This window comes from Pseudoalteromonas ulvae UL12, assembly GCF_014925405.1.
GTDB classification, from domain to species: Bacteria; Pseudomonadota; Gammaproteobacteria; order Enterobacterales; family Alteromonadaceae; genus Pseudoalteromonas; species Pseudoalteromonas ulvae.
Genome location: NZ_AQHJ01000022.1, coordinates 173,014 through 230,684, shown reverse-complemented (window position 1 = coordinate 230,684; position 57,671 = coordinate 173,014). Strand labels below are relative to the sequence as shown.

The following is a 57,671-nucleotide window of genomic DNA, read 5'->3' as shown; positions in this document are numbered from 1 at the left end:
GATGTTATACGTTGGTGGCGCAACAACTAGCGGAGCTTTAAACTCGATTGAGCCATTTTTCTTTTCAAGGTTACGTAGCATGTGAGCGATGATCTTCATATCGCCTTTATGAACCATACACGAACCAACAAACCCTAAGTCAACTGGCTTGTCGTTATAGAAAGATACAGGGCGAATGACATCGTGGGTATAACGCTTGGATACATCGTCATTGTTCACGTCTGGATCGGCAATCATTGGCTCAACGATTTCGTTTAGATCAACGACCACTTCTGCGAAATACTTCGCGTTGTCATCTGGTGCTAATGCAGGTTCTTCACCTGATTTTATTCCAGCAATACGCTTGTCAGCTAAGTCGATAAGACCTTGAAGTGTTTGCGCTTTGTTATCCATTCCTTTGTTGATCATGATCTGAATACGGCTTTTAGCCAGTTCAATTGATTTGATCAGTGTTTCGTCGTTTGAAATACAGATTGAAGCTTTTGCTTTCATTTCTGCAGTCCAGTCAGTGAAGGTAAACGCTTGGTCAGCCATTAACGTACCAATGTGCACTTCAATGATGCGACCTTGGAAAACGTTCTCACCACCAAATTGCTTCAGCATTTGTGCTTGCGTGGCGTGTACAACATCACGGAAGTCCATGTGCTTAGCCATTGCGCCTTTAAACGTGACTTTTACTGAGTCAGGAATTGGCATGGCTGATTCGCCTGTAGCCAGTGCAATTGCAACCGTGCCAGAGTCGGCACCAAATGCAACACCTTTAGACATACGAGTATGCGAGTCACCACCAATAATGATTGAACGGTCATCAACAGTGATGTCGTTGAGTACTTTGTGAATAACGTCAGTCATTGAATGGTAAATACCTTCAGGATCACGTGCAGTGATCAAACCGAATTTATTCATGAACGCCATTAGCTTAGGAATGTTTGCTTGTGCTTTGCTATCCCAAACCGACGCAGTATGACAACCAGACTGGTAGGCACCATCAACAAGAGGTGAAATCGTTGAAGCAGCCATAGCTTCAAGTTCTTGAGAGGTCATAGGGCCCGTTGTATCTTGCGAACCAACGATATTCACTTTAACACGCACATTTGAGCCCGCGTGAAGTGGAGAGTCAGACAATACACCTACTGCATTACGGTTGAAGATTTTTTCAACCGCTGTTAGGCCTTGGCCTGCGTGTGAAATTTCTTTAGATGGTGCATAAACAAGTGGTGTAGCAATGCCTAAAGTTTCAGCAGCAAACGTTTGTAGTTTTTTACCGAAAACAACAGCGTAAGAACCACCTGCTTTCATGAACTCAACTTTTTGCGGTGTGAATGCTGATGATACATCAACTAATTCTTTGTCACCGTTATAAAGTTTTTTCTCTTTAGTATTAATGGTTAACACAGTACCCGTTGCAACAGAGTAAGCTTCTTCAAGCACAGCATCGCCATTTGCATCGGTGACTGTATTGCCATTTTCATCGGTTTTCTTCACCCAGTTTTTAAGGTCAAGACCAATACCACCGGTTACATCAACCGTGGTTAAGAAGATTGGCGCGATACCGTTAGTACCAGCAACAACAGGAGCAATGTTAATGAATGGCACGTAAGGACTTGCTTGTTTACCGGCCCAAAGTGCAACGTTGTTCACACCCGACATACGTGATGAACCTACGCCCATGGTGCCTTTTTCAGCAATCAGCATTACTTTTGCATTTGGGTGCTTTTTCTGAAGTTCAACGATTTCTTGTTGCGCTTCTTCTGTGATCATACATTTACCGTGTAATTCACGGTCAGCACGTGAGTGTGCTTGGTTACCAGGAGACAATAAATCTGTAGAGATATCGCCTTCACCAGCAATGTAAGTGACTACGTCAATTTTTTCTGCGATTTCAGGTAGTTTGGTGAAAAACTCAGCTTGTGCGAAGCTTTCAAGTAATTCTTTAGCAACAGCGTTACCTGCTTCATATGCTGATTTTATACGCGCCATGTCAGCATCGTATAAGAATACTTGAGTTTTAAGTACGTCAGCGGCTTGAGTTGCAACGGCTGCATCATTACCTAATGCGAGTTCAAGTAGCACTTCGATTGAAGGGCCGCCTTTCATGTGTGAAAGCAATTCAAAAGCAAACTCAGCAGTGATTTCTGCGACTGATTCTTGACCTAAGATTATTTCTTTAAGAAATTGTGCTTTCACGCCAGCAGCGCTAGTCGTACCTGGCAATGTATTGTAGATAAAGAAGTTTAATGAATCTTTACGGTGCTCATTCTTTGTATCTTTAATTTGAGCGATGATTTCAGATAGTAGATCTGCACTATCGATTGGTTTTGGGCTTAATCCAAGTTCCGCTTTACGGGTTTGGATTTCTTCCATGTATTCTGTATACAAACTCATAGAAAACTCTCGGTATTTTAACTAGATATGAAGTTAAGCATTTTAACTGATTTTACAGTGTCTCGTAATGCCCTATTGAAAAAGCTTTTTTTACCAGCACACTAAAAGCTGGTTTTACTTGCGATATTTTGACGATACCTTTTACACGGCTGCAAATTGTATCGTACTTGCATAATAATTTGTATATATGAAATAAATGTTCACTATCAATATCGTGAATACTTATCTGTTTCACTCGTTAACGAGTGCAAAGCACACTCTCTATCAATTTTCGACCCTAGATAAGCGAGTGTCATAGCGCAACCATTGCCAAATCATGTATCGCTAGACCTTAAATTTAGCAGTTTTATGGCGAGATATAAAAATTATTGTCAATTGAACAACAAAATCGATTCTCCATACTCATATGGGTCGTAATCGGTGTTAAATTTGAGCATGCTTGTGTCGATTTTTGGTGTATTAAATAATGGGCATTGCTATTGCTGGTGGGAGTTAGCTTAAAAAATTGGCATTTAATCTTAAACAGGATTTCTGTATCTAAATAGTCACTTGCTTGCACTAAAATAAGGTGATTTGTTTGGCTAGTAATTTGCCTAGGTCTATGTGTCGTTTCAAGCGATGTGCTGATCGTAGGGTTAACATCAATCTTTCATTGAGTGTTGCAGATAGAATAACCGATAAAACGATGTTCTTAATTTTCGGTTATTCTATCTGCGTTGATATTATCAGGCTAAATATACTTCGCCTTTTAAATAAAGGTTTGCTCTGCCACTAATTAACACCCGATCACCTTTGAGTTCACAGATTAAATCACCGCTGCGCTTTGAAACTTGTGTGGCAGTGAGTCGAGTTTTATCAAGTTTATTTGCCCAGTAGGGCGCAAGGACTGTATGGGCAGAGCCCGTCACCGGATCTTCTTCTACTCCGACATTTGGGCCAAACCAGCGAGACACAAAATCAACCGTGTCGCCTCGGGCGGTTGCAATCACACCGCGTAAAGGTAACTGAGACAACAAGGCAAAATCAGGTTTGAGTTCGCGAATGGTTTGCTCATCTTTAAATAACAGCAAATAATCATCAGCCGATAAAATTTCAAGGGGCGTTTCCCCAAAGGCAGTCAAAAGAGGGGCTTTGACCGAGCATTCTTTGGCATGGTTAGCTGGGAAATCCAGTTCAAAGATACCATTGTCGTGTTTGACGGTTAAGAGCCCTGAGCAGGTTTTAAAACGCATTGTCTGCTCTGGGTAATGGTACTCGTTCACCAATACCCATGCGGTGGCTAACGTTGCATGACCACACAGGTCGACCTCGGTTGTCGGAGTGAACCAACGTAAGTGAATATGGTCGCTGTCCACAATGTAAAAAGCAGTTTCAGATAAATTGTTTTCGGCGGCAATCTGTTGTAACTGCTCGTCACTGAGCCAAGCATTGAGTGGCATGACTGCAGCAGGGTTGCCTTTAAACTGGTGCTCTGAAAAAGCATCAACTTGAAATATTGGGATCCTCATACTCACTTTCTCCTTGTTATTATTAATTGTTGGTTCAGTGGCAAGTGTATTAGCTTAGCTCAATACACCGCATGTGCGACTGAGTCATCGTAATTACTCATTGCGATAGTCGTGTCTAAATTGCTCGACCCATAAACGTGTTGCGCCACACACTGCAACAGGCATCACAATCAGGTTTATTATTGGTATCATAGTAAATAGCATGACTGCAAGACCAAACCCATAAGATAACCCTTGATTTTGCTTGAGTTTATGGCGTGTCTCGGTAAATTTTATTTTGTGGTTATCAAACGGGTAATCATTGTACTGCACAGCAAACATCCAGCATGTAAAGCCTATCCAGAGAATTTGCCCTGCGACAGGTAAAATCCACAATAAGATAAAAAAGCCGATCGCTTTTGGTAGATAGTAGAGCAATTTACTGAGTTCGCGGCCCAGCATACGCGGCACATCTTTGAGTAAATCGGCAAAACCATCATCATTGACGCGTTGACCTGTGAGGTGAAGCTCAACTTTTTCTGACAATAAGCCATTAAACGGGGCAGCGATAAAATTGGTGATCACTGAAAACACAGTCGAATAGGTGAATAAAATCACTAAAATTGCGATAGGCCAGATTAACCACTCAAGCCAGCTTAACCAACTAGGTAAAAAGTCATTGAAGTAAGCGATGCCTTGGGTTAGCCAGTCGACAATAAAAAAGAGCGAACCACCGAAAATCAGTAAATTGATTAACAGCGGAATAAACACAAAGCGTTTAAGCCCTTTATTTGAAATTAAATTAAATCCACTTAAAAAATATTGAAAACCTTGAGAAAGTTGCATTGTCTACCACCGAGGAATTTTTTTTCATTATAAGGGGCGATATTTTTAATGGGAATAGTGTGAGAAGTTGATTTGTAACACCATGTTGCATAACGGGGCATACAAATGATGGCAAAAGTATTAAAATTGCAAGGCCGATCTGCTACAGTCAACGCTGTCGAACTTAATAAATAATAAGATGCGCTTAAGCACTATAAAATTAGCTGGTTTCAAATCCTTTGTAGAACCAACCAAAATCCCTTTTCCAGATAAAATGACCTGTGTTGTCGGGCCTAATGGCTGTGGCAAATCGAATGTCATTGATGCTGTGCGTTGGGTACTTGGCGAAAGCTCAGCGAAAAATCTGCGTGGTGATGCCATGACAGATGTCATTTTTAATGGTTCGACAAACCGTAAACCTGTGTCACAGGCCTCAGTTGAATTATTGTTTGATAATACTCAAGGGTATTTAGCCGGCTCGTTAGTTGACCGAAATCAAGTCGCAATCAAGCGCCTCGTCACTCGCGATGGCCAGTCCTTTTATTACCTCAATGGAACTAAATGTCGTAAACGAGATATCACCGATATCTTTTTAGGCACAGGTTTAGGCCCGCGCAGTTACGCGATTATCGAACAAGGGATGATTTCGCGTTTAATCGAAAGTAAGCCACAAGAGTTACGGGTGTTTATCGAAGAAGCAGCGGGCGTATCTAAATATAAAGAGCGACGACGAGAAACCGAAACGCGCCTTCGCAGCACCAAAGAAAACCTCGAACGTTTACTCGATTTGCGTCAAGAGTTACAAACCCAGCTCGACAAACTCACCGTTCAAGCAGAGCAAGCAGCGCAGTATCGCGACTTAAAACAACAAGAGCGCCAATATAAAAGCGAACTTGCGGTGTTGCGTTGGCAGCAACTTAACGACAAATCACAGCAAACAGAATCTACCTTAACGGAACTTGAGCAAAAAATTACATTTTTTAAACAGGCGCACTCAGGTCATGATGATGTGTTGTTGGCTTTAAAAACAGCACTCGGTGAGATAGAAGCTCAATTTCAAACTGCCCAGCAGCAGGTCTTTTTACTGGCCAACCAACATACCAAATTTGAACAACAAAAAATCAGTTTGCAGCTGCAACATGCTGACATTACCGCGCAGTTATCAACCTCACAATCTCAGCAAAGCAAAAATACTGTCACTCAGCAGTCTTTAGCGCAGCAATATCAAGCTGCGCAAACTCAACTCGACGACGCAGAAAAGGCCATCGACATACAACGTGAGCAAGTTGAATTACTTGATGCGGCTCTTGATGAGTTGAGTGAACATGAAGATGGTTTATTTACACGCTGGCAAGATGCGCAGCGGCAAAATCATCAAGTTGAAAAGCAATTACAAACCAGCCAACATCAAGTTCAAGCTGCTCAGTTGAAATTACAGCAGCTACAACAGCAGCAACAAGATAAACAGCAACAATTATCAGCCTTACAGCAGCAAGACTTACGGGCAGAGCTTGATGTGCTCAAAGCGCACGTTCAGCAGTGTAAAACGCAGCTTGCAAACGATAAAGCAATACAAGAACAGGTCGAAAACGGCTTGCACGAAGCCCAGCGTATGCTGGATGTTGCATTGCAACAGGTTCGCACTCAACAAAAAGAGCTCACCACCTTAAATGCGCATTTAGAGGCGTTAGGTGATGTGGTTCAGGTAGAGCAACAGAGTCATTCACACACAAATGTGTTGCATCAGCTTGAGGTTCAGCCAGGATTTGAGTGTGTGATAGAACAAGCGCTGACTCAGTTTAGTCATGCTCTGGTTAGAGAAAACCAATCAGGTGAGGGCTCTGCTATTTGGCCAAGTGATTACACAGCGCCTGACAACGCGCTCAGTCAATTCATTATTTCTGGGGTGTACCCGCAGTGGCTTGATCGTATTTTATATCTCGACAATTCTGATCAATCGATTGATTGGGAGCAGCAACAATGGATAGGTGCGATGGCTTCATCGGGTCTTTTCATTGGCCCTAATTGGCATATTGAACCAAATGAGCAGGCGCATACTGACTCTATCTTATTAAAGTTAAGAAAGATCTCCGAGTTTAAAATACAACAACACGCGGTTGAACAACGACTCAATGATAGCGAGCGAAAATTAACCGAGCAGCAACGGCAAGTGACAGAGTTTAATCAGCAATTAGCCGATATTAAACAGACCATTCATACAGCCGCACAACAAGATGCCGCCTTACAAAGTAAAATTGAAGTTAAAACTGCCTCGCAACAGCACTGGCAGCATCAATATGACCAATTAGTCACATCGATTGCTGAATTTAGTGACACTGAGCAGACCCTAAATCTTGATTTAGAGGCTGCGCTTGATGCTCAAACCGAATTAGAGATGAATGTTGATGATATTGTTTTGCGTGCGCAATCCGCAGAGCAAGCGTATCAAAGCCATAAACTGAATATTAATCACCAGCAGAGTACGTTAAATCAAGCCAAAGCGCAGCTGCATAAACAGTCTCTCAATATTGAAAGCCTCAAAAGTGCTTACCAACTGATAGTGCAACAACAAGCAACCGCACAGCAAAGTGAGCAGCAGCTAGCTGCGCAATGTGCACAGTTGATAATGCGATTAGATGAGATGGCGCTTCCTCTGGAAGATGTTGCCCAGTCAATGCAAGAAACACTTGAGCAAGAAGTGATTGCGCAAACGCATCAAGTCGAGATGGAGCAAAAACTTGCGCAAAAGAAAGAAGAGCTGCAGCAAAAAGAGCAAGGTTTACAAGCGTCGCAGCAGCAACTGCTTGCCTTAGAAGCCCAGCGCCAAGATTTAGCATTGGCCCTACAGGCAAGTCAATTAAAAGCCAGCGCAGCGCTTGAACCCTTGAGTGAATTGAATGTGCAACTCAAAGACGTCGTTGAGCAACTCAGTGCTGATGCCAACCCAACACGTTGGCAGGCTCGATTGAATCAAGTGAGTGACAAAATACGCTTGCTTGGGGCGATTAACCTTGCGGCGATTGATGAATTTGAACAAGCCAAAGCGCGTAAAACATATTTAGATGAGCAATATCAAGATTTGGTCGATGCACTGGACACCTTAGAAGGTGCAATTGGAAAAATCGATCGTGAAACGAAAAGCTTATTTCGCCAAACGTTTGATCAAATCAATCATGACTTAGCTGATTTATTTCCCAAAGTGTTTGGTGGCGGGCAAGCGTACTTAGAATTAACCTCAGATGACATGCTTGAAAGTGGTGTCACTATCATGGCGCGCCCACCCGGTAAGAAAAACTCTACAATTCACTTGTTAAGTGGTGGAGAAAAAGCGCTGACCGCATTATCATTAGTGTTTTCTATATTTAGGCTTAATCCAGCGCCATTTTGTATGCTGGATGAGGTTGATGCTCCCCTTGATGACGCAAATGTCGGGCGTTTTTGTCGTTTAGTTGAAGAAATGTCACAAACGGTGCAGTTTATCTATATTAGCCATAACAAAGTGGCGATGGAGATGGCCGGGCGATTGACGGGTGTCACGATGGCAGAGCCTGGGGTGTCAAGAATGGTTTCTGTTGATATAGAACAGGCCGTTGAGATGGCAAAAGCTATTTAAAATCAATGAATAGTTTGCTATTTATATAGGGTCTACAATTTTTAAGCTTGATTGTGTTGTTAACTGTCGAAAGTGGGCTGACAACATAGCATAAACATAGATATACTCTTGGAATCAATAATATAAAGGTATTCGGATGGCCGACGAATTAAGATGGGTGTTAGTGATTATCAGTGCGCTGGTAATTGGTGGTTTATTGTTACATGGACTGTGGTCAGTGCGTAAAAAGGATCAAACCGAAGCGCCCGCTGTATCAAATCCAACGCCAGCTCATGAGCCGGTCGAGCAATCAGTGCAACCACGTTTTAGTGCAGATCGCGATGAACCTGAATTAGGCAATATTTCTATCAATGTCGCCAATGAAGCACCCAATGCAGAACTCGATAAAATTGATTTAAATAATCTCGATGACTTAGATGATGATTATGCTGTCGCTGACAATGAAGCCCAGCCGCAAAGTGCCGAGCCAACTAACAGTGATGTACCTGCGGACTTTATTATTTTACATATTCAAATGCCTGAAGGCTTAAGTATGCAAGGGGCCTCTTTATTGCCATTGTTACTGTCTCTTGGCTTTAAGTTTTCGCCAGAAGGGTTTTTCAACCGTCATCAAGATCCTTCAGGCAACGGTGCTGTGCTATTTCGTTTAGTGAATATGTTTAATCCGGGCACGTTTGATATCGATAATATGGAACAACTGAGTACAGCGGGGGTGAGTTTATTTATGACGTTGCCTTGTGAAGGCGATAGTTTACCCGCATTTAATATGTTGCATAGTGCGGCGAAGAAACTGGCCGATGAATTTGGAGCCCAAGTGTACGATCATAACCGAGAACTTTTAACTGTGGCGATGGTTCGTCAATATGTTGAAAAAATTCGTGAATTTGATCAATAAACACCGTTAAGTTATTAAAGCAATTGGCCACCAATATTTGGTGGCTTTTTCATTTTAAGCCAATGATTGGCCATTAAAAGAGTATGGATGTGGCAGTCCACGAGGTAAGTATGACACACGCAGTCACCGAAGCGATTACAGCACTTAAAACCCAATTAGAAGAACACAATTATCAATATTATGTGTTGGATAACCCAAGCATTCCTGATGCTGAGTACGACCGTTTAATGCGAGAGCTGATCGCACTTGAAACGACTCATCCAGACTTACTAACCGCCGACTCACCGAGTCAGAAAGTGGGTGGGGAAGCGCTGAGTCATTTCAGTCAAGTCACGCATTTAGTGCCAATGTTGTCCTTAGATAACGCGTTTGATGAAGTAGAATTTCGTAGCTTTAATAAGCGCTTGCAAGATAGATTAAAAGATACCTCAACACTGACCTTTTGCTGCGAACCCAAACTCGATGGCTTAGCTGTCTCGATTTTGTACGAAAATGGAGTGTTAGTCAGAGCGGCTACCCGCGGCGATGGTCAAACCGGTGAAAACATTACTGAAAATGTGAAAACCATTCGTAATGTACCACTAAAACTGCGTGGAGATACCGTGCCGGCACGCTTAGAGGTGCGCGGTGAAGTCTTTATGGATAGCGCTGGTTTTAATAAAATGAATGAAAACGCGCTTAAAAACGACAGCAAAGTGTTTGCAAACCCACGTAATGCAGCCGCAGGCAGCTTGCGTCAACTTGACTCGAAAGTGACCGCCAACCGCCCATTGATGTTTTATGCCTATGGGATGGGCATTATTGAAGGGGGCGTAGTGCCGGATGATCATTACGCGCAGTTGCAAGCTCTCGGCGATTGGGGATTACCCATGAGCCCAGAAACGAAGCTGGTGACGGGCGTAGATGAGGCATTGGCGTATTATCAAGATATTATGACTCGGCGCAGTACCCTTAAATATGAAATTGATGGGGTGGTGATCAAAGTTAATGAAAAAGCACTGCAACAAACCTTAGGCTTTGTTGCACGTGCTCCGCGCTGGGCGATTGCGTATAAGTTTCCTGCACAAGAAGAGATCACCCAATTATTGGATGTTGAGTTTCAAGTTGGGCGCACAGGCGCAATTACCCCTGTCGCCCGTTTGGAGCCGGTGTTTGTCGGTGGTGTCACTGTCTCGAATGCGACATTACATAATCAAGACGAAATTGAACGCTTAGGTGTCAAAATTGGTGATACGGTGATAATTCGCCGTGCCGGTGATGTAAATGCGACCCCTGCATATATTCACAATTATTTATCAAATAGAGAACTAATAAATAGTTCTTTAGTAGCTCATTAAGGAGAGATTGAAATGTTAGAAATCAATTTTACAAATGAGCAAATAGATACTTTAAAAAATCTAGATAAAGAAATTAATTCAAAAGATTTAACTAATCTTTTTAGTAAATCAAACTTAAATTCAGAAGAATTAGTTCAAGTCTTAAAAGCATCAAATGCTCTTTATCGAGAAGGTATTCAAGTCATAACCGATGAACAATATGATTTATATATTTCTATGTTAAGGGATATAAATCATCTTCACCCATATCTTAATCAAGTTGAGCCTGAAGTTCTGGCAGAAGCCAAAACAGTAGAGCTACCACAAAGAATGCTTTCAACAGAGAAGGCTTATTCAAAAGAAGATATAGAAAAGTGGTTAAAAAGGATTTTAAAGGCAGCTCAAGAAATTAATGTTTCAGAAGAAGAAATTAAACTAAGAGTAACCCCTAAACTTGATGGGTATGCTGCATTCGATGATGGAACAACTCTGTATACTAGAGGAGATGGATACAGAGGTCAGGATATTACAAGAGCCTTTGAAAGAGGATTAAAGGTTGCCGAGAATGGCGATAGAGGTTTAGGGCCTGGCGAAATTGTGATTAAGAAGAGTTATTTCGATACTGTACTTAGCGATATTTTTGAAAACTCTCGAAACATTCAAGCTGCAATAATTGCAGAGAAGAAAGTCGATGAAAATGTGCAGAAGGCTATAGATGATGGCGCATGTGTATTTTATCCATTTGCATTAATAGAAAATACCACGGCACACTTTTCTGAAATCATTTCAAACTTCGAGACTATCGTAGAAGAAATGTGGAAGGCTGTAGATTTCGATATCGATGGAGTCATTCTTGAAACAACTCATACAGCTTTGAAAGAGTATATGGGAGCTACAAGGAAAAATCACAGATGGCAGATTGCTTTTAAAGTAAATGAAGATTCTGCTGAAGTCGAAGTTTTAAATATTGTACCTCAAACTTCCAGAACAGGGCGTATTTCACCGGTTGCAGAATTAGTTCCTACTAAGCTGAGTGGTGCAACTATTAGCCGAGTCACAGTACACCATTATAATATGGTTAAAACAAACGGAGTTGGTCCTGGAGCCGTTGTACAACTTGTTAGAAGTGGTCTAGTTATTCCAAAGATTGAGAAAGTAATTAAGAAGGTTGATCCTCAATTACCAGAATCATGTCCGAGTTGTAATTCTCACTTGCTATGGGAATCTGATCACCTTATCTGCCCTAATAAAAGTGATTGTCCCGCACAAACAGAAAATACCTTAATCCACTTTTTCAAAACGTTAGGAAATAATGATGGTTTTGGCCCTAAGGTTATTGAAAAGTTGAGTAATTTTGGCGTTAAACATATTCATGAAATCTACTCTATAAAAGTGCATCAATTTGCTGGCTATGGGTTTGGAGATAAAACATCTCAAAACTTATTTGACCAACTCAAAGCGAGTCGAGAAATTGAAATAGAGGATTGGCGTTTCTTATCAGCTTTTGGGGTCAGTAGATTAGGTGGAGGCAATTGTGAAAAGCTACTTCAACACCATACAATCACTCAGTTATTTGAATTGACAGCAGATGAAATGGTTAAAATAGATGGCTTTGCTCAACTCAGTGCTGAAGCTATTGTCGAAGGCCTCGCAAATATTAAAGAAGAGTTCTTCAAAGTTTATGAACTTGGATTTAACTTAGCTGAAACGCCTAAAGAATCAGAAAGAGATAATTCATCTTCTCCAATTGCAGGTTCAGTTGTTGTATTCACTGGTTCTATGCAACAAGGATCAAGAGGAGATATGGAAAAACACGCTAAATCTCTAGGAGCTAAAGTTGCTAAATCTGTAACAGGTAAAACAACTTACTTAGTTACAGGTGAGAAAGTTGGTGAAACAAAAATCAATGCAGCTAAAGATAAAGGTGTAAAAGTTCTTACTGAGCAAGAGTATATTGATTTAATAGGATAAACTTATACATATGGCTGTATGAAGCATATATAAACGCGACATACAGCCTGAATTACATTTAAGCGTAATAAATTTCTTCAATACTAATCTGAGTAATATCATTCTTCTTTAGGTGATATTCGACCGCAGCTTTAATCTTTACCCTTCCAGAAAAGCCTAAAATAGCTATATCTTTGTCGCTATCTAGCTCGATATTATACAATCCGTACAGTTCTTCAATAAAATCAGCACTTCTTCGGTAATCATTAATATCAATGATTATATTGAATGTTAGGCCCCTCATTTCAAATAATGTGTCAACATACACCTCATCATCTGATAATTGATGGACAGAATGAATCTCAGGGTCTTCAAGACCTTCAAAAATTTCAGCTTGAATTTCTTTAATGTATGGAAGTTTAGTATGAAAATTAGGAGTATCTAAAAACCCAGATAAGCTAGCACCAGACAACTGTTCTACAAACTCTATAGTTTTTTCCATTAAGTAAGAATCGTTGTCATCCAAAAACTCTTGCTTGTTGATTGAGTTTGCTATCTTATCTACCGAACTTTCTAGAAAGTTATGCAGATTATTGAAAGGGAATACTTTATTCTCAATACCGTGATTTTTAATGTCTTCTTCTAGACTAGGATGAAATTCCACTTTACCTTTTTTCTTAAAGAAATCAGTACTATTGGATGTGATGAATGCAATGTCGCCTTCAATTTCATTGTCTTTAATATACTTTAAGAAAGAGAGCCAAATTAAAGTATCTCTATAGCCTTTTTCACCAATGGTGAATGGTTTTGTTGATTTTAGAGCTCTATTAACAACCGTTGTTTGATCTATAAATTCATATGGGATATCTAAAATATCATAAATATTAGAGCCCAAGAGATCTCTAATGTCATATGGTTTAAGTTCTTGAATATTTTTTGGTAATTCATCTTCTATTGGGTTTAAAAAGTTCAGTTGTTTTAAGCTTTTTTTTAGCTCATTCACAGCTGATAATGCTTCTTGCTCTCTTTTATTGTTCACTTCTTTTACAACAAGATCTGAAAGTAACAAACTATATTCTTCGTTATTTAAGTAATGGGATAATAATTTGAAGCGTACATCGGTTAAAAACCAGTTATTGTAAAAAATGTTTGTATCTAGGAAAACGTGCATTTATTAGCCTTTAGTTATGGGAAGAGGTTTTGAGGTTAATATACTTCATAAATTAATTGGTCTGAAATTAGTTATAGTATTTTGTGTATTGCATTTATAGCTATTCACGGTAAAACGCTTTTCTCATATTAATCAATATACCCGTTGCAGCATCGGCACTTTTGGAAGGCTCTTCAAAAGTTGACTGGGGCAAAAGAGATCTTGAGTTAGCTCCTAAAGTTAAAGCAATTATGTGTAAGACTAAAGGTACTATAACTCGAACCAAACTAGATAAAGCACTAGGTGGCATGGTTGGTTAATAAGAATGCAGCATAAACTTCCGGTAACAATGGCTACATTTCACCAATTAAATATGAAATTGAATTAGTTAAACCGCTCATATCAAGTAAACAGTTTTGTTTACTCACGGTAAAGCATTCCTCTGTATGTAATTACATTTACCTCAAGTAAACAATATCGTTTACCGTAATCTTTGCAGAGCGGCCATAGTTAGAAAAGGTTTTATTTTTGGCTATTTGTGTCACTAAATGCTTAGGCTAGCTCGCACCGCTCTAGTAATAACAAAACAAGCTCTCGCTGAAAATACTGATAAACATCAGGAATATTTAAATTGATGATTTTAGGTAAAAACACATCCCCAGTATGCTTTTGAATACGTTCAATATGTTGCTCCTCAAATACATATATTCGATCAGACCATTCCAGCATTTTTTCAGTGCAAAGTGTCGAGTTAGCTTTCTGTACGTATTTGGAACTTAAACCAGCTGATTTGTATTGGTGATTCTTATTGACAGCACGAAACAATTCTTCAGCAGTTTTACTGCGCTGAATATTGGCGGTGCATAAAAAGAGAATATTCACTAGTGCTTGCCCCTCATGAGAAGTCACCCGTTCTCATGCGAACTAGCATAACCATCACTTCATCAGCATTAATTGTTAGCTGCTCAAACGGTGACTTACCTTGCAAGGGGCGCTTGGGCTGAGTCAGCCATTCTTGGCACACCCTATCATCAAATTTAAACTGCTTCATTAGCTCCTGATAAATATCAAAATGCTCGGCTTTTAAATGCTCTAGCTCAGATAAATTAGTAGGTTTTTTTACAGAAGATTTAGCGTTTTGATTAGACATAAATTTAAGTTTTTAAATAGTGATGATCTGTATCAACACTAAAGCATAAAATCTATTTGCTGTCTAACTCATAATGATACATACTATTTCAATCCAATTAGAAAATGTCAATAGAATCAGATTTATCGAATGGACGAATTTAGTTTTGCACAGAAGCAGCGCTTAGCTTATATCGACTTTAAGCTCTATTTTACTGGGATGGTAACTCGCAGTGAAATAGTCAGCCATTTCGAATTAGGCCTTGCAGCAGCAACCAGAGATTTGAAGTTCTACAAAGACAATGCGCCTGAGAATATGGCGTATGACAACGTAGAAAAAAAATACTTCATCACCACGCAATTCAAGCCCATATTTAAACATGATGCTCGCCGCACGCTTATTAAGTTAGCGAATAACATTAGCGATGGTTTTGATTCTATTGGTGATACGTCATTCCCTATTGAATCACCAAGCCCCTTAAACGTGCCTGATATTGATATTATCGCTAAGTTATCTCAAGCGATTATCAACCATAAGCCTATTAGCGTTATATACACCTCTTTAAGCAGTGGTTCTGGGGCAAGAGAGCTAGTGCCTCATTCAATCGTAGATAATGGCTTACGTTGGCATTTAAGAGCTTATGACCGCAAATCAAAGTCATTCAGAGACTTCGTTTTAACTCGCATTACTAAAGTTACAATTCAAGCACAGACACCATCCCCTGAAGAAGATAAGTTAGAAGATCATCAGTGGATGCGTATGGTGCCGTTACAAATTATTCCGCACCCAAATAACGTTAAGCATCCAACCGCCATTAAGCTCGATTTTGGTATGGAAAAAGGCATGTTAGAAGTTAACGTGCGTGCCGCAATGGCAGGATATTTATTAAGGCGTTGGAATGTGGACTGTTCTGAAAGTGGTTCACTTTCAGGCCCTGAATATCAACTTTATTTGCAAAATAATCAAACATTATACGGTGCAGAAAATCTCGCAATTGCACCTGGCTATCAGCATAGCTAAACACTCATTAAAGAATTTAAAAAGGAAGTTAACCAACATGGTTGAACAACACAAAAAAGCATTAGAAAAACAACTCTGGAACATTGCCAATACCTTACGTGGCAACATGAGTGCAGATGAATTTCGTGATTATATTTTAGGGTTTATCTTCTACAAATACTTGTCTGAGCGTATGGACTTATATGCTGATGATCTATTAAAAGAAGACGGCATTAAGTTTGACGCTATTGATGAAAGCACAGACGAAGGCAAAGAATACTTAGAAGCCATTAAAGAAGAGACAATCGACCATTTGGGTTACTTCTTAAAACCTAACGAGCTATTTCATGTATTGGCTCAAAAAGGTGAAAGTGGCGAGTTTATTTTAGAAGACTTATCTGAAGTGCTTAACCATATTGAACAAAGCACGATGGGTACTGCCGCAGAAGATGATTTTAACGGTTTGTTTGATGATTTAGACCTAACCTCAAACAAACTAGGCAAAACCGAAAACGCTAAAAACGAGCTTATTTCAAAAGTACTAACTCACCTTGATGATATTGATTTTCTTCATCATGAAACTGACATTGATGTACTGGGTGATGCCTACGAATACCTCATTGGTCAGTTTGCCTCTGGAGCAGGTAAAAAAGCCGGTGAATTCTATACACCACCTATGGTTTCAACGTTACTTGCTAAGTTAGTAACACAAGGTAAAGACAAGCTTAAAAGTGTTTACGACCCTACTTGTGGCTCAGGCTCACTACTTTTAAAAGTATCAAAAGAGATCAAACGTAAAGGCGGTGAAGTTGGTGGCTATTTTGGTCAAGAATCTAACCCAAGCACGTACAACCTAGCTCGTATGAATATGATTTTACACGGCGTGCATTACCGTAATTTTGATATTCAACAAGACGACACACTAGAACAACCGCATCATGTTGAAAAACGCTTTGAAGCCGTAGTAGCAAACCCACCATTTTCAGCAGACTGGAGCGCATCATCAGGCTTTTTAACCGATGAACGCTTTCAAGATTACGGTAAATTAGCACCTAAGAGTAAGGCTGATTTTGCTTTTGTTCAGCACATGGTTCACCAGTTAGATGAAAGTGGCACTATGGCGGTGGTATTACCGCACGGTGTTTTATTTCGTGCTGGAACCGAGGGGCATATCCGCAAACACTTAATTAAAGATAAAAATTACCTTGATGCAGTAATTGGCTTACCGGCTAACATTTTCTATGGCACATCTATTCCAACTTGTATTTTGGTGCTGAAAAAGAACCGTGAACATAGCGATAACATTTTGTTTGTTGATGCTAGTCAAAATTGTGGCAAAGCAACTAGTCAAAATTATCTACGGAATGAAGATTTAGAAGTCATATTAGAAGCGGTAAACAAGCGTGAATTACTTGAGCCTGAAAAAGCCATAAAGTTTGCCTTTGTAGCATCAATTAAAGAAATTGAAGAAGAAAATGAATTCAATTTAAATATACCTCGGTATGTCGATACTTTCGAAGAAGATGACGATATTGATTTAAAAGATATTTTTTCTAAAATCACTTTGATTAAAAGCAATGTTAAAGAAATTGATATTGAGCTGAGTGAATACTGTGCTGACTTAAATATACCTAACTTAGGAGATATTTAAATGAAAGTACCTGAATTGAGGTTTACAAAATATGATGAAGATTGGTTAACCACAACTATAGGCGATGTCAGTCGAGTTACATCAGGAGGCACACCTAGCAGAACAAATAGTGCTTATTGGGGTGGGCATATACCGTGGGTTACAACTTCTTTGATCGATTTTGGCACCATACTTCATGCGGAAGAATTTATTACGGACGAAGGATTAAAGAATTCATCGGCAAAACTCTTTCCAAAGGGTACTTTATTGATCGCACTTTACGGGCAAGGTGTTACTAGAGGGAAGGTTTCTTTATTAGGTATTGATGCAACAACAAACCAAGCTTGTGCCGCTATGATATTTGATGAAGAAAAAGTTTTGCCTAGTTTTGCACTTTTTCAATTGATGTCAAAATATGAAGCAATACGAAATTTAGCAAATGATGGTGGTCAAAAGAATCTATCTGGCGGCTTAGTTAAGTCATTAGGCATAGCATTACCTAAAATAGAAGAACAACAAAAAATTGCTGATTTCCTTTCTTCAGTAGATAAAAAGATCAGTCTACTTAAAGAAAAGCACGCCTTGCTAGCTCAATACAAAAAAGGCGTGATGCAAAAGCTGTTTAAGCAAGAAATTCGCTTTAAAGATGAAAACAGTAAAGCCTTTCCTGATTGGCAAGAAACCAGCTTTGATAAAGTGTTTGAGCGTGTTACTCGTAAAAACAAAGAAGATAATCAAAATGTATTAACCATTTCAGCGCAACGAGGTTTGATCAACCAAGAGAAGTACTTTAATAAGTCGGTTTCTGCAAAAAACGTGACTGGTTATTACTTGCTTGAAAAAGGTGAGTTTGCATATAACAAAAGTTACTCGAAAGGCTACCCAATGGGCGCAATTAAGCGCTTAAATAATTATGATAAAGGTGTGGTTTCAACCTTATATATTTGTTTCAAAACTCATGGTGAACAATATGACGAGTTTTGGGAACAACATTTTGAAGCGGGTAATTTAAATCGTGAAATTAATAAAATTGCCCAAGAAGGAGCAAGGAACCACGGTTTACTCAATGTAAGTGTTACTGAGTTCTTTCAAGATATTAAAGTTCAAATGCCAAGCAAAAAAGAGCAAGAAAGAATTGCGGAGTTTTTAGGTGCATTAGATGCAAAAATTAATGCGGTAAATGAACAAATAGAACTAACACAAACCTTCAAAAAAGGTTTGTTGCAACAGATGTTTGTGTAGGAATAAATTGATTATGCCTAAAAGAAAAGGAAGTTAATGTGGCCTATCAGTCAGAACAACAATTAGAAGATAACTTAGTTGCTCAGCTTGCTAAAAAAGTTGCCGGTAAGCAGCAGTTTGAAAAGGTCAATATCACTGATATTGACTCGCTAAGAGCTAACTTAAAGAAGCAACTTTCAAAGCTTAATGGCTTTGAAATAAGTGATAATGAGCTTAAACAAATTCGCAACGCCTTAGGGAAAGGTAATGTATTTGATAAAGCAAAAATACTGCGTGATAGGCTACAAATTAATAAAGACGATGGCACCGCAGGTTACATTCGTTTTATTGATGCCGATGTTAGCAAAAACCATTTTCAAGTAACGCAGCAAGTTACCGTAGAAGGTCGCTATAAAAATCGTTATGACGTAACAATATTGGTTAACGGCTTGCCACTAGTGCAAATTGAATTAAAGCGCCGTGGTTTAGAGCTTAAAGAAGCGTTTAATCAAATTAATCGTTATCAGAGCCATTCTTACTGGGCTGAAGATGGCTTATTCCAATATGTACAAGTGTTTGTTATCTCTAATGGCGTAAACACTAAATACTACGCCAATAACCGCAAGCAAAGCTTTAAACAAACCTTCTTTTGGGCAAAAGACAATAACGACCGTTATACCGAGTTAGACCAATTCGCCAAGGTGTTTTTAACGCCTGATCACCTAACAGACATGATCACTAAATACGTGGTACTGAATGAAACAGACCGTATATTAATGGTAATGCGCCCTTATCAAATATATGCCACCGAAGCGATTATTGACCGAGTAGCTGAGCGTGAAAAATTAAAAGCCAGTAACCAATCAATAGAAAAGCAAAATGGCTATATTTGGCATACTACCGGCTCTGGTAAAACACTTACCTCATTTAAAACCGCTCAGTTACTTACCGGTGATAGCGCCATTCATAAAGTGGTGTTTGTGGTTGACCGTAAAGACTTGGATTATCAAACTGCCAAAGAATTTAATAGCTTCATTAAAGGTTGTGTAGACGGTACTGATAAAACCAAAGTGTTAGTTGACCAGTTTACCGGTAAAGATGTGTATTACCTTGAGAAAGACGGTGAGCAGCAGTCATCAACTAAAGCGAAAGGCGGTAAAGTTAATACTCGCCGTAATGAAAAGCTGATTGTTACTACCATTCAAAAGCTCAATAACGCTATAAGCAATAAACGTTATTCAAGCCGTATGGAGCCTGTAAAAGATAAGAACGTGGTGTTTATTTTTGATGAATGTCACCGCAGCCAATTTGGTGATACTCATCAGCGCATTAGTCAGTTTTTCACTAATCACCAAATGTTTGGTTTTACGGGAACGCCTATTTTTGCTGAAAATGCGGTGTCTAAGTTTTCTCGTAAATATACCACCAGTGACTTGTTCCATAAGCCGTTACACAAATACACCATTGTTGATGCAATTAAAGACGAAAACGTACTTAAGTTTAATGTTGAGTATGTAGGCCGTTATAAGAAAAAAGACAGCGCCAATGAAGTGGATATTGACGTTGAAGGTATCGACACCAAAGAGCTAATGGAGTCTGACGTTCGGTTAGAAAAAATAACCGATTACATTATTGCTCAGCATAATCGTAAAACCCATAGCAAAGCCTTTACCGGCATGTTTTGTGTTTCTAGCGTGCCTGCATTAATAAAGTATTACGAGCTATTTGCACAGAAAAAAGCCGAAGGTAAACATAACCTTAAAATTGCCACTATTTTCTCTTATGCCGCTAACGAAGAAGACCCAGATGCTGATGGCTTAGACGAAGTTGTATTAGATAAAGTTGCTGAGCCTCAAGCCCAGTACGAAGGTATAGCCAGCCATAGCCGAGACAGGCTTGAAGAGTTTATTGGCGACTATAACAAAATGTTTGGCAGTAGCTATACCACTAAAGATAGTGAGTCTTACTACAACTACTACAACGATATCTCGAAAAAGGTTCGTGAGCGCAAAGTTGATATTTTGCTTGTGGTAAATATGTTTTTAACTGGGTTTGATAGTAAAACCTTAAATACCCTGTATGTAGATAAGAACCTTAAATATCACGGATTAATACAAGCGTATTCACGCACCAATCGCATTTTAAACGAGCAAAAGTCGCAAGGTAATATCATTAGTTTCCGTAACCTGAAAAAGCGCACTGATGATGCTCTAGCGCTGTTTTCAAATAAGGATGCAAAAGATACGGTGATCATGCCGCCGTATGAAGAATTCATTAAGATGTTTAACCAAGCGTTAGATCAAATGCGAACCATTGCACCTGATACAGCAAGTGTTGATAGTCTTGAAGATGAAAACGCTGAACTTGAATTTATTAAAGCATTTAGGGAGTTAATGCGTTTACGTAATGTGCTTTCTACCTTCGCTGACTTTAAGTTTGATGATGTCTGTATTCAAGAACAAGAATATGAAGACTATAAAAGTAAGTACTTAGATTTATACGACAAAGTTAAAACCAATACCGCCCCTGAAAAAGAGTCGATATTAGAAGAGATTGACTTTGAACTTGAGCTGTTAGCAATGGATGAAGTAAATGTTGCTTACATCTTAAAGCTCCTTAGCAAGCTTAAGCAATCTGACTCTGACGAAGAATACCAACAGCAGTATAAATCGTTAATGCAAACCATTGGTGGTGATCCTGAATTACGCAGCAAGCAAGAGCTAATAGATAAATTCATTCAAGAAAACCTGCCAGATGTGCAATCAGCCGAAGAAGTTGACGATGCCTTTGCCGTCTATTGGGAAGTAGAAAAAGAAAAAGCCACCCAAGCAATGGCTGAAGAAGAGCACTTAATACCTGAAAACGTAAAAGAGCTTGTTGAACGCATGATCTTCAGCAACCAAGAGCCACTGCGTGAAGACATAGTAGCAACAATGGAAAAACCACCTAGCGTATTACAACGCAAGAAAGTAATCCCAAGGTTGGCAGAAAAGCTAAAAGGCTTTGTTAATACGTTTTATGGTGGGATGTAATCTTGAATTTATTATCTTTTACAGAGACAGATATGTCTGATTATGATCAGGCAGCAACAGGAAAAATATATTCATTAGCACTTGAAATTTCTGATTTAGAAAAGCGTGTAGAAGATATGTTGGAAATAGCATTGGATACAAGTTGGCTGGATCCTTTAGGAGTTATAGATAAACCCGGGTATAAAGCTCGGTCTAAGAGGACTATAGATAAAATAACAAACGACATACTACAAAATGTCGGCTCCGAAATGTCGGAAGAATTTGGTGAGTATATGGTTTCCGATGCGGCGCAAACGGCCCTTAAAGAACATTTAAGTCATCTGCGCCTTCCTTTAGCTGAATTTATAAAAGAAAAAATTTCTGGGAATCCAGGTTTTGATTTTCATACAGAATGCCCTTCAGCAACAATTGCTTTTGGAGAAGCGAAGTATAGCGGCGTTAGCAGTGCTCATGGTCGTGCGCTTAAGCAAATTAATGAATTTATTGTCGATGAAAAAGACACTCAGGAATTACCCGACCTTCAGAAATTTGTGACAAAAGCTGCTGCTATAAATGCCGTCAACGGTACTAAATCTTACAGCGCAGCCTTTTCTATAACTTCGAATAACATTAATAGAATCATGGATAATGCTTTAAAGTCTCCTCGTATGAAATCACTTTTGAAGTATGAGGCGGTGTATTTGATAGGAGTTAAAGTTAGTGCTTAGCAAGATTATTCAAGGAGTGGGCATTCGAGAAATTTTAGACCGGTCAATTAAAGAGTTCCATGAACATGGTCCAACTGATTTAGGCATTCTAGAAAAATTGAGTTTGATTAAAATTTATCATCCAGTTATTTTTGCGGAATATGAATCAAAAATTCTAAGTGTAATGGGCTTGTTTTATAAATTGGAAAAGCCGAAATCATTACTAGAGTCTATATATCAAAATTTAGGTGACACGATAGAGGATAAATTTGGTAAGCCTTTTACCCCTATGCAGGCAAGTGCATTCCAGTCTATATCTTCAAAGAGTTTTTACTCGTTTTCAGCTCCTACTAGTACAGGAAAGTCACATTTATTCAGGGATTTAATTAATGAAGTAGAGCGAGACATCGTGATTGTTGTGCCGTCTCGTGCTTTGATTGCTGAGTTTTATTCTTCTGTAATTGGTCTGGTTAGTAAAGAAGTCTTAGTCTTGCAGTTTGTTGAAAATATTAACCAGCATCATACAGCGAGAAGAATCTTTATAATTACTCCAGAAAGGGGCGTGGAACTATTTAAATATGTTGACGTATTTGATGTTGGCCTGTTCTTGTTTGATGAAGCTCAAATTTCTGAAGAGCCAATAAGAGGCATTTCTTTTGATGCCTTTGTAAGAAGAACTGAAACAGCTTTTCCTGACGCTAAAAAGGTCTTTGCGCATCCATTTATTGCTAACCCTGAAGCTCAGCTTTCAAAACATAACTTTGTCGAGAGTTCTGATTCCAGAAACTTTAAACAAAGCAATGTTGGTAAAGTTTATTTATCTAGAAATGAAGACGGTACTCTAGCCTATTTCTCTCCAAACTTTGAATCAAATATGGCCAATTGCGAATTTGACGTGCTTAGTCAAACTCTAATCGACGGTGGTTCTGCATTAATTTACATATCAAAGAGTAAAATTTTTAGAGGTGGTCACATTGAGGGGTTTGGTAAATATATAGAACTATGCCCATTTGTTGAAGATAAGAATGCACTCACAATAATCGAACTATTAAAGAAGTATATTGGGGCATCAGAAGGTCAATTTGGAAAACAGTCTTCTTTCTTAACCCTAATGGAGCGGGGTGTAGTAGTGCATCATGGTTCAATGCCACTCAAAGCAAGACTTTTGATTGAACAGTTTGTACGTGACGGACACGCAAAAATTTGTTTCGCAACAGCGACCTTAGTCCAAGGAATAAATATGCCTTTTGATTGTGTGTGGATTGATAATTTTCATAACATGCGTGACCTAACCCTCAAGAACTTAATTGGTCGAGCTGGTAGAACAACTTCACGAAAAGGCTACTTTGATTATGGCTATACAATCATTAACAGGGAAAATGTTGACACTTTTTCAGCAAGAGTAAGTTCGCCAACGGAACTAAGGCCTGAGTCAAAGCTTGATGAAGACTTAAAAAATATACCTGAAGACTTTTCTGACTTAGTTACCGCTATAAAAACCGATACTTTTAACGACGATCTGCATCTTACTGATACTCAGGTGCAGCGGTTGAAAGAGTCAAATTTAAAGTCAGACATACGATTTATTCTCGATAAATTAATAGACGGTGATGAGGCTATTGGTGGCAATCAGTATTATGAAATTAAGCCATCTGACCGCACAAAGATTAAAGATAAGCTAAAAAAAGTGTACATTACTCACCTTAAAAGAACCTCTTTAACTAGGGCAGAGCAAACGATTTTAAGTACATCCATTCCATTGTTATTATGGAGGGTTCAAGGAAAATCTTTTAGCGAAACTTTATCATTAAGGCATTCATATTTAACTCATCGAGATCAAAGGCGAGTTTTACAGAGGAATTTAAGAAAAAAATCTATCACCCAAGAAGAGTTTAATATTGAATTTGATAATTTAAAGATTAAAGGTACTTATCGAGCTGAAAGTATACCCAACATTGATGTGAGAGCTGTTCTTCTATTTAGTCGTAGCACTTCAGTAAAAGATTTCGATTATGACTTGTTAGTTTATGATACTTACGACTATTTGGATAAAGTTATTAGTTTATCGTTAGCTGACCCTCTATGTGCAGCATTGACCGTTTACTACGAGCAAACGGAAGATGAAAGAGCTAAGGTTTTCAAAAACTTTATTCGCTATGGAACTAACGATGAGGTTGAGATATGGCTGCTTAAATACGGCTTTGATCCTGAAGATACTGAGTGGATCAGCGACCATGTTAAGCACATTGATGAGAATGGGATTATTTTTGTTGATGATTTAGAAGCTCTAGATAAAGAGCAACTGAATACAATCGAAAGATATATGTATTAATTAATCAATATCTTTTTGTATTAGAAATTTATTTAAACCTTTAAGTTTTTCAAGCCCTTCAACGGCAGAAATGTTTAAAGCTTCACAATACTGGACGTATTCAAATACGTTCAGTTTTCTTTCACAGGTTTCTATCCTTACCACAAACTGGTGAGGCTCACCCAATAATTTACCAAGATCACGCACAGTTAATCCCTGCTCGTTACGAGCAGATTTTAGCCAGTCTATCAAGGCTTTATAACGAGAATCGTTTATATGCTTAATCATGGCACGAACTCTATTGTATAACCCTCTTGGCAACAAAACTGTACCAAGTTATGATGGTGCTTTGGTGCAGTTTTGTTGCCAATATTATTTAATTATTGATAGATAATGTCATTAGATATTAGACGATGGAGATGATTCATGAATCAAGAAACTGAAGAGGAATTTAAGGAATTCAAGCATATGCTTGGGTCCGGGGCTCTTCGTATGTTACTCAATATTAAAATTGGAGAGCCTATACTAGATGGTTTAGCTGAACAGCTTAGTAGGGACAACGCACAATTTCATGATAATAATATTAATGTTGCAAAGTGCTATAAATTTTTGAAATATCAATTAAGCGAATTTGGAATAAAGGGAATTGAGCTGTTAGAAAAAGATCAAGTTAATCTTCAAAAACTATTTAATAAAAAGGTATTTAGTTACGACTCTACAAATAGTGAAATTAATTACTTTATTCCTGATGCTTGGGCAGTTTTATCTGTGCCTTGTATAGAAGATCGCCGAAAGAATGAGTACCGAATATTTTCAAATTGTTTCTACACCGACTCAATTAAATTATCTTCTGTATTTACAAGTTTTAATCAGGTTAATGAAACTTCAGCTGGCTTTGAGTGGAATGAACAATCAGGTGTAAAGTATTTACTATATAAGGAACGATTTTCTAAGTTTACCCCTTATGCATTGGAGTATTTAACTAAGTATTATATTACGCCTTATTCAAATCCGAATAATATGAAATTTAAGGGGCCGGAAATAATGCCCCTTGAACGAATTACACTTAGAGTAAGCTAAAACTTGGCTGCTCTATTTAAATTGTAAAGAACTAATCAAAAACTAAGCCTTTCAGTGCAGATTCAATATCTAAAACAGTTTCTTCTGCATTTTTACTACCGTGATTAAATCTTGCTATTGAATCTTTTATTTGAGTGAAAATTAGCCTGTCAGGAGCGTTCTTAGTGTTACTTGAATTTTTTTCATCGGATATATACTCCATAGCTAAGTGAACATATTCACTTAGTGTGTCATCACTAGCATGCATGGTTAGTTTTCTAACCGCTTTCATTGCTATCGCTAATATATTTGTATAGTTACCAACATCTTTGTACATATTGAGGTTTTTGACTATGTTTAGCGTGACAAACCTATGCCTAAAAGAGTGATTAGTAATCCCAGCTAATTCATCTTTATAGATAGATTGCTTAATAACTTTTTCTGAATATTTTTTAAAATATGAAGCAGCAAGTTGATTACCATTTTCAACGTTTACAAATAACTGGTCATGGTCCATACCTGGCCATTTTGATTCAATGAATTCTATATAGCTCATTATATATTGAAGGGTTCCATTAGCGATCTTTACCTTTCTAGTATGTCCTTTGTATTTTCCTTTCGTGATGGGAATATTTTTTAAATAAACCATTTCATTTGCATCACCCAAAGGTTTATATGCATCTTTAACCTGTGATCTTGTATAGAGGTATAGTTCTGATATTCTTGAGCCAGCACCCTCCAATAAAAATGACATTGATTCCCACCTTAGAATTACTAATTCAGAAGGCTCTGGGTGAAAACTAGTATTATAAATAGCATCAGTCCATAAATAGAATTGTGTATCGCTAGTCATGCTGACTTCATCAGACAATGAAACTAAATTTGTTATGGCTGAATGGTCAATATATTCTATTGAAAATCTAGAATGAGTTAATATTGTAATGTGCACATTAAATACTTTCTTTGGCTTTTCGTCACTTGTTATTAAATTTTTATCTTTATGAATATCTTGTATGTATAGAAGGTAATCAAGTGCAACACGGACATGGGTTTTAGTTGTTTGATTGTCATTTATGTTTCTATTTTTAGGTAAGTAGTTGGTATAGTTAATAATATGGTTATCTGTTATATCAAAAATAGATAAGTTTTCATTTTCCATATAATTAAGAAATATTGCTAAGCTCCTAGCCCTCGCTGAGATTGTTGAAGGTACTGGTTTGACTCCATAAGTGTTAACTCCACCTCCGAATTTCAATACATAGCCATTAGCATAAACATGAAATTTGTTGTTTTTATCAAGCATTAAAGGGTAGTCAAAGTTGTCATTTGGGCAACTTAGTAGCATTGATAAATCAGGGGTTTTCGCGGTTAAAATACTACTCATGAATTAAATTTAACCTGTCTTTAGAAAGAATTTGAGATTGTTTCAATAGAGCTTCTCTATGTGTGGTTAAGTTAATTTCTTCTAACTCAATAATATGAATTAGTTGAGCATAAGAGCGGTAAAGTTCGACAGCTAACCTTTTTATTTCATTATTTTCTTCCTGACATTCTTTTAATTCAGCTTCGAAGTCAGCTCTGGTTTTATACTTTTTTTTAGATGGAGTATTAGTTGTCTCTTTAACAAAGATCCCTGACTTTATTGCACTGTTAAAGCTTAATAAGGCTTTTTTTAATTCATCTCTGAATTTTTGGTTTTTAGATGTGTCAGCTGTATTGGATGAAAACTTAAAAACACCTAATGCTTTATCGGTCCATTCATAGGCGCGACCAAGTGTTAATTTGTTCTTTTCAACAGGTAATGAATCAGGGATTTCTTTGTTTTCAATAGCTAGCTTAAGCAGCCTAGTTTTTTCTTTGATACAAAGCGTAATCTCGATACTTTTCTTTTCTATTTCAGTTGAAGTTTTGCCTTTTTTGAATCGACTCATTTTGATTCCTTACTAAAATAGAAATAAATTTTATTATTTTCATTTTTTTTGAAATGTAAGCTTTCACCTGTTTCTTTGATACGTTCGTTTATTGCTTGATAGATTTGAGTTTCAAGCTGGAGGTTTACATCGATTTCTACTTCGCTATGACTTTTTATAGCATCTTTTACATCATCACTTAACACGATATTGGAATGAAAATGTTTAGCTCGTTCAGCTATGCATCTGATGGCTTCCTCAAACCAAACATCGTCATCTACTTCAGCATAGCCAAAAGTCGTTTCTAAAGCGTCATGACCTAGCATCCAAGATAATTCATCAATGCCTGTTTCATCGGTTAAATTAAAATATAAAATGGCAAATAGTCGTCTTAGCTGATGTGTTGTTATGTACCAACGCTTACCTTCTATTAGAGGGACTTGGCACCAGTCTGAAAACATATCGAGCATAGTTTGAATAAAATCACTTTCAATTCCTTCTGGTATTGATTTATTTAAGAATGAATTTTTTCCATAAAAAGATTTTTTAATAAGGGCTACTGTAAATAAATAGGCTGAATCAAAAGGGAAGGTTAGCCCAATTCTATGTTCTAAATATTCAGATAGGTCTATAATATTACAACCAAATTCATAAATTTTTTCTGGGATCGGTCTGCTAATAAATTGAGAGGTATTACTATTTTTTGTTTTTTGATATTCATAAATAATGTCGTATTTTCCATCAAGAGCATTAATTTGTAAGCAGTTCCGTTTCAATAACTTGATAGATGTATTTCTAGTTGCCAAAAAAGCTTCTGCTAAAATAGCAAAACTAATAAAACAAAGCTGAATTGCAGTTGCTATAGACATTCCATGTCTAAAAAAACCGTGTTTGTTCGTTGTATCTTCTTTTGTATCGCCGTATGAGTTTATATTTAAAGCTTTAAGTTCTTTTGGTTGAGGTGAATTATTAAATGCTTCTTCAAGTATGACTTTATCTGAAATTATTTTATTTTCTTGCGTATATTTTTTTGATAAATATTTAATTTGACAATCAATTGCACTTAAGTAATTTGAAAGAGGTACACAGTATTTAAAGTTAAAATCAACAGCGCTTTTTATTAAGTGAAAAACAGTATCTAAAGGAGGGACAGGGGTCTTCTCCATATCTTTACAGTCGTGATAGGACATAACGTCTACATAACAATTACTATAAGGAGAAAACCGCATCGCATTAACTTGTACCACTGAGCTTTTATAAAATTGCTCAAAATTTGATAATTTATTCGTTAGAGTTCTTATGCATGGTTTGTGAATACTATCAGCCGTATTATTAAAGTTAATATCACTATATTCTTTTGATACAGAATTCCCAGATGAATAAATACTTTTATTTTTACTGTTTTGTATTCGACTTTTCAAAATAGTGATTTGATGTGTTGTAATATCTAAGCTAGTGGCTATATTTTGCCAATCCATTTGGGACATTGATTTGCCAAATTCTTTTACTCTGAATATTACTTCCCTAACTAAAGATAGACTAGGTGAATAACAGGATAAGTATTCGAAAACATCCTCTTCTGTAATTTGAGATAATGAAATCACTAAGGGTATATTTTTTTTAATTCTAGTTTCATTAGCGAACACAATTAAAGATATCATGTCATTATGGATTCCTGGCAATCGATATGCTTTGTCTATAAGTCCTTCCTCCATAATGAAACTATAAGTTCTCTTCAAATCATTTCTTAATACAAAACTTGTTGAATCAATCAAATTGGTATTATTTGAAAGGTGCTTGTCAAAATTAATAGCTTTAACTTTTGCTGCTTTGCTAGATTGATGGTTAAGCACTTTCCATTTTTGTTTGGTAGCAGAGATCAACCAGCTACTAAGTTGAGGAGTGTACTCATTATTTTTAACTTGCAATGATGCTTGTTTGTCAGTGTTACTAATAACTGAACCCATTAATGCTTCTCCTTTAAAGACCTTTTGGCAGAAAAGAGCATTCTTTGTATAGGCATTGGAGAGTTTCCTGCTTTTAGCAATGCTTTTTTGCAAACTTCAATGGTCTTGTCATCAGCTTCACAATCAGGTTGTTCAACAATTTTTAGAGCGTATTCAAAGTTTTCTTTTGAACAGATAAAAAATACCTCATTACTTTCTTTATTGTGAACTTGCGGTTTAAGTATTTCGAATAACTCACCTCCCCAGTCTGGGTTTTCAAGGACTTCGATGATTCTTTGGTTGTATTGTTTCTCAGACATCCCTAATACTTCCAGTTTCTCAGGGAGATCAGCTGTCGCTAGTAATAAATATAAGTTTTGGAAGTTTGATAGTTTATTGCGATACAGTCCTTCTTGCAGATAGTGTGGGATATATGTGTTTAAAGCTGTTTTAACTTTATTTCCTAAATAATTAGCAACTTTTAAGGAATCTCCATTAGTCGCAATGTAAATTTCTACAGCTCGTGAATGCCTTATTTTGTATAGGTTTACACTTGGAAGAGAGTTATTAGATAAGTAATTTGAATAAAAGTATTTAAAGTTGGCATCACCGTGTTTTGTATTATCAGATATTTCTTGCTTTTTAGTTACAAAGACCCACAACTTGTTGCTTTTCATTTTCGCAACACTGCGACTCCTCATTTCTAAAGCAAATTGCAAACAAAAAGATGAGTTGATTTTTTCGTGATTCAGCTCTTCTGGTGAAACGAGTGATGCTGTTTCTGGCGAGCTTCGCCTGATATGCCGTGCTCTCCACTTAACGACTCTTAAAGTAGCAGTACCATCCGGGTTGATAGCTAGGGAAGATGACTTTTTCTTTTCTTTAACAATACAAGCCGAATATAAAGATGTAGGGTTAATTCCAATTTCATTTACTATAACAGTCTGAAGAGCTGCAACTAGCTCTCTTGTCATACCTTTCTTATATGACAGCACATTAGCTTTTGATAACTCCTCTTTAACATCAGAACCATAATAATAGAAGCTGTAAGCTTTTGATATTAAATCTTTTGCTTTGCCTAAAACTAATTCAAGGTTCTTTTTTAGGCTTTCATGATATTGATTTATATACTCTTTTGTTGGTTTTATTTCTTTTCCATTCACACAATGTATATTCAAAGGAGATATTGTAGGGTTAGTAATTCTTTGTTTATTAGTGTTTGCTGGTCTATCAAAACCTTTTGGGATGATACAACTAGTAGGGACTAGCTGTATTTTCTTTAAGTAATTAAAAAGAGATCGTAGGTTATTGAATTTGCCATACACTGTAGAATTTATGGGTCCTTCTTCAATCAGTTTTGTTTTGTAAGTTATTAGACCTTCTCTTATTCCTTCAGCCGTAAAATCAGGATCTATGCTATGAATTTCCTTAAAGCCTTCTACATAGTGATTTAGGTAATTTTTAATAGCTTTCTTTGTAGATAAAAACGATATTACCTCATCAAAGAAAGTCATTGTTGGTGAGCATAGCTCTAGCTCTTTTCTTAAAATATACAATCTATTTTTATTATTGATTTCAAAGTTTTCTCTAAAGTAGTCCCAGTCGTTCAATCTTACCGTGTCTAGAAAAGAGTTCTCTTCTAATATTATAAAAATATTCTTTGCAGCACGCTCAAAAAACTTGTTTTTGTTTACTTTTGAATTGTTTAAGTTTTTTAAAATTGTAGTTGGGCAACGACTCAAAAGATTAGAACAAGATAAACATTCGAGCACAGCTTTGAGTTGTTCTTTTCTATAAAGAGGTACTTCAGTATTTACCATAGAAACCATAATAAGATCATTTGCTACTTTTTTAGATGGTGCAATTGATTCTATTTGATGTACTAAAGAGCTTTCTGATTTGCTAAAATCGGTGGGTGATTGTATTTTCAAGAATTATACTCCTATATTACATAATTCTCACTTACTAAAGCTCAAGGTTTCTTAAATGCCAATAAAAAAATATAATATTTTCAATGAAATAGGTATACATTGATGGGAGTTAGTATACTAATTGACAAGTTTCAGGGGTCGGACTTCGATGTGATCCCACAAATTACCCAAGTGGTGCTAGAGCGCAGAACCGATGAGGCTAAAGACATTGAGTTTCCAACTCAGTGTCCTATTTGCCAATCTAATGTTGAGCGAACTGTGGGCGAAGCCGTAGCACGTTGTAGTGGCGGGTTAGTTTGCGGGGCACAGCGTAAAGAAGCGATTAAGCACTTTGCCTCACGCAAAGCGTTTGATATTGATGGCATGGGTGACAAAATAGTTGAGCAGTTAGTCGATCGAGAGTTAATTCATACACCTGCCGATTTGTTTTTACTCAAACAAGGGCATTTAGAATCCCTTGAGCGCATGGGGCCAAAATCAGCGCAGAAATTAATTGCCGCTTTAGAAACCGCAAAGCAAACCAGTCTTAATCGCTTTTTATATTCGCTTGGCATACGCGAAGTTGGCGAAGCCACGGCAATGAATCTGGCCAATCATTACCTGACGTTAGAAAAAGTGATGGCAGCGTCAGTAGAAAGTTTACAAGATGTCTCAGACGTCGGTGAAATTGTTGCAAAGCATGTGAATTTCTTTTTCAAAGAGGCGCATAATCGAGAAGTTGTTGATGCACTGCTTGCTGCAGGTGTGTCTTGGCCTGATATTGTAGTTAAAACACAAGATGAGCAACCACTTGCAGGCAAAACGTATGTGCTAACGGGCACCTTGTCACAAATGGGGCGAAGTGATGCCAAAAATCGCTTACAAGCGCTGGGCGCGAAAGTATCGGGCAGTATTTCGGCAAAAACAGATGCGCTGGTGGCAGGTGATAAAGCAGGCTCCAAGTTAACCAAAGCACAAGATTTAGGCGTGCCTGTGTTGCTTGAAGATGACTTAGTCGCGCTATTGGAGCAATTAGGTGGATAAGCTAACTCAATGGTTGTTTGATGGATTGCAGTTTGCTGCGCAGTTTTTACATCCCTATTTGAGTCAAATCGCCATGCTGATCACTGTGTGTTTGATTGCCTTGTATGCCAATGATCTGAATAAGTTCATAAAAGGCATAGTAGGGCGACAGCATTTTATTATCCGAACAGTGCTGTTTATTGTGATTACGGCATTTGGCTATGGGGCGCTGACTTTGTGGTTGACGCCGTTCATTGCAAATGGCTTAGCGAGTCTGAAAAATGTATGGTTAGCACCCGTTGTGAGTGTGATTTTTATTGTGCTGGGTGTGGTCGCGGATCGGAAAAATCAGTCATGAAAAAGTTTGGCCCTGAGTACTGGGATAAACATGGGCTATATAAAGCCCCATTGGGTTTTATTTTAACGTTGATGGTCTTGATGCGAGGATATGTGATTTGGATTTTGGCTGCGATTTCTCGAAGGCCTGAATTGGATATCATGACCTTGTTTTACCGTGATAAGCAGCACTTTTTTGTTGCTCTTGCGATTGCCTCTATCGCGCTGCCAACGGTGGTGCTTTATTTTTTACGGCGGCCCGATGCGAAGCCTTTTTTGGGGCGAGTCTGGCGTTTTATGAAATGGCCGGTGGTACTCTGCGCGATTGTCGACTTGAGCTGGCTCATTTGGCTGGCTTCACAAAGTTATTTTGCTTTTTCTAACTTTATCGCGATTCAAGCCATGTTATTGCTGTGGGTGATATTGTATTTAATTAATAGCCGTTATTTATCGGTGTTTTTTAATGACTGGCCAGAGCCCATCGAGCCACAAGCGAACAAGTGAAAATAAAAATGACTGCAAAGGCAGTCATTTTTATATCTCAGTACAAAGTGGTTTGTTGTAAAGCATTTTTTATAAACCACTTTGTTGAAGTTGCTCTTTGATTTTGTCGTAACGTATCCGTTGATCGTTATCTAAGCGACTTGCTTCTATGGTTTTTTTGCACTTGTTGATAAGCTCGGAATTAAAGGACTGGCCATTGTGGCTGGCGTTTAAGATACATTGCAATAAATTAAGCGCAATACTTTGGTTTCGAGGCATAATGCGAAACGCTTGAGTAAATGTATCGACAGCTTGCTGGTATTTACCTTTTTGATATTGTTGCACAGCATTGTTATTGAGCTCTCTGGGTCCATATTTTATATCATTGCGCTCTTGTTTTTCTTGGTCGAGATAAGCCATGAAAGTTTCATCTTTGCTTGGATATTTTGCGCAGTGTTCGGCAATTTTTTCAAACAGGACGCTAGAGCGCTGATGAAAGCCGAGTTCATGTAATGCTTTGGCTTTATCTAGGGTATCTTCCAATGATCGGATGGGGCCATCTTCTTCAACAAGTTGATTAATAAGTGCAACAGCTTTTTCACGCTCATCTTTGAGGTAATGTAAACGTGCGCGAACGATATCCAGCTGCTCTTGTGTATCAGCATCAGGAAACTGCTGTTTTAATTCAGATAGGTAGTCATTGGTTTGTCGCGTCAGGCGATTGATTAAGTCTGATTGCTCAGTGGTTAGCGCATAATCGACCCCAGCTCTTGCTACATTAAGGTAGATATCAGGGCAATCATGAATGGAGTGTTTGGCGTATTTTAAAATACTGCGGTTAGTATCATAATGTTGTTCATAATCGTGATTAATGCGGGCGACATTGAGTAACGAAGTCTGCCGTTCAATGTTACGTGGCGACATTTCAGAGGCGGAGGCTAAGTACTCCTGCGCCTGGTGATAATTCTTAAGCTGTAATTCTAATTTACCTAACAAATCATAAGAAACCAGCTTGGTTTCAGGCTTTTCTACCATGGCTTCTAAGAGGGATTTAGCCATTTTGAATTCGTGGTTTGCAATAAATGATTCCACCAGACCCACTTTAGCCCAAGTGAATTTTTGTAAATTTAACACTGATTTGAAAAACTCTTTTGCCTCAGCGAAGCGCTTTAATTTGATCAGTAATTCACCTTTTAGTCGCAATAGAATAGGGGAGTAATGGGCCATGCCATCGGCACTTAAATTACTTTCAATATATTTAAGTGCTTTGGAGTAATTCTCTACATCGATAAAATCATAAATTTTTGCCAGTGCACGTTTTCGTTTTAATAATCGCTCAATACGCACGCTCAATTCCCGAAGCACAAAAGGCTTTGCGAGAAAATCATCAGGCTGTAATTCGACAACGCTGCGAACCAAACTTGCATCGGTTTCTGCACTAATAAAAATGAAGCCGGTTGACTGGCGCACTAAACGTTTCTTTTTTAATTCTTCATAGAGATGATAGCCGTCTTTATCTCGGCCAAGATTAAATGAGCATAAGATTAAATCGAATTTTTGTTTTTCACATAAACGGATCGCGGAGTGAGCATGTTCAGCACAGGTCAACTCTCTAAAGCCAATGCTTTCAAGAGACTGCTTCATATAGCTTTGCGCTAAGGGTTGATCGTCTACGATCAGAACCTTAGATTGAAAGAGTGTTTTGCTGACCATTGACATTAGTTATCCATAAACTGTAGTTATGAATATATAAAACAGATCTAGAAGTAGCAAGGTTTTATAACATAAACATGCGCTATTCAGTTGATTTAAAGGAATTTTTGTAAAGTAAAGCAAGAGAATTAAAGTTGAGTTTATATGTGGTGGGTCGTACTGGACTTGAACCAGTGACCCTCGCCTTGTAAGGGCGATGCTCTCCCAACTGAGCTAACGACCCATTTAGATAGTTGTAGTTTGGTGGGTCGTACTGGACTTGAACCAGTGACCCTCGCCTTGTAAGGGCGATGCTCTCCCAACTGAGCTAACGACCCATTTAGATAGTTGTAGTTTGGTGGGTCGTACTGGACTTGAACCAGTGACCCTCGCCTTGTAAGGGCGATGCTCTCCCAACTGAGCTAACGACCCACATATAAGTAATTGATTAAATGGTGGGTCGTACTGGACTTGAACCAGTGACCCTCGCCTTGTAAGGGCGATGCTCTCCCAACTGAGCTAACGACCCCAAGTAATCAATTTTCTTTACGGTTACCAAATGAATGGTGGGTCGTACTGGACTTGAACCAGTGACCCTCGCCTTGTAAGGGCGATGCTCTCCCAACTGAGCTAACGACCCGTAAAGAGTATCTAAATGGTGGGTCGTACTGGACTTGAACCAGTGACCCTCGCCTTGTAAGGGCGATGCTCTCCCAACTGAGCTAACGACCCATTTAGATAGTTGTAGTTTGGTGGGTCGTACTGGACTTGAACCAGTGACCCTCGCCTTGTAAGGGCGATGCTCTCCCAACTGAGCTAACGACCCAAACTACAGGTTGCTTCTTATGGTGGGTCGTACTGGACTTGAACCAGTGACCCTCGCCTTGTAAGGGCGATGCTCTCCCAACTGAGCTAACGACCCATAAGAAACATAAATTAAGTGGTGGGTCGTACTGGACTTGAACCAGTGACCCTCGCCTTGTAAGGGCGATGCTCTCCCAACTGAGCTAACGACCCGCTTAATTTAATACAACAAAGCTAATAACAGATAACCGTTAATCGCTGTCGTTGTGGGGCGCTATTATAGATTGAGTTGTTTTTGTGTCAATACTAGATTGTCACTTTTTAGTTTGGATGCGGTTTTTATAATCAATACGGGTGTTGTTCGCATGTAAAATAAACACCTTGCTGTTTTTTAACTCATTCTTAATGAAACCCCAGCGCGATTGGTTATTCGGCTTTTATACAAGCAGGGTAGAAGCAAGATGAAAATCGGCTACTCATATGCATCAAAATGACGCTGTAATAGGTGCTTTAATATGAAATGTCAGGGTGAGACATAATTAGTTTATGAGTTTAGCGCCAATTGTCATCTCTCAACGCGATAAAATAGCGTGCAGAGATATAGTGGTACATTAATAAGGAATTTAGCTAAGGAATAATATGGAGTGTTGCAATGGCATAAAAAAGCCGTGTTAGTCTCAATTGGAGCATTAGATCTTAGGGGGATTGAACATTGCCAGTAATTTACTCTTAATTGATCTGTGCAAATCACAAAGGGCATTGATGATTACGTTTCTCTTTATATAGACCATGAATGTAACTGAGTTGAATGCGAGCGGGAGAGTTTTTGTTGAATATCTCTATTAGCGCCAAGTCATTTACACAGTAAAGAGCATCAGATAGCTGATTGAAAAATAGACATTATTAGTGTTTGTCAAAGCAAGTTGTTCAAGTAATCAACATCTTGTTGAAAAATGATGCATTTGGTCAGTGGTGTTCAAAAAAATGTTGACTTTGAATTAGTGGCTGCATAGAATGCGCCCCGCACTCAGCAATACATGAATGTGTTTTGCAAAGTATATGGGGCTATAGCTCAGCTGGGAGAGCGCTTCGCTGGCAGCGAAGAGGTCTGCGGTTCGATCCCGCATAGCTCCACCATATATACAGTGTAATGTCCTAGTGATACAGCTTTTTAAAAGCATTGTGTCCCCATCGTCTAGAGGCCTAGGACACCGCCCTTTCACGGCGGTAACAGGGGTTCGAATCCCCTTGGGGACGCCAATTTTGATTTAGCCTCGAGTGCTGATCAGAATTACGTTTTACTCGTATGGTGAGAGTTTAAATAACCAGTCCTAGTGACACAGAAACATCGTTTTTGCGTCCCCATCGTCTAGAGGCCTAGGACACCGCCCTTTCACGGCGGTAACAGGGGTTCGAATCCCCTTGGGGACGCCACTTTATTTGCGCAAGCGAGTAGAGTACGTTATACACTCGTATGGTGAGAGTTTAAATAACCAGTCCTAGTGACACAAAAACATCGTTTTTGCGTCCCCATCGTCTAGAGGCCTAGGACACCGCCCTTTCACGGCGGTAACAGGGGTTCGAATCCCCTTGGGGACGCCACCTTTACTAATCCCGTTAGTAATATGGGGCTATAGCTCAGCTGGGAGAGCGCTTCGCTGGCAGCGAAGAGGTCTGCGGTTCGATCCCGCATAGCTCCACCATATTTTTACTACCAAAATACTTCTCAATCTATTACGTTTTTATTTTCATCACTCGTCTTATCCATTTTTGATTCTTAACTCATTGGTTTTATTTGTTCTATACTGACTTTTTCACTATTTGTTCTAATAAGGTTGGTATTTGAAAAACTCAATTCATCACATACTCACGCAATTAAAGCCAGCATCGCCTGTGACAGTTGAAATTACCGATCATGTTGGTAAGCGTATTTCAGCTCGCAGTATTTTTATTGGCTACCTGCCGAACCAATTTTTATTTTTACAAGCCCCAGATGCGAGAAAACTTGATGGCATAGATAGTTTATTGCAACCGCAAACTGTGTGTACGGTACGGGCCTTATGTGAAGAAGGCAAAGGTGCGGTGATGGCGTTTCTTACCACAATCGAAAAGGTAATCGATTCCCCAACAAAAATGCTGGCTTGTTCCTTACCGAGAGAGGTAGCAAGCCAATCACTTAGAGATAAAGTGAGGATCCCCACTTTAATTGAGGGCAGCTTAAGCTGTGAAAAGCATACATCCGAAGTGAAAATTTTAGATGTGTCAGCCGAAGGTTGTCGGGTGCTTATCGAAAAAGATCATCCCTTTACATTAAAAGTACGCGATTGTATTGCTGTGCGACTTGGCGAGCTGAAAAATGAAGACTGTTTTTCATTAACAGGCGTGGTGTGCAGTATTAAAAAGCAGGCAGAGTTTGAGTTTTTAGGAATTAAATTCGATGTCGATACTTCATCTGATATTGAGTTACTGATTAAAAAGTTAATTTTTAATCAGTAACTCAATATTTACGATTAGAAGTCGTCTAGTTTGGTTTTGGTTTGAATAAGTTCAATGGCGTAACCATCAGGATCTTTCACAAAGGCAATCTCAGTTGTGCCGCCTAATACTGGGCCTGGTTCACGGCTCACGATGCCACCTCGTTGTTTAATTTGCTCACATGCAGTGTAAATATCATCAAATTCGAGTGCAATATGGCCGTATGCATTACCCAGATCATAGCTATCGGTATCCCAATTGTGAGTGAGTTCAATGACGGCTTGCTCTGATTCGTCAGCATAACCGACGAAAGCTAACGTATAGCGATATTCTGGATTTTCAGCACGACGGATTTCTTTCATGCCCAGTACTTGCGTGTAAAAGGCGATGGATTTTTCTAAATCAGCCACGCGAAGCATAGTATGGAGTAAACGCATTTTTAACTACCTCAGTTAGATTGAATGTCAGATAAATTGTCGATTCAGCGAAGGTCGCAATCATACGCGAGACGATGAGCAATCTCAAAGTCGTTTATCTTATTGAAGATAACATTTTATTGTCGAGATCATCGCTAGGTTAATTGATAACTAAGCGCTCAACATTGCCGGTATTTATTCCGATATGAACCCACAGAGAAACCATGCCAGCGTTTAAATGCGCGTTTAAAACTACTCAATTCACTGTAGCCAGAAAGCAGAAATCAGAATTTTTAAAAGCAAAGGGAGAAGGGCAGTTTGTGGATACCTGCGCACAGAACATGCCGTGTGTGAAATAAGTAAAACACAGTATTAGGGAGAGGGAACTCCCTGTTTATTCTCATGATTGCATTTGCAGCGCGTTTATTTTATCGACCAGCTCGAGTAACCAACCAGGCGCAATACTTGGCTTATAAACTAGGTTAATCACTTCTTGATTATGTGGTGAAAAATCGGCGAGTTCAATCACTGAAAGTTGTGGATCTAGTGCAATATCAGGAATATAAGCAAGGAGGGGCTCTTTTTTGAGTAAGCTAATTAATGAGGCAAAACTGTCACAGCGAAATGCAATATTGCGCGGATAGCGATGATCTGGCCAGCCATCAGAGCCAATGCCACGGGTAATGCCACAAAATGGTGAACTGCTCGGGCACACAAACTTAGCCTCAAGCGCCGTTGCGAGTGTCGGTGCGCTTACGTTATTAATTCCATGAGCTGTTGCTGCGACTAATTTAAACGTTGTGACGCCTAATGTAATGACATTCAATCCCATTGCTTGCCAGTCTGAAATGGCCGCATCAGTGACAACAGCTAACTGTATTTGGCCTTTTTTTAGCCTACTGATCGCCTCACCTTCAAAGACGGTTTCTAAATTAACTTCGATGTGTTTGTTCGCTAAATGCGGGAGGATGTCAGCCAAGTAGTGATCCAGCAACACAGCAGGCCCTGCAATGGTTAACCAATGTTTTGCATCGCGGCTGATATATTCACTGAGCATGACATCATATCGGTTAATGATATCATTGGCGTGAAGGCTGAATTTATGTCCATTGGCATTGAGGCGAAGATGACGACCGACTCGGTCAAATAAAGGGGTGTTGAGGTGGTTTTCTATTTTTTTCAATGTCTTAGACAAAGCACCTGTGGTGACATTAAAAGCGAAAGCAGTGAGATGCACATTTTGTGTTTGTGTTAAGTGCACTAATTTACGTAAGTCTTCAATATTCATATTGCTTCCATTTGGTAAACATTTATCTACTTTAAATCGATAATTAATAAACAATAATCATTGTAAGATAGGATAAATTCTCCATCAAGAGATACCTATGATTGCCTCTTTATTGCTTAAATACATCACTAATCCCATTTTATTACTCTCGATTTTTATAACGATTGATGGCCATGCGGATTTACATGATCACCATCAGCGCGTCGGGAGCCATGGCATGGCGGTGTTCGCCGATAACCAACACAATTTATACGCCAGTCATTTACCGCTTTATAACAAGCCTCATGATTATCAAATCATTTATCAAATAGAGACCTCAGACAAACCTCAAATATTGCGGTTGTTAGCGCAGGGTATGGTGACCCTTTTACCGACTCAATTTGATTTAAATAAGTTAGTTAACGCAGAGCGTTTTTCTATCGATGCCGCTTATTACCAAGGGCATTTTGAGCGAGGTGGCACACAAGTCAGTAATGCCTCTATTTTGTTCGCCAAAGCAGTCTTAATTGAGCCAGTGCAAGCGAATTTTTTTGCCGCTCAGGCACAGTTTTATCAAGTGCCATTAAGTGAGACGAGCTCTTTATTGATCCACAAAATCCAACGTGCTCCTTCTTTTGATGCAATCGCTGTGGTGTCGCGCCCGGTAGAAAAACAAAACAGTGATCTGTTGATGTGCGACAAGCCTAAAGCGCAGCTTCATCCCGACATCACAACAGCGTTCAAGCAATGTGGTATAGGCTCACTTACTTACCTTGAAACACAGGATTTTCGTTAATGAATACACCACAAGTTTTATCTTGGTTGCTGTTATGTTTAAGTTTAATAGGGCAAGGAGGTGTTCATGCACAGCCCCTTGATAGGCTGGCAAATAAATCGTGGTTTGCAGGCAGTGAAACCTGCCAAACTGATACACATCCCGCTATAGAGGTATTTGAATATCAGCCGCAGACTTTTATTTTAAGGCAAAATAAATGCCTGCATTATGAAGCGCCGTTTATTTATTTACTCTTGGGTCAAGAAAAAGCATTACTGTTAGATACAGGCGCGACGTCGACTGTTGAGCACTTTCCTTTGGCGCAGGTGGTGCTGAACATTATTCAGCGATATTTAATAACGATAGGGCGCAGCCAGCAAGATTACTCATTGTTGGTTGCTCATTCACACAATCACAGTGATCATGTGGCTGCGGATCTGCAATTTTCAACGTTGGCGAATACTTTAGTGATGCCGGTCGGGCAATTGGATCACCTGCAGCAAGTTCTGCAGTTGACTGATTGGCCGCATAAAATTAGTCAGTTGGAATTAGGCCAACGCACACTTTCAATTATTCCGACTCCTGGTCATCAAAATGAAGGGATCACTTTGTATGATGCAAAGACACGCTGGTTATTAACTGGTGATACATTTTATCCCGGTCGGCTTTATGTACGTGATTGGCTCGAATACAAACGCAGTATTGCGAAGTTAACGGTATTTGCGACAGGGCAGGCTGTTTCGGCTTTGTTGGGCGCCCATATCGAAATGTCTGCAGAGGCTAAAATTGATTATCCAGTAGGGCAAACGTATCACCCAAATGAGAGGTCGTTAGTGTTAACCGTGGCCGATCTTAAGGTGCTTAATCAACAATTGAACACCATGGCCACCCTAGAACAAGTCGTGATGGATAAGTTTATTATTTACCCTTTAAACGAGGGAAATTAAAGACATAAGCGCTTGCCACTCAAGGTATGTTAAGGGCTGATAGTGATCAGCCCTTGATAAATGGATTACTCATAATCAGATGCATAGGTTTCTTCGTAGCTGTGAGAGTAAAGCTCAAATAAATTGCCAAATGGGTCTTCTAAGTACACCATTTTTGCCGGTTTGTTGTCATCTTCTGGGTGATAGCGCATTATGTCCATTCTTACTTTTCCACCATACGCTTGTGTTTTTTCCATCACGGTTGCAAAGTCATCTGTTTGTAAACAAAAATGGAAAATACCTAAGCGAGAAAAGTCTAAGTCATGACGCTCTGCTCTATTTTTCATCTCAAAGAGCTCGACACCAATGCCATCGGAAGTGACTAAATGAGCAATATTAAACCCTTCGAATCCTTCGCCAAAGACAGCAATACACATTCTGCCGATGGCTGACTCACGCTCTTCAATGACTTTGGTGTGACCCATCACCACACGAAGCCCTAGCACCTGAGTGTAAAATTGCACGGCCTGATCCATATCGCCAACCATAATTCCAATGTGATTCATTTTCATGACGTTTTCCTCAATTATTCCAATTTATGTATCAAGCCTATTCAGTGATTGAACACGCGGGTTAATTCATTTGATGATGTGAGTGTAGGAAACTTTAATGATTAATAAAAATTATCATATATAATCAAAATAATAATTTATTGTTATGAGGTGGTAATGCTCAATCCTGTTTGGTTAAAAACGTTTGTCACACTGATTGAAACTGGGCATTTCACAAAAACAGCTGAAAAGCTATTTATGACTCAGCCGGGTGTCAGCCAGCATATTGCGAAACTCGAACAAGCGAGCAAGCACTTATTAATAAAAAGAGATAAAAAGTCTTTTGTGATTACTGAGCAAGGGCAGTTGGTCTATGACTATGCAAAAAACTTAGCGGCCGCTGAGTCATCTTTGCTTGAGCGTTTATCTTTTGATGCGCCTGACAAAGGTGTGTGTGCTATCGCATGCTCTGGCGCCGTTGCTTTGTTGCTTTACCCTAAGCTTTTGGATCTTCAACAGCAATATAATCAATTGATTATTAAATTGACTGCAGCTCCTTATCAACAGATTTTAACGCACATTCAGCAAGGGGTGATAGATCAAGGCATCGTGACCAATATTCCGAGTAAACACCTATTTGATGTTACCGAGTTGGCTAAAGAGGAGTTGTGTTTAGTAATACCCAAAAACACAGCGCTTGGAGTAAATATCAAAGATATTTTGATAAAACTAGGGCTGATTGCTCATCCGGATGCTGGTCATTATTTATCACTTTATTGTGCACAAAGTGAAGAGCCTTCTTTGCAGCAATTAAACTTTGCCGACATTCCAGAAGCTGGCTTTATTAATCAAATTAGCCAAATTTTACATCCGATCGCCAAGGGGATTGGGTTTACGGTTCTCCCAAAAAGTGCGTTGGATAGTTATGGCGAGCTGCACAAAATCAAAATTGTAAAGCCGCAAAAGCCTGTGATAGAAACCCTTTATTTAGTTAAGAAAAAAAACCGATCTCTGCCAGCTCGATTTACCGTGGTCAATTCAGTGATTGAGTACACTTGGCAATAGGGGAGCGACAGTCTTTTTGTTAATTACATTGGTGGATATTGAGTTTTAAACGATCAATGTGGCTGATATGAGCATTGAGTTGCTAAGTATTTTAGCGTGATCTAATACCCGTAAATAGCGCGCCAAGCTGCAGAGCTAATATTTCGCTGGAGTAGCGGAGTGTGGGCTCTGAGGCTTGGCGCTTTAAGGTTTATTCTGTCGCTTGTGCTTGTGCTTGTTCTTTAAGTACGTAGATTTCACCATCGAAACTGCCTTGAATGGTTAAGCCTTGGGCTGCCAGTTCTTTGAGGTATTCGATGTGTTCCTGCGTAATATGCTGACCGGGCACTAATAATGGAATGCCTGGCGGATAGGGAGTCACTAAGCCAGCACAAATACGGTTATTACTTTTGCCAATCGCTACGGATTCTCGCTCGCCATAAAAGGCATCGCTTGGAATACACGCCAGATCGATGGCTGGTAAATTCTCCGGTAAGCGAGAACGTCGGGTTGATTTTGCTAACTTCGCCTTGCCGCTGTCGAGTTTTTTTAGCGCATTGTAAAGACGAATGATTTTTGAACGTGTGCCACCGAGTGTCAGTAATACCAAAATAGTGCTGTGGGTATATTTCTCTATTTCGAGTCCAATTTCATCGAGCAAAAATTTATGAATATCCTTTAACGAATATGGCAGCTCACTGATATCAATCAGGATTTTGAGTGGATCATGACCCATATTATCACCACTAAAATGTGGGAATATTTTCATAAAATCTTGTTTGCCGAGCACTTTGATGTGTTTGAGCGACGCCATTTGCTGTTTAAATGTTTCGACATGGTTTAATAAGGCATTGAGCAACTTATATCCTTCCATTTCTAACTGCTTTTGGCACACATCAAGGGACGCGATAAGCTGATATTTGGGTGAGGTACTGGCGTAAATACTGTAAATCTCCCTGAAAAAATCGGCATCGAAATCAGGGTCGTTAACATGAATATAAGACGCTTGTGAAAACGCCGATACCACTTTGTGTGCCGAATGGGTGACATAATCGGCGCCCGCATGAATGGCAGAATAATAGCGCAAACTCGGATGAAACAAAGAATATGCAAACCAAGCTTCGTCAATAAACACTTTGACCCCATGCTGATGGGCAAAATCGACCACTTGTTTCAAATCACTCAGTAGGCCATCGTAAGTACAACCTGTCAGCACCAATAATTTCGCATCGGTATTTTGTTCGATAGCTAACTTGATGTCGGCCAACGACGGGGGCGCAAAAATGCCATATTTTGGATTTAAAATACTCGACAAATAAATGGGAAAACTGGCTGACTGCAAAATACCGTAATGCACTGATTTATGGCAATTTCGATCGATGATCACTTTATCGCCCTTGCGAAGTAGTGTCTGCAAAATTATTTTATTGGAAGTCGATGAACCGTTCGTGACGAAATAGGTATGTTTGACTTCAAACGTGGCAGCGGCTGATTCTTGGGCGCGGCCAATGGTATTGGTACTATCTGACAATGATCCTAATGAATCGACGGAGACCGACAGATCACCAACGAACACATTGCGGCCATAAAACTGATAAAAGTCTTTGATATACGGAGAGTTTCGAAAGCTCGAACCACCGCTGTGGCCTGGAGTGTGCCACGAGTCGTTTGATTCGCCAACATAACGACGATACGCCGTCCAAAATGGGGTTTCTGAGCGATCATCAAAGTCGTTGATCATATAACCTAAAATCGCTTCAGGATCGGAGATCACCTCATCTTTAAAGAAGAAAGATTCGATTTCTTCTGATTCGTTGATTATTTCGAGCCCTTCAGTATCGTCGCCAATGACATAGACGGGCAATTCAAGGCGGATCCCTTTTAATTGCTCGATAAAGCGACTGTAAGTGCGCTCACCCGCTTTGTTGTGTGCATCCCAACTGAGCACAACCGCCTGAATATCACCATCTTCTTCAACACATTCCAACGCTTGTTTCAGCTCAAGACATTCAATAATATCGATATGAATATCGTCACGCTCAAAATTTGGAATCGCTTTAGACAAATTGGTTGAAATTTCTTGTAAAGTAGCAGGCTCTTGCTCAATCAGCAAGATACGAAGTAAAGGTAACATAAGGCTTTTCACACTGAATTTGAAGAATGCCCAATAGCATAACGAAAGGCGCGATAGTTGTGAAATTAATGCTTTGAAAATGTTTAATTATTTTCAGTACCACAATTTTGAGTCGCTATAAGCCGCACTTGAGTATAGTCATACGTTTGCAAAAGCTACGGCGTTTTCCAAACGTAATAAGTTGGTTGTTTAATCAAACACAATAACATAGCGTTATACCATGCGTAAGCTGCTGTTTAGTTGTCAATTATGAGCTAACTGTAGGTCAAGGTTTAGCTCGACAGCTATTTCAAATTCACCATAGTGTTTAGCTTTAAAAAAACCGCTTTACAAATTAACATTGTTGTCGCGCGGGCATAGGCAGCCAAAGAGGGGCTGGCGCTACCCACTCTCAGCGCCCCGACATCACGCTAAATCCTGCAAATAATCAATTGATGTGAACGTCAACGGTGAAGATAGGCCATCCATGGCCAAGCTTCACCTTGCATTTCATCCATGAAATGCATGACTCATCAATTGTTTATTTTTCGGGCGTGATCACGGGGGGGATTTGAAGCAGCGTTATTTGTAGGTTGTTTAGGTAGCTGCGATTTCATGTCGCGACAGGGTGTGTTGAAAATGAGATGTTCAATGCGCTGTTTAATTCGAGGCGAGAGCAAAATAACACTGTTGATGAATATAGTGTTTATGATTTTACCCATATTACCAAAAGACCCTATTGTGAGCATTTCTATATCGTATTTAAAATTGCATCATAAGTAACTGTTTACACGACTAAAATTCGTTGTCATTATTGGAACATTTTAAAAAACTCAAAATGGAGTATTTAAGTAGCTCATGTTGGGGATAGATTAAATTTTTAGTTTTTAATGTGCAATTAAGGAAATCAATAATGTACAAAGTAGTATTAGCTCTGCCATTAGTAATAACTCTTAGTGGTTGTGGTTCGTCAATTCCACTATGTGATGATGGAGAAGTTACAGATTTAGTGAGTGAAATAGTTTTTAGTGATACGAGGGAGCAGTTTTTTCAAAAACAAGGCCGTCATAATGGACTGATTCTCAGAACGAATTATGCCCAATCACTTGAGTATAAGAGCAAAGATGAAATGCTTAATAGAACTATTGATGAAGTTGATGAGTTTATGGATGGTTTTGATTTTGAAATCAGCTCAATTAGAACAAATTCACAAAACGAAGAATCTAAGTCATCTAGTTGCGCAGCAGATCTAGTCTTTTCAAATGGTAATAAGCATGGAATTAAGTATGCAACTCAGTTAACTAGTGAAAGTGAAGTTTATGTTGAGGTATATGGCTTGAGATAAAAATGGCTCATGCTTACAAAGTGGGTCATGTCCATATATGTCTAGTAATTCTTTTCTGGTCACGCGCGTGTGAGTTGGTGCTTCAAAATTGCGGTGTTTAGCTTACATTCTGGTGTAGCACTGGCAACCGTTGTGGACGTTTTCGTTGAAGTGCCAGTGATGTTGTCACTGGTTGCTATTGTAAATACAATAAAACATTGCTTTAACGAATAACGTTTACCGACAAATTTGCGAGGATTATATGCACACACACCCTTATGACACACTCATATTAAACAATGGTGCTTCATTTATTTTTACGCCTTGCCCTGGAACCAAAGAGGTTGCACTTGACTCCTCGGTTAGTCAGTTAAAAGAAGCTGGGGCACAAGCCATTCTTAGCATAATGTATGACGATGAAATGTTGAAGTTAGGCGCGGAGCAATTGCCAACAGTCTGTAAAACATTAGGGATGAAGTGGTTTCAGCTCCCTGTATCTGATGACGATGCGCCTAATAACGATTTTGAAGCCGCTTTTAACAATCATCTTACCGACGTGTTAAGTATTTTAACTAATCAAGGCACGGTCGCGGTTCACTGTAAAGGTGGCTCAGGTCGTACAGGTTTGGTTATCGGTTTATTGATGGCGCAACTTGGTTATGACAAAGCAGATGTTGTCACTCAAGTTCAAAACATTAGGCCCAAAGCGTTAACGCACCCAGTGCAGCTGGCGTATTTTAACAATTTTAAAATGTAGGAACTCAATCCTAGAGTTTAAAAAGAAATAAATGGGGTAGGCGCTGGGGGTTAAGGTTTTGTGCGGCTTTAAAATAGCAAGGTCTTGTATTTTCAACCCCCACTCTAAGTGCCGCCTTTGCCAATATAGTTTTCAATGATTTGTTGGTCGCGTTTCGCTTGTTTAAAAATTGATAACTGTAAATTAAATTTGTCTCTTAATGCTTTATCGTTAAACCCAGCATAAGCACTTACTTCGGGGATCAATGGAAAAGAGCTTATTTCTTTGTATGCATACTGCGTTTTATTGTTGCCTTGCTGTTTCCAAAAAAAATAATAAAAAATATAAAAATCTAGCACCACTACATCATATCGCTCCTTTAATAAAAGCTCAGGGAGTTTAGACATATCATGTAATTCTTGATAGTTAGCTTTTTTTGATAATTGAGCAAACTCCTCGCCAAAATAGCCACTGGCTCCTTGAAATGTCACTATGCTCAGGTTTTCTAAGTCACTTATTTCTTTATAAATAATGTTTTTGTTTTTTAAACTAAATACCGTTGGTTTATAGTTGATCACCGGATCGGAGTAGTAAATGTTTGTGTTATTTGGTTGAAGAAATGTCGGCACAAAGACATCGGCTTTCTTTTCTGAAACCATTAATTTTGCACGTGTTAACGGCACATAAATGATATCTGTGTTGTGGCCAACTTCAGCCAAAACCTGTTTGACAATATCGATATCAATGCCACCATTGTTCTCTTTGATCATATGAGGTGGGCCATCGTCAGTTGCTAAAATTAAGCGATTTGCATGAGAGTTTAGCGGCAGAGACAAGACTAAAACCCAGATAAAAATCAATAAACAATGAGCATTTTTAATCTGTTTCATGAGTGACTAATACCCTTATTATCTGACGGAAAAAGTATAACTTAAATACGTATATTCACTTTTAAATATAGGCGACTGCAGTTCGAAATTGAAAAATTGGTCAATGGTGGGCCATAACAGATATTAAAGATAGATAACGACCAGTAAAAACTAACACTTCACTTTATTAATCATTACTCTAAGATGTATAAATTAGTCAGGTTGAAATCCGGCAATCCGTTTTTTATTTTTATGAAAAATCTATTATCTATCCGTTCCTATAGCACAAAACCAGTTCGTCACTCTCACCAGTTTAATCAATTGGTTTTACCTTTGCGTGGTGTCATCAATATATGTGTTGGTGATTTCAATGGAAAAGTTGCTCCAAGAGAATGTGTTGTCGTTAAAGCCAACGAAGATCACTTGTTTACTGCAAACACCGAAGCTAGATTTGTAGTTGTCGATATGGACAAGCTACCACTCAATGTTTCATCGTCACAATGTATTGTTTTTGCAATTAATTCATCTCTTACCAGTTATTTAACATTTATCGAAAACCAATTAGAAAATAAGGTTAATAGCCAATTAGAACAGGCGATGTTTGAAATGTTTAGTTTATTACTCGCCGAACAGCCTTTATTGCCAAAAGTAGATCGTCGTATTAGTGCAGCAATATCTTTTATAGAACAAAATATTGAAGAGCCACTTCAAATAAAACGCTTAGCTGAATCCGCTTTTTTGAGTGATACACAGTTTAAGAAGCTTTTTAAGCAACAAATAGGGATGACTGTTATGAAGTATGTAACAAAGCTTCGGATGGAAAAAGCCGAAGCTTTACTTACTCATACAGATTACCCTCTCCAAATTATTGGTGAAAAAGTAGGTTATAAAGAACTCTCAGCCTTTAGCAGAAAGTTCTCTCAATACTTTGGTCTGTCACCCACTAAATTCAAAAAGTAAACTTAGTCTGAATTGTTAATAATAGCGTCTGAATTGTTAAATATACCTTGGGTGATTAGCGTAGCATTTCTGTATTGGAGTTATCGTAATCAGGTTTTATGATGGAAAATCATGACAGATCTTTTAAAGGTGTTATCGCTATTATTATTGCTAGTTTCTTGTGGGGAACAACGGGTACGGTAGCAAGCTATTCCCCAGATGTGAGCTCTTTGGCCATTGGTGCATTCTCGATGGGAGTAGGGGGAGTATTACTTGTTATCAGCGCGCGAAAAAGATTATTTTGTGATTGCAAACTCTTGTTCAAGCAACCTATGGTCTTATTATTAGGGGCCGCTTCGGTTGCCATTTACCCATTAGCATTTTATTCCTCAATGCATTTAGCTGGAGTGGCCACTGGCACTGTAGTCTCTATCGCTTCGGCACCTTTTTTTGCCGCAATGCTTGAACGTCTGCTCAGTAAAAAAAACATTTCTCGGCAATGGATTGTGAGCTTTGTGATTGGAGTGATAGGGATTGTACTGTTAGTTTTAGGAAGGGAGCATAGTAATGATATTGGGTACGGTGTTCATCAACAGAGTATTGGGGTTATTCTGGGTGGGATTGCAGGATTAACGTATGCGGGTTATTCATGGGCAGCCAAGCATTTAATGGAAAGTGGTGTTCATTCAAAATCGTCTATGTCGGGGTTGTTTGGTTGTGCGGCAGTTTTGTTACTCCCTTCATTATGGTTTACAGGTGATAATTTATTTTCAAGCTCGACTAATACCTTGGTCTCTTTGTACATGGCGATAGTTCCCATGTTTTTAGGGTATCTTTTATTTGGTTTTGGCTTGAATTTTATTGATGCCAGTAAAGCGACACTAATTACCTTAATCGAACCTTTGGTTGCAACTATTTTGGCTGTTTTCATCATTGGTGAAAGGTTTAAGGTCATTGGGTGGGTTGGTATTGCCTTAGTATCACTTTGTCTGTTGATGCAAACCATCAAGCCTCAAAGCCAACTAAGATTAGCTCTAAAATCAACTTAGTTGTTCAAAATAATGTGAGATGTAGTGGCTCGGTGATTTTAGGCACGACTTTTTCTCGTTTTTTCGACTCTGAGCACAATTTTACCTATGGGAAATTTGTTCGGTTGGAAGCGCTAAGACTATATATTTCGACAGTAATTTTCACCAGTCACAGACTATTGAAGTCAGATGTTATTTAGACAGTAGATCAGATGCTTAATAATGTTCAATCATTGGTGTAGCATTCGATACTTAGGTTTTAAGCGAGTGCTGCTGACTTATGATAGTTCTGAGTTTTTCTAGCCCCTTACCTTTATTGGCTATTTTCCACGCAAGGTAAGCGTGAGTCATTTTTTTATCGCCTTCTGTTGCCAGTGCTTTAATCACTCCTGATGCCAACTCCGTTTGAATTCTGTCTAGAGGTAAAAAACCAACCCCGATGCCCGCTTTAATCGCTTTAATTTTTTGGGCAATGCTCGCGACAAAAAAATGCTCAGAGCGTGCAATTACATTGCTTGACCAAGGCACGGCGTGTTTTGCTGAATCATGCACTATGATCGTTCGATAGTGCTGAATATCCGCTTCAGTAATGGTGCTCTCTAGCTTGGTAAGAGGGTGATCTTTAGGCACGGCCAGTACTTGCTCAATATGCTTAATTGGTATTGCTCTGATCCCTTGATGATTTGGCACTGGGGCTGGCGCACCAATAAGTAAATCAACTTTGTCTTCGATTAACGCTTCCCAACTGCCATTCATCACATGTTCGCTTAAATCAATCTCGATATTTGGATGAGTATCTAAAAATTGTTTGATATTCGCGAGGAGCGGATCTAGCTCAATGATGGTATCGAATGCCACACGAATTTTGGGCTCCCAGCCGTGGGAAATTGTCTGTGTTTGTTCAGCCAATTTATTCACCGCACCGAGCAGCTTTCGGCCTTCATTGAGTAAATGCTTGCCCGCTGGGGTTAACACTGAGCGTCGTCCTTGGCGAACAAATAAAGTGACTGATAATTGCTCCTCTAATTTTTGAACAATATACGATATGGCTGATGGAACTCTATTTAATTCTTCTGCGGCAGCAGCAAAACTACCACGCTGGTTGATTGCGTCTAGCACTTGCAGTGCCTCGATTGTAATAGGGGAGCTATGCATAAGATCAATTGTTCAAAAATTTTGAATATATTAGGCAATAAATTGGGGTTATTCCAGCGAAAAGTATTATTTAAAATGGCTACATCTTCGATAGAGAAGCAATTTTAACTAAATTATTAAGCGAGTAGATGATGAACAATTCAATGATTAAGAACATATTCAAAACAGATAACCACTTTTCTGGCCCAACTTTACGTTTAGTTGCAGGGATTATTTTTTCTGCACATGGCGCGCAAAAACTATTTGCATGGTCTGGTGGTTACGGGTTAGACGGCACAGGGCAATGGATGGAATCAATTGGCTTAGCACCAGGATTTTTGATGGCGCTGCTAGCGGGTAGTGCAGAGTTTTTTGGAGGAATTTTGTTACTGCTTGGTTTACTGACACGACCTGCGGCACTTGCTTTAGCTGGCACTATGGTTGTCGCGATTTTAACTGCCCACATTGGAAACGGCTTATTTATGTCCAATAACGGATACGAATTTGGCTTAGCACTGCTCGCGATGAGTGTGGCACTTGTTATTCAAGGAGGCGGGCGTTTTTCTCTCGATAGTGTGATTGGTCGTAAGTTGTAGTCTGGGTTGTTCGTTATTCAAAATGGCGCTTGAATACTATGAGCGCCAATATTTAGGAGAAAGATCATGGGTTTAATTGTTAATGGTAAGTGGGTTGATAATTGGTACGACACAACAGCCAGCAAAGGCAAATTTGAACGCCAAGAAAGCCGTTTTCGCGCAACGATTTCAAACGAGCCAGATAGTCAGTATCCAGTAGAAGCGGATCGGTATCATTTATATGTGTCTTTAGCGTGTCCTTGGGCACACCGCACCCTAATTTTCAGGCAGCTAAAGCAATTGGAAGGCATTATTTCGGTCAGTGTGGTGCAAGCGCAAATGCTAGAAAATGGCTGGGAGTTTGGTGAGCCTGGTACGCCATATGAAGATAACCTCTACCAACAGCAATATTTATATGAGCTGTACTTAAAATCAGCCAGTGATTATCAAGGCAGAGTAACGGTACCGGTATTGTGGGATAAAAAGACACAAACAATTGTGAATAATGAGTCCAGTGACATCATTCGCATTTTCAATACGGCATTTAATCAATTAACAGGGAACGATTTAGACTTTTATCCAGAACATTTGCGAAGTGATATTGATCAAATAAACGAGCGTATTTATCACACGATTAATAATGGTGTGTACCGCGTGGGGTTTGCGACCAGCCAAGTGGCTTACGAGCAAGCATACGATGAATTATTTGAGAGCTTAGATTGGTTAGAGCAGCACTTATCGGCTAATCGCTATTTGATGGGCGATACGTTAACTGAAGCGGATTGGCGTTTGTTGACGACTTTGCTTCGGTTTGATGCGGTGTATCACGGGCATTTCAAATGTAACCGCAATAAATTGAATGAATTTCATCACATTAGTAATTATGTGCGCGAGTTGTATCAAGTAGAAGGTATCGCCAGCACCGTTGATATTCCATACACCAAGCTGCACTATTATGGGAGTCACAGAACGATTAACCCAACTTTAGTGGTGCCAAAAGGCCCCGAGCAAAACTTTGATCTGCCCCATGATCGAGCATCTATCTAACTGAGCACTGGAGGAGTAAAAAATGATCACGCATTATCCATACGATCAACTGGGCAAGGCTAACTACGGCTGGCTTAAATCGTCACATCACTTTAGTTTTGCAAATTATTACAACCCTGCTCGCATGGGCTTTGGCAGCCTAAGAGTGATTAATGATGATTGGGTTGAACCGCTAAGAGGTTTTGCCGCCCATCCTCATAAGAACATGGAAATCATCAGTTTTATTCGCTCAGGCGCGATTACTCATCAAGACAGTGTCGGTAATGAAGGGATCACTGAGTCAGGCGAAGTACAGGTGATGAGCGCAGGCTCCGGCATTGTGCATTCCGAGTATAATCGGACAAAAGAGCCACTAACGTTTTATCAAATTTGGATTGAGCCGAACAAACTAAACGTTAAACCGCGTTGGCAAAGTAAGTTATTTCCTAAAGCTTTGAGCGAAAGTGCACTACCACTGTTGGTTTCTGGTTTTGAAGAAGATAATGGCCATGCTTTATTTATTCAGCAAGAAGCGCGTATTTACGGTGGGAAGCTAGCAGCTGGCGCTGAAATATCTGTGCCCATACTGCACCAAGCCTATGTACTTTGTACAAGCGGTGACTTTTCAATTAACGATAGTTCAAAAAACGTTGCGATGACAAAAGGGGATGGCGCTGAAGTGACCGAGCTCAAGAGCTTAGTGATCAAGGCAAGAACCGAATCAGAATTGATAGTAATTGATGCACCGTAGCGTTAACAAACAAGAGCGAGATAAAACTGGCAAACTCGCTCTTTGTTGTACACGTTACTGTTAGATAGGAGGTAAAATTATTTTTATCTAAATAAATCATTGTGTTGAATATGCTTCTTCTTTACATTAGTTTTTGCTTCTTTAAGTATCTTATATGGAAATTTCTAATATCATGAAAATAGTATCTCGCTCATTCTTATTGTTTCTTAGCCTTTATTTACCTAATGCGAATGCTGTAGCGTTTCAGGATGCCAACGCTTCTTTAATAAGTAACACCAAGAATGCGGCACCTAATCATTCAGTCTGGAAAACACAAGGTTATGGCTACATATTAGAAGTTATTGACGAAGACATTCGGTTTTATGATGTAACTAAGCACCACTGCTTACTCAATACAATCGAAACGGGAGAATACCCGAGTCGCAATTTGACTGTTATTGGTGACACCGCTGAATTGGACTGGCACACAGTGCATCCAGTAAAACTGATAAAATTAAACAGCTTACCTAAAGTCTGTCAGCAGAGTCGATGGCCTAGCACTCAAACTGAACATAAAGCGTTCTCAGCCCCTGAAACGTTTGACATTTTGTGGGTTACTTTTGCAGAAAATTTTGCATTTAACGATGAGCTTAATTGGAACTGGGATGCCAATTACGCAAAATGGCGAAATAAAATTACAGATGGTATGAGTGAAGCAGCACTAGCTGATGTATTTAGCGAGCTTATAGATAAATTAGGGGATGCTCATGCCTATGTAGAATCAGATGATGACAGTTTTTTTTGCGATGCACAACATAAAATGGGAACAATTTAAAAGCAGAGTTTTAGAGGAAGGGTTTTCACAACAAAATGAGTTTTCATCTTTTCGCGAATTTTATCAAGCACTAAATAACAAGCGTAGCCGTATAATTGCCAGCTATTTTGATGAAAAGTATCCCCCGCAGCAACTCAACCGCAGCTTATTTTGGGCTTCACTTCCTCATGAAATAGGTTACTTAAGTATTGAAGATATGAGCGAATATACAAAAGAAAATACAGTTCAAGCGGATATTGATGAAGTCGATAGGGCGATGCGGCATATTATGCCTATTTTGAGGAACGCCAAAGGACTAGTAATAGATTTAAGGTGGAATAGCGGCGGGTATGATGTTGTATCACAAAGAATATTGTCTTATTTGATTGATAAACCACTGCTGATAGGGAGTAAATCATTCAGAACCGAAAATGGTTTTAGTAAACCAACCAATATTATTGTCCAACCAGCAAACTTTAATCGTTATCTTGCGCCGATTGTAGTGCTTACCAGCGGTATCACCATGAGTGCAGCTGAGTCATTCCTACTTGGCGTTGCAGCAAGAGAGCACGTCACCATTATTGGAGAACCATCAAATGGTGGTTTTAGCGATTCACTCCCTAAACAATTACCTAATGGCTGGTCATTTACGTTATCTAATGAACGTTATACAGACACGAAAGATGAGAGTTATGAATTTCGTGGCTACCCAGTAGATAAATACTTCGAATATTTAAATGCATCTGATTTAAAGGCAAATAAGGACAGTGCGCTCATTGAAGCAATGAATATTTTGCATTAAAGCATTTGTTTGATAAGTTTTTTCATTGTTTTGAGCTGATTGCAACTGCTAGGAAATGAGAGCGCTTTTTTCTAATGATTTAAACTAGTAGAGAAATTACTCGTTTTATCTTTAAACTCACATAGGTCTTCAATAATACAACTGCCGCATTTAGGTTTTCGTGCAGTACATACATAACGGCCGTGCAGAATGAAGCGTGGTGAGCGTCTACTTTAAATTCCTCGGGCACCACTTTTAAACGCTTTTTCTCAACTTCCACCACGTTTTTGCCTATGGCAAATTTTGTGCGGTTGAAACGCGGTTGAAACGCGGTCGATGTGGGTATCGACCGCGATGGTCGACCAGCCAAATATAAGGGTGTGAGATGCGTGATAAGTGAAAAAGCATGCTTCAGTCAGGTGCTATGCCGACAAAGAAACCAGTAACATAGTTTTTTTAGATTTAGTGCGTTTATTTGTCGTAACATTGAAAGGTTTAATGTGTTCATTGATGAGTTTAATTGTCGACAATGTGTGTTCTAATAGGGCTGCTTTAATTTAGGGGAGAGCTATGGGAGCTTATAATTTCTTTGGTACAGTTAATACGCTGTTTATTTTCATAAGTCTATTTGGTGTTTTGTCACAACTTCGCCTTATTTGGCGACGAAAGCAGCAAGTTCCAAATGGCGTAGCAACAGAGTTATTATCGATAAATCAATTCACCGTCAGCTACTTAGCTTACTTTTCATTCTTTATTTATGGTTATTCTATCGAACCTTTTAATCATTATATTGTTTGGCCTCGGTTGGTAGCGACATTGCTAGTGGGAGCAATTTTGTATGAGATTTGGTTGGATAGAAAAACAAAATCATCTTTTTATGTGCTCTTGGGAGCTTTGCTTTTCCTATTTTTTGGCATTGTTGGACTCTTTTTTGGTGAAACATTTTCAGATGAAGGTCGATATGTGTCGACAACTCTCATACTGATAACCTCATTATTAATAGCTCAAGGTTACTATCATCAAATAAAGTTAATCTTGCAGTCCGGGAGTACCGGAGCCGTAGATTTAAAAATGAGTCAGTTTATCTTTATGATGGATATTTCAACTATTGCTTTCGCTTTAACTATGGGCCTTGAAATAGGCTGGCCGTTAATGGTTCTTGCGATAACCAGTGGAATAACAAAAATAGTGATAATGTATTTATTTAGATGGGTACAATTTAATCCTCAGGCTCTAAGTCGCCGAGAGGAATATAACAATAGGCCTAGCTAAAAAAACGGCCGTGCAGAATGAAGCAGTGGTGAGCGTCTCCTTTAAATTCCGCAGGTACTACTTTTTCGAGTTTTTTCTCAACCTCAACTACATTTTTACCCATGGCAAATTTAGTACGGTTTAGATACGCGGTCAATATGCGTGTCTACAGCTATTGTCGGCCAACCGAAGTATAGTGATAGTAGATATTAATAAATATCCGCTAAGCCAAAAGCTGACTATCAGCATTAATGCATTTTTGACAGCAATGAGCCTAAAGCAGTCAAAAATGCTGACAATCTTCACTTCAATTTCAGTCGGCTAGGATACAAAAGCAGATATTCCCCAAAGATATTAATACGAATTGTTTGACTATAAATACTACTAATTAATAGGATGACCTGATTTCATATTGAACAAGGCTGGTACTGTTAATTCTTTGTCATTACAAGTAAACTCGGCCTACATCAATCGATGTACTCACAAATAGATCGAGAGTTGTTAATTACGAAATAAAAGCAGCTTTCTTAGTGAACTTCCTACCTTGTATTTAGTGTATAAAAGGAATTATGAATGAAACAACCTGTTCAGCAATTAATTTTTATTTTGATGCTCATGACATTAGTAGCGTGCGGCGGAGGGTCATCTGACTCTGATGTTATAGAAGAACCAATCAAAGAAAATAATTATTCAGATGAAGACTCTGCGAATTTGCTTTTAGCAGCCTTAGTATTAGTAGAAGGTGTTATTGAAGTAAATGAACTGGTAGAAGCTGAGTTTTTATATGTTTATTTTTCTTCTGAATCAATGGACTCAAGGGTATGTGCAAATAATGGTGAAGTTACGTGGAACAGAGATAATTTAAACTGGCAGAATGGACATGGAGCATTAGAACTACAATTCGAGAATTGCTTAGTCTCTAGCTCATTTATGTTTAACGGTAAGGTTTCTATAAATTATACGTTAAACCAATTTACGGATAATGAAATTAAACCTTTTCTCAAAAAAGGACTAGAAAAGTTCAGTTTAAGCTATAAAACAGATGGACTAGAAGTTTCACCAGAAGATGGTTCAAGTGAACCTGCCGTAGTTAAATTTGATATTG

45 protein-coding genes, 14 tRNA genes and 5 pseudogenes (2 of these 64 only partly in view) are annotated in these 57,671 nt (G+C 38.9%); 35 read left to right on the top strand and 29 right to left on the bottom strand.

Annotation, left to right across the window (positions count from 1 at the left end):
* The 3 genes from PULV_RS03280 to cysZ all read right to left on the bottom strand — a co-directional run.
* Positions 1-2,385: the 5' portion of a bifunctional aconitate hydratase 2/2-methylisocitrate dehydratase gene (locus tag PULV_RS03280; protein WP_193330929.1), read on the bottom strand. Its footprint begins 429 nt before the window's first position; only the first 2,385 of its 2,814 coding nucleotides appear in the window; its start codon is at positions 2,383-2,385; the stop codon falls past the left edge of the window.
* A gap of 725 nt (positions 2,386-3,110) precedes the next feature.
* On the bottom strand, positions 3,111-3,893 hold the full coding sequence (locus PULV_RS03275; RefSeq protein WP_193330928.1) for a PhzF family phenazine biosynthesis protein: 783 nt from the start codon (positions 3,891-3,893) through the stop codon (positions 3,111-3,113).
* A gap of 93 nt (positions 3,894-3,986) precedes the next feature.
* Complete coding sequence (gene cysZ / locus PULV_RS03270) at positions 3,987-4,718, bottom strand: sulfate transporter CysZ (RefSeq protein ID WP_193330927.1); 732 nt, start codon at positions 4,716-4,718, stop codon at positions 3,987-3,989.
* 178 nt (positions 4,719-4,896) lie between these two features.
* Between cysZ and PULV_RS03265 the strand changes: the two genes are divergently transcribed.
* From PULV_RS03265 to PULV_RS03250, 4 genes and pseudogenes are all read left to right on the top strand, one after another.
* Positions 4,897-8,310: an AAA family ATPase gene (locus PULV_RS03265; protein ID WP_193330926.1), complete on the top strand. Its 3,414-nt coding sequence runs from the start codon at positions 4,897-4,899 to the stop codon at positions 8,308-8,310.
* Positions 8,311-8,446: 136 nt separating this feature from the next.
* On the top strand, positions 8,447-9,205 hold the full coding sequence (locus tag PULV_RS03260; RefSeq protein ID WP_086742958.1) for a cell division protein ZipA: 759 nt from the start codon (positions 8,447-8,449) through the stop codon (positions 9,203-9,205).
* 110 nt (positions 9,206-9,315) lie between these two features.
* A pseudogene (ligA, locus tag PULV_RS03255) lies at positions 9,316-10,467 on the top strand (NAD-dependent DNA ligase LigA); the annotation flags it as partial.
* An 87-nt stretch (positions 10,468-10,554) separates the two neighbouring features.
* On the top strand, positions 10,555-12,492 hold the full coding sequence (locus tag PULV_RS03250; RefSeq protein ID WP_193330925.1) for a BRCT domain-containing protein: 1,938 nt from the start codon (positions 10,555-10,557) through the stop codon (positions 12,490-12,492).
* A gap of 58 nt (positions 12,493-12,550) precedes the next feature.
* Here the strand turns inward: PULV_RS03250 and PULV_RS03245 are convergent, their stop codons facing one another.
* The 3 genes from PULV_RS03245 to PULV_RS21885 form a co-directional block, all read right to left on the bottom strand.
* Positions 12,551-13,642 carry a PIN domain-containing protein gene (locus PULV_RS03245; protein ID WP_193330924.1) on the bottom strand — a complete coding sequence of 364 codons (1,092 nt, stop codon included), beginning with the start codon at positions 13,640-13,642 and terminating at the stop codon, positions 12,551-12,553.
* A 531-nt stretch (positions 13,643-14,173) separates the two neighbouring features.
* On the bottom strand, positions 14,174-14,503 hold the full coding sequence (locus PULV_RS03240) for an arsenate reductase/protein-tyrosine-phosphatase family protein (protein ID WP_193330923.1): 330 nt from the start codon (positions 14,501-14,503) through the stop codon (positions 14,174-14,176).
* A gap of 13 nt (positions 14,504-14,516) precedes the next feature.
* Positions 14,517-14,771: an antitoxin Xre/MbcA/ParS toxin-binding domain-containing protein gene (locus PULV_RS21885; RefSeq protein WP_227009343.1), complete on the bottom strand. Its 255-nt coding sequence runs from the start codon at positions 14,769-14,771 to the stop codon at positions 14,517-14,519.
* Positions 14,772-14,900: 129 nt separating this feature from the next.
* Here PULV_RS21885 and PULV_RS03230 point away from each other — a divergent pair, with 129 nt between their 5' ends.
* The 6 genes from PULV_RS03230 to PULV_RS03205 are packed head-to-tail and all read left to right on the top strand — an operon-like array spanning position 14,901 to position 24,650.
* The gene (locus PULV_RS03230; protein ID WP_193330922.1) at positions 14,901-15,770 is read left to right on the top strand and encodes a WYL domain-containing protein; all 870 of its coding nucleotides are present in this window, start codon (positions 14,901-14,903) and stop codon (positions 15,768-15,770) included.
* A gap of 37 nt (positions 15,771-15,807) precedes the next feature.
* Complete coding sequence (locus tag PULV_RS03225) at positions 15,808-17,400, top strand: type I restriction-modification system subunit M (RefSeq protein WP_193330921.1); 1,593 nt, start codon at positions 15,808-15,810, stop codon at positions 17,398-17,400.
* The gene (locus tag PULV_RS03220) at positions 17,401-18,621 is read left to right on the top strand and encodes a restriction endonuclease subunit S (RefSeq protein WP_193330920.1); all 1,221 of its coding nucleotides are present in this window, start codon (positions 17,401-17,403) and stop codon (positions 18,619-18,621) included. It abuts the gene before it with no gap.
* A 38-nt stretch (positions 18,622-18,659) separates the two neighbouring features.
* Positions 18,660-21,632: a type I restriction endonuclease subunit R gene (locus PULV_RS03215; RefSeq protein ID WP_193330919.1), complete on the top strand. Its 2,973-nt coding sequence runs from the start codon at positions 18,660-18,662 to the stop codon at positions 21,630-21,632.
* A 2-nt stretch (positions 21,633-21,634) separates the two neighbouring features.
* Positions 21,635-22,339 carry a hypothetical protein gene (locus PULV_RS03210; RefSeq protein ID WP_227009342.1) on the top strand — a complete coding sequence of 235 codons (705 nt, stop codon included), beginning with the start codon at positions 21,635-21,637 and terminating at the stop codon, positions 22,337-22,339.
* Positions 22,332-24,650: a DEAD/DEAH box helicase gene (locus PULV_RS03205; protein WP_193330918.1), complete on the top strand. Its 2,319-nt coding sequence runs from the start codon at positions 22,332-22,334 to the stop codon at positions 24,648-24,650. The genes PULV_RS03210 and PULV_RS03205 overlap by 8 nt, the downstream gene beginning before the upstream one ends.
* On the opposite strand, the gene PULV_RS03200 is transcribed toward PULV_RS03205, so the two are convergent.
* Complete coding sequence (locus PULV_RS03200) at positions 24,651-24,917, bottom strand: helix-turn-helix domain-containing protein (RefSeq protein ID WP_193330917.1); 267 nt, start codon at positions 24,915-24,917, stop codon at positions 24,651-24,653.
* A gap of 138 nt (positions 24,918-25,055) precedes the next feature.
* On the opposite strand from PULV_RS03200, the gene PULV_RS03195 reads away from it, so the two are divergent.
* Positions 25,056-25,709, top strand: a complete 654-nt coding sequence (locus tag PULV_RS03195; protein ID WP_193330916.1) for a hypothetical protein — start codon at positions 25,056-25,058, stop codon at positions 25,707-25,709.
* A gap of 31 nt (positions 25,710-25,740) precedes the next feature.
* Here PULV_RS03195 and PULV_RS03190 read toward each other — a convergent pair whose 3' ends face one another.
* From PULV_RS03190 to PULV_RS03175, 4 genes are read right to left on the bottom strand one after another with little or no spacing between them, the layout of a single operon-like run.
* On the bottom strand, positions 25,741-27,072 hold the full coding sequence (locus PULV_RS03190; protein ID WP_193330915.1) for a site-specific integrase: 1,332 nt from the start codon (positions 27,070-27,072) through the stop codon (positions 25,741-25,743).
* Positions 27,065-27,619 carry a hypothetical protein gene (locus PULV_RS03185; RefSeq protein ID WP_193330914.1) on the bottom strand — a complete coding sequence of 185 codons (555 nt, stop codon included), beginning with the start codon at positions 27,617-27,619 and terminating at the stop codon, positions 27,065-27,067. The genes PULV_RS03190 and PULV_RS03185 overlap by 8 nt, the downstream gene beginning before the upstream one ends.
* Positions 27,616-29,565, bottom strand: coding sequence for a hypothetical protein (locus tag PULV_RS03180; RefSeq protein ID WP_193330913.1), 1,950 nt, complete (start codon positions 29,563-29,565; stop codon positions 27,616-27,618). Before PULV_RS03180 ends, PULV_RS03185 begins: the two co-directional genes overlap by 4 nt.
* Complete coding sequence (locus PULV_RS03175) at positions 29,565-31,475, bottom strand: hypothetical protein (protein WP_193330912.1); 1,911 nt, start codon at positions 31,473-31,475, stop codon at positions 29,565-29,567. Before PULV_RS03175 ends, PULV_RS03180 begins: the two co-directional genes overlap by 1 nt.
* A gap of 147 nt (positions 31,476-31,622) precedes the next feature.
* Here PULV_RS03175 and PULV_RS03170 point away from each other — a divergent pair.
* The 3 genes and pseudogenes from PULV_RS03170 to PULV_RS03160 form a co-directional block, all read left to right on the top strand.
* A pseudogene (locus PULV_RS03170) lies at positions 31,623-32,498 on the top strand (helix-hairpin-helix domain-containing protein); the annotation flags it as partial.
* Complete coding sequence (locus PULV_RS03165; RefSeq protein ID WP_193330911.1) at positions 32,491-32,835, top strand: DUF3392 domain-containing protein; 345 nt, start codon at positions 32,491-32,493, stop codon at positions 32,833-32,835. The pseudogene PULV_RS03170 and the gene PULV_RS03165, both read left to right, overlap by 8 nt.
* Complete coding sequence (locus PULV_RS03160; protein WP_086742960.1) at positions 32,832-33,317, top strand: DUF2919 domain-containing protein; 486 nt, start codon at positions 32,832-32,834, stop codon at positions 33,315-33,317. Before PULV_RS03165 ends, PULV_RS03160 begins: the two co-directional genes overlap by 4 nt.
* Positions 33,318-33,386: 69 nt before the next feature.
* Here PULV_RS03160 and PULV_RS03155 read toward each other — a convergent pair whose 3' ends face one another.
* The 10 genes from PULV_RS03155 to PULV_RS03110 all read right to left on the bottom strand — a co-directional run bounded on the left by PULV_RS03155 (position 33,387) and on the right by PULV_RS03110 (position 36,005).
* Entirely contained in the window at positions 33,387-35,009 is a 1,623-nt protein-coding gene (locus PULV_RS03155; protein ID WP_086743214.1) for a response regulator, read from the bottom strand.
* A 147-nt stretch (positions 35,010-35,156) separates the two neighbouring features.
* Positions 35,157-35,232 (bottom strand) — tRNA-Val (locus PULV_RS03150).
* A gap of 18 nt (positions 35,233-35,250) precedes the next feature.
* Positions 35,251-35,326: transfer RNA gene (locus PULV_RS03145), tRNA-Val, on the bottom strand.
* 18 nt (positions 35,327-35,344) lie between these two features.
* Positions 35,345-35,420, bottom strand: a tRNA-Val gene (locus PULV_RS03140).
* A gap of 21 nt (positions 35,421-35,441) precedes the next feature.
* Positions 35,442-35,517: transfer RNA gene (locus tag PULV_RS03135), tRNA-Val, on the bottom strand.
* Between the two features lie 35 nt (positions 35,518-35,552).
* Positions 35,553-35,628: transfer RNA gene (locus tag PULV_RS03130), tRNA-Val, on the bottom strand.
* A gap of 16 nt (positions 35,629-35,644) precedes the next feature.
* Positions 35,645-35,720, bottom strand: a tRNA-Val gene (locus PULV_RS03125).
* 18 nt (positions 35,721-35,738) lie between these two features.
* Positions 35,739-35,814, bottom strand: a tRNA-Val gene (locus PULV_RS03120).
* 20 nt (positions 35,815-35,834) lie between these two features.
* Positions 35,835-35,910, bottom strand: a tRNA-Val gene (locus PULV_RS03115).
* Positions 35,911-35,929: 19 nt separating this feature from the next.
* Positions 35,930-36,005 (bottom strand) — tRNA-Val (locus PULV_RS03110).
* Positions 36,006-36,853: 848 nt separating this feature from the next.
* Here PULV_RS03110 and PULV_RS03105 point away from each other — a divergent pair.
* From PULV_RS03105 to PULV_RS03080, 6 genes are all read left to right on the top strand, one after another.
* Positions 36,854-36,929: transfer RNA gene (locus PULV_RS03105), tRNA-Ala, on the top strand.
* 47 nt (positions 36,930-36,976) lie between these two features.
* Positions 36,977-37,052: transfer RNA gene (locus PULV_RS03100), tRNA-Glu, on the top strand.
* A gap of 98 nt (positions 37,053-37,150) precedes the next feature.
* Positions 37,151-37,226, top strand: a tRNA-Glu gene (locus PULV_RS03095).
* 92 nt (positions 37,227-37,318) lie between these two features.
* Positions 37,319-37,394 (top strand) — tRNA-Glu (locus tag PULV_RS03090).
* Positions 37,395-37,419: 25 nt separating this feature from the next.
* Positions 37,420-37,495: transfer RNA gene (locus PULV_RS03085), tRNA-Ala, on the top strand.
* 139 nt (positions 37,496-37,634) lie between these two features.
* Complete coding sequence (locus PULV_RS03080) at positions 37,635-38,288, top strand: flagellar brake domain-containing protein (RefSeq protein WP_086742961.1); 654 nt, start codon at positions 37,635-37,637, stop codon at positions 38,286-38,288.
* A 14-nt stretch (positions 38,289-38,302) separates the two neighbouring features.
* On the opposite strand, the gene gloA is transcribed toward PULV_RS03080, so the two are convergent.
* Both gloA and PULV_RS03070 read right to left on the bottom strand, forming a co-directional pair.
* Complete coding sequence (gene gloA, locus PULV_RS03075) at positions 38,303-38,704, bottom strand: lactoylglutathione lyase (protein WP_086742962.1); 402 nt, start codon at positions 38,702-38,704, stop codon at positions 38,303-38,305.
* A gap of 379 nt (positions 38,705-39,083) precedes the next feature.
* On the bottom strand, positions 39,084-39,971 hold the full coding sequence (locus PULV_RS03070; protein WP_086742963.1) for a LysR family transcriptional regulator: 888 nt from the start codon (positions 39,969-39,971) through the stop codon (positions 39,084-39,086).
* 97 nt (positions 39,972-40,068) lie between these two features.
* On the opposite strand from PULV_RS03070, the gene PULV_RS03065 reads away from it, so the two are divergent.
* Positions 40,069-40,746 carry a hypothetical protein gene (locus tag PULV_RS03065; protein WP_193330910.1) on the top strand — a complete coding sequence of 226 codons (678 nt, stop codon included), beginning with the start codon at positions 40,069-40,071 and terminating at the stop codon, positions 40,744-40,746.
* Positions 40,746-41,672, top strand: coding sequence for an MBL fold metallo-hydrolase (locus PULV_RS03060; RefSeq protein WP_193330909.1), 927 nt, complete (start codon positions 40,746-40,748; stop codon positions 41,670-41,672). The genes PULV_RS03065 and PULV_RS03060 overlap by 1 nt, the downstream gene beginning before the upstream one ends.
* A gap of 65 nt (positions 41,673-41,737) precedes the next feature.
* Here the strand turns inward: PULV_RS03060 and PULV_RS03055 are convergent, their stop codons facing one another.
* Positions 41,738-42,223, bottom strand: a complete 486-nt coding sequence (locus PULV_RS03055) for a VOC family protein (protein WP_086742966.1) — start codon at positions 42,221-42,223, stop codon at positions 41,738-41,740.
* 156 nt (positions 42,224-42,379) lie between these two features.
* Between PULV_RS03055 and PULV_RS03050 the strand changes: the two genes are divergently transcribed.
* A complete protein-coding gene (locus tag PULV_RS03050; RefSeq protein ID WP_193330908.1) occupies positions 42,380-43,267 on the top strand; it encodes a LysR family transcriptional regulator in 888 nt (295 codons plus the stop codon).
* A gap of 190 nt (positions 43,268-43,457) precedes the next feature.
* On the opposite strand, the gene PULV_RS03045 is transcribed toward PULV_RS03050, so the two are convergent.
* Complete coding sequence (locus PULV_RS03045) at positions 43,458-45,380, bottom strand: aminotransferase class I/II-fold pyridoxal phosphate-dependent enzyme (protein WP_193330907.1); 1,923 nt, start codon at positions 45,378-45,380, stop codon at positions 43,458-43,460.
* An 892-nt stretch (positions 45,381-46,272) separates the two neighbouring features.
* Between PULV_RS03045 and PULV_RS03040 the strand changes: the two genes are divergently transcribed.
* The 3 genes and pseudogenes from PULV_RS03040 (at position 46,273) to PULV_RS03035 (ending at position 47,440) form a co-directional block, all read left to right on the top strand.
* A complete protein-coding gene (locus PULV_RS03040; protein ID WP_193330906.1) occupies positions 46,273-46,704 on the top strand; it encodes a hypothetical protein in 432 nt (143 codons plus the stop codon).
* Between the two features lie 87 nt (positions 46,705-46,791).
* A pseudogene (locus PULV_RS21880) lies at positions 46,792-46,917 on the top strand (arsenical-resistance protein); the annotation flags it as partial.
* 28 nt (positions 46,918-46,945) lie between these two features.
* Positions 46,946-47,440, top strand: coding sequence for a phosphatase domain-containing protein (locus PULV_RS03035; RefSeq protein ID WP_193330905.1), 495 nt, complete (start codon positions 46,946-46,948; stop codon positions 47,438-47,440).
* Positions 47,441-47,544: 104 nt separating this feature from the next.
* Here the strand turns inward: PULV_RS03035 and PULV_RS03030 are convergent, their stop codons facing one another.
* Positions 47,545-48,309, bottom strand: coding sequence for a substrate-binding periplasmic protein (locus PULV_RS03030; RefSeq protein WP_193330904.1), 765 nt, complete (start codon positions 48,307-48,309; stop codon positions 47,545-47,547).
* Between the two features lie 231 nt (positions 48,310-48,540).
* Here PULV_RS03030 and PULV_RS03025 point away from each other — a divergent pair, with 231 nt between their 5' ends.
* Together PULV_RS03025 and PULV_RS03020 are read left to right on the top strand one after the other, a co-directional pair.
* Entirely contained in the window at positions 48,541-49,248 is a 708-nt protein-coding gene (locus PULV_RS03025) for an AraC family transcriptional regulator (RefSeq protein ID WP_193330939.1), read from the top strand.
* A 101-nt stretch (positions 49,249-49,349) separates the two neighbouring features.
* On the top strand, positions 49,350-50,276 hold the full coding sequence (locus PULV_RS03020) for a DMT family transporter (RefSeq protein ID WP_193330938.1): 927 nt from the start codon (positions 49,350-49,352) through the stop codon (positions 50,274-50,276).
* A gap of 231 nt (positions 50,277-50,507) precedes the next feature.
* On the opposite strand, the gene PULV_RS03015 is transcribed toward PULV_RS03020, so the two are convergent.
* Positions 50,508-51,410 carry a LysR substrate-binding domain-containing protein gene (locus tag PULV_RS03015; RefSeq protein ID WP_193330903.1) on the bottom strand — a complete coding sequence of 301 codons (903 nt, stop codon included), beginning with the start codon at positions 51,408-51,410 and terminating at the stop codon, positions 50,508-50,510.
* Between the two features lie 131 nt (positions 51,411-51,541).
* Between PULV_RS03015 and PULV_RS03010 the strand changes: the two genes are divergently transcribed.
* From PULV_RS03010 to PULV_RS02990, 5 genes are all read left to right on the top strand, one after another.
* Positions 51,542-51,985 (top strand): DoxX family protein, encoded by a 444-nt coding sequence (locus tag PULV_RS03010; protein ID WP_193330937.1) that lies wholly within the window; start codon positions 51,542-51,544, stop codon positions 51,983-51,985.
* A 66-nt stretch (positions 51,986-52,051) separates the two neighbouring features.
* On the top strand, positions 52,052-53,011 hold the full coding sequence (locus PULV_RS03005) for a glutathione S-transferase family protein (protein ID WP_086742976.1): 960 nt from the start codon (positions 52,052-52,054) through the stop codon (positions 53,009-53,011).
* Positions 53,012-53,033: 22 nt separating this feature from the next.
* Complete coding sequence (locus PULV_RS03000) at positions 53,034-53,741, top strand: pirin family protein (protein WP_193330902.1); 708 nt, start codon at positions 53,034-53,036, stop codon at positions 53,739-53,741.
* Between the two features lie 154 nt (positions 53,742-53,895).
* Entirely contained in the window at positions 53,896-54,555 is a 660-nt protein-coding gene (locus PULV_RS02995) for a S41 family peptidase (RefSeq protein ID WP_193330901.1), read from the top strand.
* Complete coding sequence (locus tag PULV_RS02990) at positions 54,506-55,336, top strand: S41 family peptidase (protein ID WP_193330900.1); 831 nt, start codon at positions 54,506-54,508, stop codon at positions 55,334-55,336. The genes PULV_RS02995 and PULV_RS02990 overlap by 50 nt, the downstream gene beginning before the upstream one ends.
* A gap of 71 nt (positions 55,337-55,407) precedes the next feature.
* On the opposite strand, the pseudogene PULV_RS02985 reads toward PULV_RS02990, so the two are convergent.
* Positions 55,408-55,686, bottom strand: a pseudogene (locus PULV_RS02985) (hypothetical protein); the annotation flags it as partial.
* A gap of 199 nt (positions 55,687-55,885) precedes the next feature.
* Between PULV_RS02985 and PULV_RS02980 the strand changes: the two are divergent.
* The gene (locus PULV_RS02980; protein WP_193330899.1) at positions 55,886-56,587 is read left to right on the top strand and encodes a hypothetical protein; all 702 of its coding nucleotides are present in this window, start codon (positions 55,886-55,888) and stop codon (positions 56,585-56,587) included.
* Between the two features lies 1 nt (position 56,588).
* On the opposite strand, the pseudogene PULV_RS02975 reads toward PULV_RS02980, so the two are convergent.
* Positions 56,589-56,772 (bottom strand): annotated as a pseudogene (locus PULV_RS02975) (endonuclease III); the annotation flags it as partial.
* Positions 56,773-57,139: 367 nt separating this feature from the next.
* Here PULV_RS02975 and PULV_RS02970 point away from each other — a divergent pair.
* On the top strand, positions 57,140-57,671 hold the start of the coding sequence (locus tag PULV_RS02970; protein ID WP_193330898.1) for a hypothetical protein. The gene runs 1,712 nt beyond the window's last position; the window shows 532 of its 2,244 coding nt (coding positions 1-532); its start codon is at positions 57,140-57,142; the stop codon falls past the right edge of the window.

What these genes read in the sequence shown, in the direction of transcription:
- PULV_RS03035 (WP_193330905.1), top strand. Translation starts at nt 46,946, where the DNA reads ATGCACACACACCCTTATGACACACTCATATTAAACAATGGTGCTTCA.
- PULV_RS03005 (WP_086742976.1), top strand. Translation starts at nt 52,052, where the DNA reads ATGGGTTTAATTGTTAATGGTAAGTGGGTTGATAATTGGTACGACACA.
- PULV_RS03025 (WP_193330939.1), top strand. Translation starts at nt 48,541, where the DNA reads ATGAAAAATCTATTATCTATCCGTTCCTATAGCACAAAACCAGTTCGT.
- PULV_RS03055 (WP_086742966.1), bottom strand. Translation starts at nt 42,223, where the DNA reads ATGAAAATGAATCACATTGGAATTATGGTTGGCGATATGGATCAGGCC.
- PULV_RS03050 (WP_193330908.1), top strand. Translation starts at nt 42,380, where the DNA reads ATGCTCAATCCTGTTTGGTTAAAAACGTTTGTCACACTGATTGAAACT.
- PULV_RS03200 (WP_193330917.1), bottom strand. Translation starts at nt 24,917, where the DNA reads ATGATTAAGCATATAAACGATTCTCGTTATAAAGCCTTGATAGACTGG.
- PULV_RS03070 (WP_086742963.1), bottom strand. Translation starts at nt 39,971, where the DNA reads ATGAATATTGAAGACTTACGTAAATTAGTGCACTTAACACAAACACAA.
- PULV_RS02995 (WP_193330901.1), top strand. Translation starts at nt 53,896, where the DNA reads ATGGAAATTTCTAATATCATGAAAATAGTATCTCGCTCATTCTTATTG.
- PULV_RS02980 (WP_193330899.1), top strand. Translation starts at nt 55,886, where the DNA reads ATGGGAGCTTATAATTTCTTTGGTACAGTTAATACGCTGTTTATTTTC.
- PULV_RS21885 (WP_227009343.1), bottom strand. Translation starts at nt 14,771, where the DNA reads ATGTCTAATCAAAACGCTAAATCTTCTGTAAAAAAACCTACTAATTTA.
- PULV_RS03230 (WP_193330922.1), top strand. Translation starts at nt 14,901, where the DNA reads ATGGACGAATTTAGTTTTGCACAGAAGCAGCGCTTAGCTTATATCGAC.
- cysZ (WP_193330927.1), bottom strand. Translation starts at nt 4,718, where the DNA reads ATGCAACTTTCTCAAGGTTTTCAATATTTTTTAAGTGGATTTAATTTA.
- gloA (WP_086742962.1), bottom strand. Translation starts at nt 38,704, where the DNA reads ATGCGTTTACTCCATACTATGCTTCGCGTGGCTGATTTAGAAAAATCC.
- PULV_RS03015 (WP_193330903.1), bottom strand. Translation starts at nt 51,410, where the DNA reads ATGCATAGCTCCCCTATTACAATCGAGGCACTGCAAGTGCTAGACGCA.
- PULV_RS02990 (WP_193330900.1), top strand. Translation starts at nt 54,506, where the DNA reads ATGATGACAGTTTTTTTTGCGATGCACAACATAAAATGGGAACAATTT.
- PULV_RS03045 (WP_193330907.1), bottom strand. Translation starts at nt 45,380, where the DNA reads ATGTTACCTTTACTTCGTATCTTGCTGATTGAGCAAGAGCCTGCTACT.
- PULV_RS03000 (WP_193330902.1), top strand. Translation starts at nt 53,034, where the DNA reads ATGATCACGCATTATCCATACGATCAACTGGGCAAGGCTAACTACGGC.
- PULV_RS03040 (WP_193330906.1), top strand. Translation starts at nt 46,273, where the DNA reads ATGTACAAAGTAGTATTAGCTCTGCCATTAGTAATAACTCTTAGTGGT.
- PULV_RS03160 (WP_086742960.1), top strand. Translation starts at nt 32,832, where the DNA reads ATGAAAAAGTTTGGCCCTGAGTACTGGGATAAACATGGGCTATATAAA.
- PULV_RS03060 (WP_193330909.1), top strand. Translation starts at nt 40,746, where the DNA reads ATGAATACACCACAAGTTTTATCTTGGTTGCTGTTATGTTTAAGTTTA.
- PULV_RS03020 (WP_193330938.1), top strand. Translation starts at nt 49,350, where the DNA reads ATGGAAAATCATGACAGATCTTTTAAAGGTGTTATCGCTATTATTATT.
- PULV_RS03185 (WP_193330914.1), bottom strand. Translation starts at nt 27,619, where the DNA reads ATGAGTCGATTCAAAAAAGGCAAAACTTCAACTGAAATAGAAAAGAAA.
- PULV_RS03265 (WP_193330926.1), top strand. Translation starts at nt 4,897, where the DNA reads ATGCGCTTAAGCACTATAAAATTAGCTGGTTTCAAATCCTTTGTAGAA.
- PULV_RS03180 (WP_193330913.1), bottom strand. Translation starts at nt 29,565, where the DNA reads ATGGGTTCAGTTATTAGTAACACTGACAAACAAGCATCATTGCAAGTT.
- PULV_RS03225 (WP_193330921.1), top strand. Translation starts at nt 15,808, where the DNA reads ATGGTTGAACAACACAAAAAAGCATTAGAAAAACAACTCTGGAACATT.
- PULV_RS03250 (WP_193330925.1), top strand. Translation starts at nt 10,555, where the DNA reads ATGTTAGAAATCAATTTTACAAATGAGCAAATAGATACTTTAAAAAAT.
- PULV_RS03220 (WP_193330920.1), top strand. Translation starts at nt 17,401, where the DNA reads ATGAAAGTACCTGAATTGAGGTTTACAAAATATGATGAAGATTGGTTA.
- PULV_RS03275 (WP_193330928.1), bottom strand. Translation starts at nt 3,893, where the DNA reads ATGAGGATCCCAATATTTCAAGTTGATGCTTTTTCAGAGCACCAGTTT.
- PULV_RS03245 (WP_193330924.1), bottom strand. Translation starts at nt 13,642, where the DNA reads ATGCACGTTTTCCTAGATACAAACATTTTTTACAATAACTGGTTTTTA.
- PULV_RS03260 (WP_086742958.1), top strand. Translation starts at nt 8,447, where the DNA reads ATGGCCGACGAATTAAGATGGGTGTTAGTGATTATCAGTGCGCTGGTA.
- PULV_RS03155 (WP_086743214.1), bottom strand. Translation starts at nt 35,009, where the DNA reads ATGGTCAGCAAAACACTCTTTCAATCTAAGGTTCTGATCGTAGACGAT.
- PULV_RS03065 (WP_193330910.1), top strand. Translation starts at nt 40,069, where the DNA reads ATGATTGCCTCTTTATTGCTTAAATACATCACTAATCCCATTTTATTA.
- PULV_RS03030 (WP_193330904.1), bottom strand. Translation starts at nt 48,309, where the DNA reads ATGAAACAGATTAAAAATGCTCATTGTTTATTGATTTTTATCTGGGTT.
- PULV_RS03010 (WP_193330937.1), top strand. Translation starts at nt 51,542, where the DNA reads ATGAACAATTCAATGATTAAGAACATATTCAAAACAGATAACCACTTT.
- PULV_RS03190 (WP_193330915.1), bottom strand. Translation starts at nt 27,072, where the DNA reads ATGAGTAGTATTTTAACCGCGAAAACCCCTGATTTATCAATGCTACTA.
- PULV_RS03195 (WP_193330916.1), top strand. Translation starts at nt 25,056, where the DNA reads ATGAATCAAGAAACTGAAGAGGAATTTAAGGAATTCAAGCATATGCTT.